The following is a 56,514-nucleotide window of genomic DNA, read 5'->3' on the forward strand; positions in this document are numbered from 1 at the left end:
CACCGGAGCCCACGGTAAGGTCGGCCGTGCCGCCACCCAGGCCCTGCTGGACGCCGGTCACGACGTCCTCGCGACGGACTTGACCCGCCCCGGATTTGAGCGACGCGCCGAAGGAACGGCCCGCTACCAGATGGCCGACCTGACGGATGCCGGAGAGGCGTTCGCCGTCGTGAGCGGCGTCGATGCCGTCGTGCACGTGGCTGCGATCCCGGAGCCAACCGGAAACCCCGCGCATGTCGTGTTCCGCACGAACCTGATGGCCACTTTCAACGTTCTCGAAGCGGCCGTCCGGTTCGGGGTGAAGCGCTTCGTCAACATCTCGAGCGAGACGGTCCCCGGTTTCTTCTTCCCGGAGCGGGACTTCCTGCCCGACTACGCCCCGGTCGACGAGGAACACCCGGCCCACCCGCAGGACCCCTACGCCCTGTCCAAGCACTTCGGCGAACAGCTGATGAACGCTGCGGTCGAGCGGTCGGACATCCGTTGCATCTCCCTGCGCCCGAGCTGGGTTCAGAACGAAGGCAACTACGAGCAGAACCTTGGGCCGCAGGTGCGCGACGCCGCGGTGCTCAGCCCGAATCTGTGGAGCTACATCGACGTCTATGATCTGGCAGACGCGATTGTGCTGGCCACCGAAGCCGACCTGCCCGGGCATGAGGTTTTCTACATTGCCTCACCGGACAACGTCGGTGGACGGGACTTCGGCGAGATCCTGCACAAGTACTACGGCGACACGATCGAGCTTCGACCAACTGATCGGCCTGACGCCTCGGGAATCTCCAGCGCGAAGGCGCAGCGCATGCTCGGCTGGACCCCGAAGCGGTCGTGGCGCGACTACCTCGACGCCGACGGCAACGCGCTTCCGCGCGGCTGAGCGCAGCCCACGATGCCGCTGACGGGCGGTGCAGACAATGCATCGCCCCGTCGGTACCACGCTGCCTTCGGCAAACCACATTCAGGCGAGTAGAACGACGTAAGAAACACGAGGAAACAGTGAGACGCAACAACGGCACCCTGCACCCACAACTTTCGCGAGTGATATCCGAGTGCGGGCACACCGACTCCATCGTCGTGGCCGATGCCGGCCTTCCCATTCCCTCATCAGTCGAGCGAATCGATCTGGCGTACCGAGCCGGAACACCGTCCTTCCTGGATGTTCTGGAAACGGTTCTGGCGGAGTTCGTTGTCGAGAAGGCCATAGTTTCGCTTGAAATGGTCGAGGATAGCCCCGAAATGTTGCAGGCAATCACGCAACGGTTGGTCGAGGTCGGTGTTTCAGTGGAGTTCGTGCCGCACACCGAGTTCAAGCAGAAGACCCACCAGGCTCGCGCGGTGGTTCGCTCCGGCGAGTTCACGCCGTACTCCAACGTTCTCTTATACTCGGGCGTTCCTTTCTAGGGAGGCCACCCGATTGGGAGCCTCGAAGGAAAAATTTCCGACGATGCAGGGAGCGAACCCGGAGAAGCCGACCCGACCAGGCGGCACCCGCAGACCACCGGACTACATAAACGAAATATGAGGCCACACCTTGACTATTGCCCCGCTAAGAATCGCAGCGATCCCAGGTGATGGCATCGGAGCGGAGGTGGTGGCCGCTGGGCGTCGCGTGATCGACGCGCTTGCCGCGGCATCGGATGGACGACTCGCCGTCGAGTGGACCGAATTTCCGTGGGGTTGTGGGTACTACGAAGCGACTGGGTCCATGATGCAAGAGGGTGGAGTGGCGGCTCTGCGAGACTTCGATGCCATCTACTTCGGCGCAGTAGGGTGGCCGACTGTGCCCGACCACGTGAGTTTATGGGGTCTGCGCATAGCCATCTGCCAGGGGCTTGACCAGTGGGCCAACGTCCGACCGGTCCGATTTCTCCCCGGCGTGAAAAGCCCGCTTCGGAAAGCCGACGAGGTTGAGCTTGATTGGATTGTCGTGCGCGAGAACAGCGAGGGCGAATATTCAGGCTTCGGCGGTCGAAATTTCGGAGGGCGTTTGCCTGGCGGAGAGATAGCCGTGCAATCCTCGGTCTTCACCGAAGTAGGTTGCGAACGAATCATCCGCTACGCCTTTGAGGTGGCTCGGACGCGTGTCCGCAAGAAGCTCACGAGTGTAACCAAGAGCAACGCGCAGCAGTACGGGATGGTGTTATGGGACGACGTTTTCAAGAGGGTTGCGCATGATTACCCCGATGTTGAGATCGACACCTGCCTTGTTGACGCGATGGCCGCACGCTTTGTGCTGCACCCCGAGCAGTTGTCTGTGGTGGTCGCCTCGAATCTCCACGCTGACATCTTGTCTGATCTCGGCAGCGCGCTGGCCGGAAGCCTCGGCCTGGCCGGTAGCGCCAACCTAAACCCGGAGCGGCGTACGCCGAGCATGTTCGAGGCCGTGCACGGCAGTGCGCCCGACATCGCCGGCCTTGGCATCGCGAATCCGATCGGGGCAATCGAGAGCGCGGCGCTCATGCTGCGCCATCTCGGTTTCCCAGCGGAGGCCGACTGTATCGAGCGTGCTATCGATCGCACGACCGCCGCCGGCGTGCTGCCCCGTGACCTGGGCGGGGAAGCGAACACCGCGGAAGTGACTGCGACGATTCTGCGTTTCCTCAACTGACTCAGGTGCGCCGGCCTAGTCATATGGTCGAGGCGACGCTCAGTCCAGACGGTGCGCGATGTCCCGAACGAGGCCAGCCTGTTACAGCTTCGTGTCGACGTGTCGCAGGTACTCATCGGTCACGGTGAAGGTGGCTGGGCCGGCGTGTGGTTCGCGGTGTTCGCTGCGGTCGCGGCATCCGGCGAGGCCGGCGCGGAGCTTGAGCGAGTCGAGGGTGGGCCAGAGTGCTCGTTGGTGCCAGTCCACGAGGGCGGAGGAGGCTTTGGCGGAGCGGGTGTCGTACGCAGCGCGGTGCGAGACCATGAGTGAGTATTTGCGGGTTCGGGGGCCGGTGAATATTGCCTTCGGGGGCCACTGGCGCCCGACCGCGCGAGCCTTTATGCCTTGACCTGGCCGGCGGTGTGTTCTCGCATGTTGTGGCCGCCGGTCTCGACCCAGATGGTGTTGTGCACGATGCGGTCCATGATCGCGTCGGCGTGAACCCCGGAACCGAGACGCTGGTGCCAATCCTTTTGGGCGTATTGGGTGCAGAACACCGTTGATGCTTGGTCGTAGCGGCGCTCGAGGAGTTCCAGAAGCATGCTCCTTGTGCTCTCGTCGGGCTCGTCGAGGAGCCATTCATCGATTACCAGGAGCTTGAATGCGGCGTACTTGTTCAAGAACTTCGTCGTGCCGGAGGGTTCATCGCGGGCCAGCTGCCAGGCCTCTTCGCGCTCCGGCATCCGAATGTAATGTGCTCGCACTCGGTGCAGGCACGCGGCCTACGCCAGCGCGCACCCCAGATGCGATTTCCCCGACCCGGTGAATCCTTGAAAAACGACGTTCTGCTGCCGGTCGATGAATGAGCACGTGCCCAGCCCCGCGATCATCGATCGGTCAAGGCCGCGTTCCTCGACGAGGTCCAGGCGGCGCAGGGCAGCGTTTGGATTTCGCAGGTTCGCCCGGCGGATCAGCCCCTCGACCTTGGTTTGGGTGAAGACGAAGTGGGCGTCATCGACGGCGAGTTTGATCTTCTCCTCGAATGCCAGACCGAGGGTGAGGGTGTCGTCCTGTGCGTCGAAGGCGTCCAACAGGGTGGCGACGCCCATTTCGCGGAGTTTGCGTTTGGTCTCGATATCCATCCGGCTCATCGTGCACCGCCTCCGGCGTAGTAGTCGGCGCCGCGGACATATCCGCCGGATTCGGGTTCGGTGGGTTCGAAGCGCGGAATCCTGCGGGTACCTTTCTTGTCTTGCCCGGTCTCCAAGATATGTTCGCGTGACCGAGGAACTCCTTAATATGAGGGAGAGGAACGCCGGCGCGCAGCATCTGCATCGCGCGGGCATGCCGAAGCTGGTGAGCATGGATCTTCTCCGGAAGCTCCGAACACTGCGCTCGTGCCGCGGCGGCATGTTTGTTCAGCAAGTAGGAGATGTTGTCCTGGCTCATCTGGTGGCGGCGACCTGCCCGGACCGTGAAGGACAACGGGGCTGTTGTCTCGGGGGCGCCGGGGTGGAACTCGCGTCGGTAGTGGTCGAGATGGCGTGCGGTCTTGTCCATCAGGGGAACGGTTCTGCTTTTGCGCCCTTTGCCGGTGAGCGTCACGCGGCTGGCGCCGATCGTGGTGTCGATATCGGCCGGGGTCAGGTCGAGGATTTCCTGGATCCGTGCTGCGGCATCGAAGGTGAGCAGGATGAGGGTGGTGTCCCTGCGACCGCGGCTGGTGTCTTGCCCGGGTGCGCGGATCAGCGCGTCGACGGCGGGCATGCTCAACCCGTCCGGAGCCCGCGCCGGTGTTCGGGCGGGCTTCACCTGTCTGACACCCAGCCAGATCGACACGAGCGACGCGCGATGTCAAGCTGAGTGGAGTCACTCGGGTGAGCTTGTGACGGCTGTGTCGGGGATGTTGATTCCGACGGTGCCGGCTGGTGCGGGTGTTCTTGGTCGCGCGCGGACTCGTTCCGGGTGCTTCTGGTGATAGTGCTGCAGGGCACGGTCGCGAATGCGGTGCGCATGCTTCCAGGAACCGTCGTGCACTTGCTGGGGTGTGAACAAAGCGATGCCGGAGTGCCTGTGGGTCGTGTTGTACCAGGGCACGTAGTCGGTCAGGTGATCGCGTGCGGTCTGGAGATTGTCGAAGATCCCTGGGTAGTTCGGCCGGTACTTCATCGTGCGGAACTCGGACTCGGAGAACGGGTTGTCGTTGGAGACATAGGGCCGGTTGTGGGTCTTGGTGACATTGTGCTCTTCGAGGAGCTCGGCCAGAGCGCTCGAGCGCATCGCGGGTCCGGAGTCGGCGTGCACGAACTGTGGGGTGCCGTGTTGACGGAACGCGGTCTGGAACATCTCCACGGCGAGGTGGTCGCTCTCGCGATCTTCGACCCGCCAGCCGGTGATCTTGCGGGACCAGATGTCGATGATCGTGTACGCCTTGAACGCTTTCCCCCGCCACGGAGAGCGCAGATCGGTGATGTCCCAACTCCAAACCTGGCCAGGCCCGGTCGCTATCAACACCGGCTTCTCCCGGGGTGTTCGGGACCCACGCCTCGTGGGCACCAGGGGGCGTGCGCTCTGATCCTCGATATCGGCGGCGATACGCCACCATGACCTGCGCCCGGCGAGCATTACACCCCGGTCCCATGCGGACGCGAACGTGTGATCGACAGAGTGTCCGCCCGCCCAGCCCGCCGTGATCTTCTCCGCGATCGCTCTCCGATCGGTTGTGGGGATACGAGACAGGTAAGCGCGATCTTTCTGCAGGACAGGCTCGGACACCCGTGCGCGGGGCGTATGCCGGTACTGCCATGTTGATCGTGCGACGCCGGCGATCGCCAACGCATTACGTTGCGAACCTGTCGTGCGCGTCAGCTCAGCTACGAGCTCGTTCTCCAACGTCAAGAATTCGACGGATCGGGGGTCGTCGGGTTGTCTGCGGGCTCTTCCTCGCTCATCGCGTGCAAGAGCCCGATAGCTTTTCCCAGCGCGGCATTGGTGTCCTCCAACTCGTGCACTCGCGCGCTCAGCCGCGCGACCTCAGCCGCGTGTGCCGCGTGCTCAGCCGCACGTGCTTTCTCCAGCGCAGTGCGCTTGCCCGGTGGAACAGTCATAGGACTACCCTCTCGCGGAATCAGCCCGCGATCGAGATCCCCCTCGTACACCGCGTCGCGCCAACGAGTGAGCGTGTGCCTCGAGACGCCGCGCTCCGCCAACCAGGCGCATTTCCGCCCGTACGGCAGCCCGTGGTACTCATGAACGAACTCGCGGATCTCCGCCGTGGTGAATCCTGGGCTTATCGACATTCCCCTGCCTCCTTCTGATCGTGAACTGACTCACAATCAGCCTGACGCAGAGGGTCGGGAATCGTTTGTGGCACCCAAAGTGGCACTTTTGGCGGTTAGCAGTATGTCTCGAAACAAAAAATGCCCCTGGTTTCCGCGGAAACTCAGGGGTTAAAGCTGGGGTACCTGGACTCGAACCAAGAACAACTGAACCAGAATCAGTCGTGTTGCCAATTACACCATACCCCAATGCCCGTTCCGAAGACCGGGCCGGGAGCTACTCTAGCCCATCCGGGCGGGCCCGGACAAACCCGCCGGTGAGTCGCGCGGGTCGCGCCGGCCTGCCCCTCAGTCGAAGCTGAACTCGTCGACGATCATGCACGTGCTGTCTCCCGAGCAGGTTGCCGTCACGGTGAGGTCGACCCCCAGGGCGTCGTCGGTGTGGATGCGGTACTCGTAGGCGGCGTCGGCCTTGAAGGCCTTCTCCGCGGCCGTCGGAAAGCCGGCGAGGTCGGCATCCGGGATGCCGTACCGGGCCGCGCGGCCCCGGAGGAGGTCGAGCGTGTTGCGGTAGCCGAGCACCCGGGTGGAATCCTCGACCCTCGCCGCGGCAAGGCGGCCGCCGGCGGTCGTGATCTCGATCGAGGTGCCGTTGAAGCGCATGCTGCCGCCCGGCCCGAGCACGGTGAGGTACTCGTAGACGCCCTCTGTGGGCGGCACGACCGTCAGTCGGCCGGAACGAGACAGCCCGAGCGGTTCGGCCGGGATCGGCACGGTGGTCGCGTCGATGGAGACCCTGCGCGTGTCGGCGATGTAGCTGAGGCCGTCGTCAGTGAAGAGCGAGGTGCCCTTGGCCGTCACCGCTCCGGCGGGGGCGGCCGTCGGGGCCGTGCCGACATCCGTGACCCGCGTGTTCACCGCAATCGTGAACGCGGCTCCGATCGCGGCCAGCAGCACCGCGGCGGGAATCCAGGATCGGATCGCCTTGCGGCGGCGCAGCTGCTCATGAGTTGGGGGCACCCGCATACTCTATGGGTGCGCGGGCGCCCCGGCCGTCGAACCGAACGGTCAGTCGACCAGCGTGGAGGCCAGGCGCGCGAGGCGCGCGACCGACTCCGTCTTGCCCAGGATCTCCATCGACTCGAACAGAGGCGGCGACACGCGCCGGCCGGAGACGGCCACCCGCAACGGTCCGAAGGCGACGCGGGGCTTGAGGCCCAGCCCGTCGATCAGCGTCTCGGTGAGCGTCGTGTGCACGCGGTCGGTGTTCCAGTCCGTCTCGGGGATGTCCAGGAGGGCGGCACTGGACGCGGCCAGGATCTCGCGGGCGTTCGCCGGGAGCGATTTGAGGGCATCCGCCTGGTATTCGAGCACGTCACCGGCGGTGAAGAGGAAGCCGAGCATGCCGGGCGCTTCGCCCAGCAGCGCGATGCGCTCCTGCACGAGGGGCGCTGCCGCCGTGAGGATGGCCTGCTCCTCGGCGCTGAGCGGCTCGCTGATGTCGCCGGCAGCGACGAGGTACGGAACGACCCGCTTCGCGAAGTCGGCGGGATCGAGCAGGCGGATGTGGTCACCGTTGATCGACTCGGCCTTCTTGAGGTCGAACCGGGCCGGGTTCGGCAGCACGTCGGCGACGTCGAACGCGGCGATCATCTCGTCGATCGAGAAGATGTCGCGGTCGCTGGCGAGCGACCAGCCGAGCAGCGAGAGGTAGTTGACGAGCCCCTCCGGGATGAAGCCGCGGGCGCGGTGGTGGAACAGGTTGGACTCGGGATCGCGCTTGGAGAGCTTCTTGTTGCCCTCGCCCATCACGTAGGGCAGGTGCCCGAAGCGCGGGATGAAGGTGGTCAGCCCGATGTCGATCAGCGCGTGGTACAACGCGATCTGCCTGGGCGTGGAGGAGAGCAGGTCCTCGCCGCGCAGCACGTGCGTGACGCCCATCAGCGCGTCGTCGACGGGGTTCACGAACGGGTAGAGCGGATGCCCGTTGGGCCGCACCAGCACGAAGTCGCTGAACGAACCGGCCGGGAAGGTGATCTCGCCGCGGACCAGGTCGTCGAAGGAGGTGTCGCCGCCCGGCACCTTGAGGCGGAGCGCCGGCTTGCGGCCCTCTGCGCGGTAGGCGGCCTTCTGCTCCTCGGTCAGGTTGCGCTCGAAGTTGTCGTAGCCCGTCTTCGGGTCGCGGCCGAGCGAGACGTTGCGCAGCTCGATCTCCTCGCCGCTGGCGAAGCTCTCGTAGAGGTGGCCGGAGACCTTGAGCTGCTCGATCACATCGCGGTAGATGTCGTAGCGCTGCGACTGGCGGTACGGCGCGTGCGGTCCGCCAACGTCGACGCCCTCGTCCGAGTCGAGTCGCAGCCAGCGCAACGCGTCGAGCAGCTGCAGGTAGCTTTCCTCGGTGTCGCGGGCCGGATCCGTGTCCTCGACCCGGAAGATGAACTTTCCGCCGGTGTGCCGGGCGTAGGCCCAGTTGAACAGGGCCGTGCGGATCAGCCCGACGTGCGGCGTTCCGGTGGGCGACGGGCAGAACCGAACACGGACATCGCTGCCGGTTGCGGTGGACACGGGGTATGAACTGGTCTCAGACATCACCCCCGATTCTACGCGTCGTTCGCCCCGGCGCCGGGGACCGCGGAATCGGGGGCCGACGGGTCGGGGGCCGCGAGCGCACCCAGCTGGCGCAGGGTCGCAGCGAGGGCCGGGACCCGGGTCGCCCCGGATGCGGTCACGGCGTGCACCGTGCGCTGGTCCCGGCCGGTCGTCGGCCGGATCACGATCCCGGCACGGACGCCGACGGATTCGACGGCGAGCATCGGCAGCATCGCGACGCCGATCCCCGCCTCTACCAGGCCCAGCACGGCCGCCACGTTGTCGGTCTCGTAGGCGATGCGGGGCGCGAAACCCTGGCGGCCGCAGAGCTCGAGGAGGTGGCCGCGGCACCGCGGGCATCCGCCGATCCAGTTCTCCTCGGCAAGGTCGCCGAGGTCGACGGCGTCGCGGCCGGCCAGCCGATGCGTCGTCGGCAGCACGAGCATCATCTCGTCGCGCCGCAGGGCGGTCACGGCCAGCCCCTCCGTGCCGGCGCGGTGCGGGTCGACCCGGTCGCCGGGGTAGCTGAAGGTGATCGCCAGGTCAGCCCGATGCTCGCGGACCGCGGCGACGGCCTCCGGCGGCTCCGCTTCCAGGTAGGTGATCCGGATTCCGGGGTGCCGCTCCGCCATGACGGCGAGCAGCCTGGGGACGAGAGCCGCGGACGCCGAGGGGAACGCGGCCAGTCGCACCCGGCCGGCGCGCAGGCCCTGCAGCTCGGCCAGTTCCCCGGCCGCGGCCTCCAGGGCGCTGGTGACGGCGACCGCGTGCCTGGCGAGCACGCTCCCGGCCTCGGTGAGTCGCACCGTGCGCCCGACGCGCTCGATCACGGCCATCCCGAGACGTTGTTCGAGTCGCTTGAGCTGCTGGCTGACGGCGGGCTGGCTGTAGCCGAGCGCGATCGCGGCGGCGGTGATCGAACCGTGCTCGGCCAGCGCGCGGACGACGCGCAGCGAGTGGGAGTCAAGATCGGACGGAGCGATGCGGGGCATCTGCGAAGAATAGCCGATGACGAATAACGGATGCTTATGCTTTGCATCGATCACTGGTCATTGTTGAATGGATGGCCCGGGCGCAGGCTTGACGTATGGACCCCGCACCATCCCCCACCGTCCCGCCCCCCGGCACCGCCATGCCCTCCGCCACCATTCCGCCCTCCGCGGGCATCGCAGCGTCCGGCCCGCGTGCCCGGCTCGGTGTCCGCGAGGCGCGCGGCCGGTTCAGCGGCGGGCGCGGCTACCTCGCCGCGTGCACGCTGGGCCTGCCGACCCGGGAGACCCTCGCTGCCATGCGGGCCGACGCCGAGGAGTGGTCGCTCGGCCGGGCCGACGCCGCAAGGTACGGCGCGGTGGTCGAGCGGGTTCGGTCGGGGTATGCGGGCCTGGTGAGCGTGCCCGTCGGCGCCGTCGCGATCGGCTCGCAGGCATCCGTCATGGCCGGACTTGTCGCGGCGAGCGTGCCGGACGGCGCCGAGGTGCTGTGCGTCGACGGCGACTTCAGCTCGATGGTGTTCCCGTTCCTCAGCCAGCGGCACCGCGGGGTGACCGTGCGCCATGTGCCCCTCGGCGAGCTGGCCGGGAGCATCACTGCGAACACGTGGCTCGTCGCCTGGTCGCTCGTGCAGTCGGCCACAGGAGCGATCGCCAACACGGAGGCCATCGTGGCGGCCGCGCACCGGTCAGGCACGTTCACCCTGTGCGATACGACGCAGGCGGCCGGCTGGATGCCCGTCGACGCGTCGCGGTTCGACGCGACGATCTGCCACAGCTATAAGTGGCTGTGCGCTCCGCGCGGGGCGGCCTTCCTCACCGTGAGCGCGCGGCTGGCCGAAGAGCTCAACCCCGCGCAGGCCGGCTGGTACGCCGGCGAGTCGCCCTGGGCATCCTGTTACGGCCCGGAGATGAACCTCGCGACCGACGCCCGCCGCTTCGACGTCTCCCCGGCGTGGCCGGCCTGGGTGGGCGCCGAACCCGCGATCGAGCTGTTCCGGAGCCTCGACCTGGCCGAGGTCCGCGCCCACGCCGTGGGGCTCGGCGACGCGCTCTGCGACGGCCTGGGGATCGACCGGCTCGGCCAGGCCATCGTGAGCTGGCCGGATGCCGACGGCCAGGGCCTCGGGCGCCTCACCGCCGCGGGGCTGGTCGCGTCCGGTCGCGCCGGCCGTGCCCGCGTGGCGTTCCACCTCTGGAACGACGAGGACGACGTCGCCGACGCGCTGACGGCCCTCGGCCGCTGACTGGCCGCTGGCTGGCCGCTGGCCATGCTCCTGACCGGCTCGCAAGCCGGTCAGGAGCTGAATCAGGCCTGAGCGGCAACGGCCTTGATGATCGCCGTGGCGAGAGCGGCGGAGGAGGCGGGGTTCTGACCCGTGTACAGGTTCCGGTCGATCTCCATGTGCTCGCCCCAGGGTGCCCCGGCGACGAAGTCGGCTCCGAGTTCGACCAGGCGGCTCTGCACGAGCCAGGGCGCCTTCGGGGCAAGCCCGCCCAGTGTCTCTTCCTCGTCGGTGAACCCGGTCATCCGGTAGCCGGTGAACGGCCAGGTTCCGTCGTCGCGACGCGCGGCGAGAAGTGCTGCCGGGGCGTGGCACAGCACACCGAGGATGCGACCCGAGTCGAGGGCCTCGGTCAGGATGCGGCCGGAGACTGCGTCGACCGCGAGGTCTTCCATCGGGCCGTGGCCGCCGGGGTAGAAGACGACGTCGTAGTCGGTGACGACGACATCGGAGATCGAGCGCGGCTCGTCGAGCTCGGAGCCGATCGACCCGAGATAGTCGACGATTTCGGCGGCCCGATCGACTCCTCCGGCGGCCTGGGGAGACAGGCTGCCGGCGTCGATGGTCGGGGCGACCCCGCCCGGGGTCGCGATCGTGATCTGCCAGCCGGCATCCGCGAACTGCCGGTGCGGCTCGGCGAGCTCCTCGGCCCAGTAACCGGTCGGGTGCAGCGTGCCGTCGTTGAGGGTCCAGTGGTCAGCGGCACTGACGACGAAAAGTACGGAATTCATGGGTTCTCCAAAGTGGTCTGGGGTGGATGAGTTGAGCGCGGTTTAGGCCGTGCGGACGACCATCTTGCCGGTGTTCTCGCCGCGCATCAGACCGAGGAATGCCCGGGCCGTGTTGTCGATCCCGTCGACGACGGTCTCGTCGAAGACGACCTCGCCGTTCGCGAGCCAGCCGGACATGTCGGCGGAGAAGGCCGGGAAGTGCTGCACGTAGTTGCCGACGGTGAACCCCTTCAGGCTCAGTCCGCGGGTGATGATGTTGGACATGTTGCGCGGTCCGGCGGGGGCATCGGTGCTGTTGTACAGCGAGATTGCGCCGCACAGCGCGGCCCGGCCGCCGTTGTTGAACGCCCCTAGCGCGGCTTCGAGGTGGTCGCCTCCGACATTGTCGAAGTACACGTCGATGCCCTCGGGTGCCGCGGCGGCGAGCTGGTTGGCGAGCGAGCCGTCCTTGTAGTTGAATGCGTCGTCGAAGCCGTACTTCTCGGTCAGGAGCGCGACCTTCTCGGCCGAGCCGGCGGAGCCGATCACGCGCCCGGCGCCCTTGAGCCTCGCGATCTGCCCGACCATGGTGCCGACGGCCCCGGCCGCACCGGACACGAACACCGTGTCGCCTTCCTTGAGGCCGGCGATCTCGAGCAGGCCGACGTACGCGGTGAGGGCGGTCATGCCGAGCACGCCGAGATAGGCGGAGAGTGGGACGCCTGGGATTTCGGGGACAACGCGGAACCCGGAGGCATCCTCCTGCACCAGGTCGCGCCAGCCGTGCTGGTGCACGACCACGTCGCCGACGGCGACGGCGTCAGAGGCGGATGCGATCACCCGGCCGACGGCCCCGCCGGTCATGGTCGCGCCGAGCGCGTAGGGCGCAGCGTAGGACTTGGCGTCGTTCATCCGTCCGCGCATGTAGGGGTCGACCGAGACGAACTCGTTGGCCACGCGCACCTGGCCCGGAGCGAGGTCGGGCAGGGTCACCTGCACCGTGCGGAAGTCGGCGGCGGTGGGCCAGCCGACCGGGCGGGCGACGAGCTGGGTCTGGGTGCTGATGGATGAGGCCATGGATGACTCCTCTGTTGCGTGTGGAACGAAGGTGTTTTTGGAACGACTGGTCCACTATATAGTGGACTGAGCGATACACAAACTGAACGAGACACGAACAGGAGGGCTCACCGTGGGACGGATCCAGGCATTCGACACCGTCGCCGTCGTTCAGGCCGCGCGCGACCTGTTCTGGGACAAAGGCTACGAGGCGACCTCGCTCGCCGACCTGGAGGCGGCGACCGGGCTGGCTCGATCGAGCCTCTATCACGCCTTCGGCAGCAAGCGCGGGCTCTTCGACGCGGCGGTTGCGGACTACCTCGATACGGTCATCCGGCCCAGGCTGCAGGTGTTGCTGACCGGCGCGACCGACACGAGCGCACTGCTCGCGTACCTCGACGGGCTGCGTCTCGCGGTGCAGAGGCGCGCGGACGCCTCAGACGGCTCGGACAGCCCGGACGGCTCCCGCGGCTCGAACAACTCGGGCGACTCCCGCGGCTCGGGCAACTCCCCCACGCGCGGCTGCCTTCTCATCAATTGCGCTGCAGGCCTGGCCGCCCATGACGACCCCGCCCGCGAGGTCGTCGACGGATACCGGGCCGAACTCGTGGCCGCGCTCAAGCATGCCCTCCTCTCGGCCGGGGCCGGGCAGCCCTTCCAGCCGACGCTCGTCGATGAGCGAGCGCGAACCCTCGCCTCCTTCACGATGAGCGCCATGCTTCTCGCCCGGGTCAACCCGGACGAATCGGCAGCACTTCTGGAAACGGCATCCGGCCTGGTGCGGTCCTGGATGCCCGAGGTCGGGTCGACGGCGTAGCCCCGAGTTGGCCGGAGGCGGCAGCCCGGTCTGCCGGGCCCGTCGGCCACTCCTCCACAGCCGCCGATCAGGCGGAGTTATCCACAGGAATTACGGGCTTGACCGGGTTATTCAGTCGTCGAGGAATGTCAGTGGGTACCCGGAGAATAGCTGCATGGACCCCCGCAATGCGCTCCAGCTGGCCTCCGTCGGCGACATCGTCGATGCGGTCGTCGCGGCGGATCGGCTGCTCGCGACGGTGAGCGCCCACCGGGCTGAACTCATCGACGAGGCGCGGCGGCGAAGCGAGCTGAGCGAAGCGACAACCGCCCGGCCGGCGGGCGCCCGGTGGGACGCCCGCACCATGGCGCGACGCGAGCTCCTGTCCGAGCTTGCCTGCGCACTCCGTCTCCCCCAGCGCAGCATGGAAACCCTGCTTGCCGAGAGCGAGGCCCTGGTGCACGAGTTGCCGGCCACCATGTCGGCGCTTCGCGCGGGCGAGATCAGCTACCGGCACGCGAAGGCCATGATCGATCACGCGGGGTCGCTCCCCGCCGAATCACGGAAGGAGTTCGAGGAGGCCCTGCTGCCGCAAGCGAGTCGGCTCACCGTCGCCAAGTTCGACGGCACGGCGCGAAAGGCCAGGGAGCGCACTCATCCCGAGACGATCAGCACGAGGCACGAGAAATGCGCCGGCGACAGGGCTGTGCAGCTCGTGCCCGCCCGCGACGGAATGGCCTGGTTGAACGCATACCTGCCCACCGCCACCGCGCACTCCATCTACAACCGGATCAGCGATCTCGCGATCAGTCTCCAACGGCCCGACGAGACGCGCACCCTCACCCAGCTCAGGGCCGACGTGCTGTCCGAGCTGCTGATCGACGGTGTCGGTGCGCCCGGCACTCCGTCCGCCGGCCTCGGCCAGGGCGTCCGCGCTACGGTGCTGATCACCGTTCCGGTCATGACCCTCCTCGGCCACAGCGAGGAACCCGGCCACCTCGAAGGCTACGGACCGATCGACCCGGAAACCGCCAGGCGCCTGGCCGCGAAGGCGCCCAGCTTCATACGCATCCTCACCCACCCCGAGACCGGATGTGTGCTGTCGGTCGGCCGATCCCGCTACAAGGTGCCCAAAGACCTCCGCCGCTGGCTCAGGGTGCGCGACGAAACCTGCCGGTTCCCCGGCTGCAACCGCAGTGCCTCCCGCTGCGACATCGACCATGGCCTCGACTGGCAGTTCGGCGGGCGCACCGACTCCGACAACCTGGCCAATCTCTGCCCACCCGATCACGATCTGAAAAGCGAGACCGGCTGGAGCGTCAAACACGCCAGGGACGGCACCCTGAACTGGACCTCCCCCGGCGGCCGAACGTACAGCACCGACCCCGCGACCCCGATGGGGCCCGCCCCGCCCCCGCCGTTCTAGGCCTCGCCGGCTCCTGCACTCCCTCGCCGAACCGTGAGTTTGGCACCTTCCCGAGCACAACGAAGGTGCCGAACTCACGGTTCGGCGAGAGGGCGAGAGGGCGAGAGGGCGAGAGGCGAGAGGAGGTAGGAGGTTGGATGTAGGAGGGCGGGGCTACCGCGCGCGGCGCACCGGGTTCGACAGCGTGCCGATGCCCGGGATCTCGACCAGGACGGTGTCGCCGTCGGCGATGGCCCGGGAACGACCGGACGCGCCGGTCAGGATGACGTCGCCGGGCAGCATCGTGAAGACGCCCGAGACGAAGGAGACGAGCTCCGCGATCGAGTGGCGCATCAGTGCGATGTCGTCGCTCTGCACGTCCTCGCCGTTGACCTGGCCACGGATGACCGCCGCCGCGGCGTCGAACTCGGTGTCAATGACCGGCCCGAGGGGGCAGAACGAGTCGAAGCCCTTCGCCCTGGCCGGCTGCCCGTCGCGCTCCTGCAACTCGTGCGCGGTGACGTCGATCCCCACCGTGTAGCCGAGGATCACGTCTGCGGCCTGCTCGACCGGCACATTCTTCGCGATCTTGCCGATGACGATCCCGAGCACGCCTTCGGCCCGCACGTCGTTCACTCCGGCCGGGAGCACGATCGGGTCGCCGGGTCCGACGACGGCGGTGTTCGGCTTGAGGAACAGCACCGGTTCGCCCGGCTCCCCGTCCGCCTTCTCGTGCGCAGTGAGGAACGCGGCATTGGCCACCCCGACGATCTTCGACCGCGGGATCACCGGGACGAGCAGGCGCACGTCGTGCAGCGCCACCCGCTCCCCCGTCGGGTCGTAGCCGGCGAACATCGGATCGCCCTTGAGCACGACGAGTTCGTCCTCATCGACGATGCCGAACGCGATGATCTCCCCGCGGCTGAACCGCGCGATCTTCATGCCCGGGATTCCGGGGCGTCGAGCCGGGTGAGCCAGCCGTGGCGGTCGGGGCGACGGCCGTACTGGATGTCGGTGAGCTCCTGGCGGATCGCCATGGTGATTTCCCCGGCGGGCGCGTCGGCGTCGCCGATCTCCAGGTCCTTGCCCTTGAGCTGAGCGATCGGGGTCACGACGGCGGCGGTGCCGCAGGCGAAGACCTCGGTTATGGCGCCGGATGCCACGCCGTCGCGCCACTCGTCGAGAGTCACCTCGCGCTCTTCCACGGTCATCCCGCGGTCACGGGCGAGCTGCATGATGCTGTCGCGGGTGACGCCCTCGAGGATCGACCCGGTCAGTCGCGGCGTGACGAGCGTGTCGGTGCCGTGCACGAAGAACACGTTCATGCCGCCGAGTTCGTCGATGCGGGTGCCCGTCTCGCCGTCGAGGAAGAGCACCTGCGCGCATCCGTTCTCGTTCGCCTCCATCTGCGGAAGCAGCGACGCGGCGTAGTTGCCGCCGCACTTGGCGGCTCCGGTGCCGCCGCGCCCGGCGCGGGAGTAGTCGGCCGCCAGCCAGATCTTCACGGGGGCCACGCCGCCGTGGAAGTAGGCACCGGCCGGGCTGGCGATCACGTAGTAGCCCACCTTGTGCGCGGCGCGCACTCCGAGGAAGGTCTCGTTGGCGATCATGAACGGGCGCAGGTACAGGCTCGTCTCGGGAGCGGATGGCACCCAGTCGCCGTCGACGGCAACAATCTGCTTGATCGATTCGATGAAGTCGCGGGCGGGCAGCTCAGGCAGGGCGAGACGGCGTGCGGAACGCTGCATCCGCTCGGCGTTCTTCTCCGGGCGGAAGGTCCAGATCGAGCCGTCGGCGTGCCGGTAGGCCTTGAGTCCCTCGAAGATCTCCTGCGCGTAGTGCAGCACGGATGACGCCGGGTCGAGCATCAGCGGGCCGTACGCGGTGACGCGGGCGTCGTGCCAGCCCTCGTCGAGGGTCCAGTCGATCGTCACCATGTGATCGGTGAAGTTCTTGCCGAAGCCGGGGTCGGCGAGGATGGCCTCGCGCTCGGCGGCCGAGCGCGCGTGGGTCGACGGAGTGACGGTGAAGGTCAGCGGCGCTCGTTCGGTGGCAGCGGTCGCGGCAATTGTCTGGCTCACTGGAGTCCCTTTTCTGTCGGACGGGTCACGATGGTCTCGGTCAGGCGGGTCACGATCGCATCGCCCACATCGGCGGTGCTGCGCGGGGCCGAGTCAACGCCCCGGTCGGCGCGGTCGGCGATATCGGCGGTGACCGCCGCCTTCACCCGGGCGCCGGCCTCGGTCAGGCCGAGGTGGTCGAGCAGGAGCGCGACCGAGAGGATGGCTGCGGTGGGGTCGGCGAGTTGCTTGCCGGCGATGTCCGGAGCGGAACCGTGCACCGGCTCGAACATGCTGGGGAAGCGGCCGTCGGGGTTGATGTTCCCGGAGGCGGCAAGCCCGATGCCGCCGCTGATCGCCGCTGCCAGGTCGGTGAGGATGTCGCCGAACAGGTTGTCGGTGACGATCACGTCGAACCGGCTGGGCTGGGTGACCATGAAGATGGTCGCGGCGTCGACGTGCAGGTAGTCGACCGTGACATCCGGGTACTCGGTGGCCACGGCCAGCACGATCCGCTGCCACAGGCTCCCGGCGAAGACGAGCACGTTGGTCTTGTGCACGAGCGTCAGCCTGCGGGCGGGCCGCCCCTGCGCCACGGCGAACGCGTGGCGCACGACCCTTTCGACGCCGAAGGCCGTGTTGACCGACACCTCATTGGCCACCTCGTGCGAGGTGCCCTGGCGGATGGACCCGCCGTTGCCGACATACGGGCCCTCCGTTCCCTCGCGCACGACGACGAAGTCGACGGCACCGGGTGCCGCGAGCGGGCCGGGCACGCCGGGGAAGATCACGCTGGGGCGCAGGTTCACATAGTGGTCGAGCGAGAAGCGCAGCCCCAGCAGCAGACCACGCTCGATGTTCGCGTCGGCGAGCCGCGGATCGCCCGGAACCCCGCCCACTGCGCCAAGAAGAATCGCGTCGTGCGAAGCGATTGCTGCCAGGTCCGCGTCGGTCAGCACGTCGCCGGTTTCGAGGAACCTGGCCGCCCCGAGCGAGAACTCGGTCTTCTCGAAGGTGACCTCCTCGCGGGCGGTCACGGCATCCAGAACCTTGACTGCTTCGGCGATGACCTCGGGGCCAATCCCGTCTCCGGGGATGACAGCAAGCTTGATTTGACGTGACATTCGGCTCCGTATGTCTGAAAGTAACCAGTAGATAAACCCTACTGCCGCGAATCGTGTGTCTAAGCTGGACCAACCCTGACAACCGAAAGAAAGCAGAACACCATGAGTATCGGACTGGGAATTTTCCTTTTCGTCGTTGGCGCCATCCTTGTCTTCGCCCTCAACGTCAGCGTTGATGTCATCAACCTCGACCTCGTCGGCTACATCCTGATGGGTGCCGGAGCGGTCATCACGATCCTGGGTCTCGTCCTGATGACCCGCAAGCGCAGCAGCGTCGTCACCACGCGCAGCGCCGTTGACCCCGCCAGCGGCGAGCAGGTCACCCGCCACGAGAACAAGGCCAACGACATCTAAGTCAACGACATGCACGTGCGCGGCATCTAACCGTTCGACCAACGGTTCACGCACGAGGGAGGCCCCGGGGATCGCTCCCCGGGGCCTCTTCCCTGTCACGGACACCGCTTACCGGGCCTTGCGCAGCGTCAACCGGGCCACGCCGGCCGCCAGCAGCACGAGAGCGACCCCGATCCAGGCGCTGGGCCCGATTCCGCTGCCGAAGGCCGCCCGCGCCGACTCCAGGAGCGCCGCCGCGGCATCCGTCGGAAGCCCGGCGGCCACCGACACCGCGCCGCCGAGCGTCTCCCCTGCCGCGGCCTGCTCGGGGCTGGTCAGCCCATCGGGAAGCACAACGGCGTTGCGGTAGGAAGCGGTGAGGATCGAGCCGAGGACTGCCGTGCCGAGCACCGCGCCCAGCTCGTAGGCGGTCTCCCCGACGGCCGCGGCCGCGCCCATCTTCTCGGCCGGGGCGTTCGTCACGATGAGTTCGTTGGAGACCGTCTCCGCGGCTCCGATCCCGATGCCGAGGGCCACGAAGACCAGGGCCATGCCGACCGCATCGAGCGAGTCTCCGACCAGGGCGACGGCCGCGTAACCGCCGGCCGACACCAGCAGCGCGAGCGGGACAAGCACCGAGGGTCGCACCCGCCGGGCGATCGGCACGACGAGCAGGCCGGCGATCATCATGGTGACCAGGCCCGGCACGAGAACCACGCCCGCGTTCAGCGGCGACAGGCCCAGCACGAGCTGCAGGTACTGCGAGACGAAGAACAGCCCGCCGACGAGCGCGACCACGCTGAGCAGGTTGACGCCCACCGCCCCGCTGAACGCACCGCGGCGGAACAGCCGCAGGTCGAGCATGGGCTGGACGAGCCTGCGCTGCCGGCGCACGAAGAGGATGCCGAAACCGACTCCGAGCAGGATCGGCGCGAGGGTGGCGGGGCCAGGTCCGTGCTCCGCGACCACCTTGATGCCGAAGACGATGGGCAGCATCGTCACGATCGAGAACAGGATGCTCGGCACATCGATTCGCCCGGGATTCGGATCCCGGGACTCGGGGACGAGGAACGGCGCGAGCGCGAGCAGCGGCAGGAGCAGCGGAACGGCCAGGAGGAAAACCGAGCCCCAGGCGAAGTGCTGCAACAGCACCCCGCCCACGACGGGGCCGAGGGCGCTTCCGGCGGCGAAACCACTCGCCCAGACCGCGATGGCCAGTCGCCGCTGGTCGCGGTCGACGAAGACGGAGCGCAGCAGCGACAGGGTCGGCGGCATGAGCATGGCGCCGAAGATTCCGAGCACGGCCCGCGCCGCGATGAGCCACTCGATGGTCGGTGCCGCCGCCGCAACCACGGAGACCGCGCCGAAGCCGGCCGAGCCGATCAGCAGCAGCCGGCGCCGCCCGATCCGGTCACCGAGGCTGCCCATCGCGACGAGCAGCCCGGCCAGCATGAGCGGGTAGACGTCGATCATCCAGAGCAGTTGCGCGCCGGTGGGGCCGAGGTCCTCCGAGATCGCGGGCAGGGCGAGGTTGAGCACGGTGTTGTCGATCGACACCAGGAGCACCGGCAGCATGAGCACGGCCAGCGCCCACCACTGCCGGCGTCGGCGTGCGGCGACGTGCAGGGGCGAAGATGCGGTAATCGTAGGGCGTGACATGAACGGGCGGCTTTCTGGACTCGTGTTGCATTTACTATACCGTCCAGACGGTATAGTCATCCAGTGGGCAGGCTTGGCGCTCGCCTGAGCGGCGTGAGATCCGGCGAGGCAGGCGCCTCGGTACGATGGCCGCATGGCCTTGTCCTCCCCCGCACCGTCCACCCCCGCCTCCTCCCTCGCCGCGGTCCCCACCCGGGACCGGATCCTCGACGCCTTGGTGGCCGTGCTGATCGACCAGGGTGAGCGCGCCGCGACGCTGGATGCCGTCGCCGCCGCCGCCGGGGTGTCCAAGGGCGGCCTGCTCTATCACTTCGCCTCGAAGGATGCCCTCGTGGACGGCTTGATCGCGCGCCTCCGCGCGCTCGTCGGGGTCGACATCGACAACATCCGCTCGGCCCCGGCCGGCGTGGTCGACTATCTCATTCGCACCTCGGTCAGCGAGGGCACGCCCCTGGACCGGGCGATCGTCGCGGTCGCCCGGCTGGCGCAGGGGTCACATCCGAGCGCGAACCAGGCGCTCGCGGACATCCGTCGCCAGTGGCTCGCCGTCGTCGAGGAAGCCGTGGGCGACCCCGGCACGGCGGAGGCGATCATGCTGATCAGCGACGGCCTGTACTACGAGTCGACGCTGGCACACCCGGGCGCGCCGGCGACATCCGGCCAGGACGCCGCCGCGCTCGACCGGCTTCTCGGAGTGATCGAACGGCTGACCGCCACTGGGACCTGACGGCAGCGCTCGTAGGGCGAGCGCCCGTCGCGCTAGTCGGTGAGGTCGATCTCCACCAGGATGTCGGCCTCAATCGCGTCGCGCACGCTGGCCAGGAGACTGGCCGGAACCGGCGAGTCCACGGTCAGGATACTGAGCGCCTTGCCTCCGGCAACGTGGCGGGCGATCTGCATGCCGGCGATGTTGATCTGGGCATCGCCGAACTCGCGGCCGTAGACGGCCACGATGCCCGGGCGGTCCGTGTAGAGCATGACGATGAGGTTCTTCGCGAACGGGACCTCGACCTCGTAGCCGTTGACCTCGACGATCTTCTCCGCCTGCTTGGTGCCGGTCAGCGTGCCGGAGACGGAGACCTGCGAGCCGTCGGCGAGGGCGCCGCGCAGCGTGATCACGTTGCGGTATTCGGGCGACTCGGCCTCGGTGATCAGGCGCACGCTGACGCCGCGCTGCTCGGCGAGGAGCGGCGCGTTCACGTAGGACACGGTCTCGCTCACGACATTGGTGAAGATGCCCTTGAGCGCGGCCAGGCGGAGCACACTGACGTCGTAGTCGACAAGCTCGCCGCGCACCTCGACGTCGACACTCGTGAGCGGGCTGTGCTGCGCGAGCCCGGAGAACACCTGGCCGAGCTTCTCCACCAGCGGGATGCCGGGGCGAACATACGGGTCGATGACGCCGCCGGCGACGTTGACCGCGTCGGGCACGAGCTCGCCGGACAACGCCAGGCGCACCGACCTCGCGACGGAGACCCCGGCCTTCTCCTGGGCCTCGTCGGTCGACGCGCCGAGGTGGGGCGTGGTGATGATGTTGTCCAGGCCGAGCAGCGGAGATCCGGTCGGCGGCTCGCTGACGAACACGTCGAGGCCCGCGCCGGCGATCGTGCCGGTGGTCAGCGCCGTGAACAGGTCGTCCTCGTCGATCAGCCCGCCGCGGGCGACGTTGACGACGAACGCGGTCGGCTTCATCAGCTTGAACTGCGCCTCGCCGATCATGCCGGTGGTCTCCGGCGTCTTCGGCATGTGGATCGTGATGAAGTCGGACTGCGCGAGCAGTTCGTCCAGGCTGACCGGCACGACCCCGAGCTGCTGCGCCCGGGCCGACGTGATGTAGGGGTCATAGGCGATGACGTTGGTGCCGAACGCCTGCATACGGGCCGCGATGAGCGCGCCGATGCGGCCCAGCCCGATGATGCCGATGGTCTTTTCATACAGCTCGACACCGGTGTACGTGGAACGCTTCCACTGCCCCTCGGCCAGGGCGCCGTGCGCGGCCGGGATGTGGCGGGCCAGGCTGATGATGTGGCCGACGGTGAGTTCGGCGGCCGAGATGATGTTCGAGGTGGGCGCGTTGACGACCATGACGCCGGCGGTGGTGGCCGCCTTGATGTCGACGTTGTCGAGGCCGACGCCGGCGCGGGCGATGACCTTCAGCAGCGGCGCGGCCGCAATCGCCTCGGCATCCACCTTCGTCGCCGACCGCACGAGGATGGCGTGCGCCGTCGCAAGCTCGGCGATCAGCGCGACACGGTCCGTGCCGTCGACCTGGCGCACGTCGAAATCGGGGCCGAGGGCGTCGACGGTAGCGGGCGAGAGTTCTTCGGCGATCAGGACGACAGGCTTCGACACGAAAAGGGATCCTTCGTTTGCGACAGGCAAGGGATGTGCGCCGCGACCGTGGGGCGCCAGATACCAAATCAGCCTACTGGCTGCACAATGGACCGATGAGCAGCGTTACGTTTCCCGGCATCCAGTTGGCCCTCCGCCTGGTGCTGGCCCTCCTCTTCGTGGTGGCGGGAACCGCGCATTTTCTGCCCGGCGTGCAGCGCACAATGGCGGCGATGGTGCCGCCTCGCCTGCGCTGGAGCGGATTCGCCAACCCGCGCAACCTCGTCATCTTCACCGGGCTCTGCGAACTGGCCGGAGGAATCGGACTGCTCTACCCGCCGACGATTATGACGTCCGGCGTCTGCCTGGTGGTGTTCCTCGCCCTCGTCTTCCCGGCGAACGCGTATGCCGCCCGCCACCCGGAGCGTTTCGGGCGGGTCTCCATCCCCCTCGTGCCGCGCCTCATCGGCCAGCTCGCCCTGATGGTCCTCATCGCTCTCGCGATCGCCTAAAACCCCCGCGAAACCGCAGTTGTGCGCGCTAAAACGCCCGAATAACGCGCACAACTGCGGTTTCGCGGGGAGAGGACGGGGAGTGATGGGGGTTAGAGGAGGAGGGCGCCGAGGCCGAAGGTGAAGATGTCGAGGGTGAGCGCGGCGACCAGGCAGAGCCCGACGAGGAAGAGCACGGCCCGGGCCACGGCCGTGCGGCCCCGGCCGAGCCGGAATGCCAGCGCATAGACGACCACGGGCAGCAGAACACCGCCGATGAGCACGGCCCACGCGCCGCCGTTCAGTTGCGTGTCGAGGCCCTGCGCGGCGAGGTTGAGGCCGACCAGATTGGTGACGGCCTCCCAGACGTCCCAGGCGAAGAAGAGCCCGAAGAAGATGGCGATGGTGAGGCTCACCCACTGCGGCGTGGGTCGCCCGGTGCGGGCGGCCTCGACCTTCGCCTCGGATGCGTCGCTCATGAGATACCTCCGGTGCCGAGAATGAATGGGAGCGGCGCGAGCAGCACCGCGCCGGCGAGGAGCCAGCTGATGCGCGCGTTGCCGTGCCCGGAGGTGAGCCAGTAGGTCGCACCGAACCAGGCGGCGGGCGCCGCCACGGCGAGCCCAAGCCCCAGCGAAAACATGAACCTGGCCACCGGCTCGATCAGCGAGTTCTCGATCCGGCCGACGCCGAGGAACCAGCCGATCGTGTACAGCAGGTAGATCCCGGCGAAAACGCCCAGGGCGATAAGCGCGGCCGAACTCGCCGGGGCCGCTGCCTCGCGTGCCGCCTGCGCCTCCACCGCGGTCGTCGGCCCGGCGACGGACCACCCGTCCGGGATGTCGGCTGGCGGCTCGGCCTCGGGCGCCGGCTCGGGCGCCGGCTCGGCTACCGGCGCGGTTTCGGGCTCGGCCTTTGCCCCCGTCCCGGCATCCGGCCCGGCCTCGGGCGCGTGTTGCCCCCGGGCCGGTCCGGACGCGAGGGTCGGATCGTCGTCGCCGGCCCAGCCGAGGGCATCGTCATCCCGATGAGAAGTCATACCCCTAGGTTAGCGAGCGCGGGGGAGACTACCGGCTGATCACGACCTTGAGCGCCTTCGTTTCCGCCGCGCGGGAGAACGTGTCGTAGGCCTCGAGGAACTGGTCGAAGCTGAAATGGTGCGTCGCGAGCTTCTCGGCCGGGATCTTCTTCTGCGCCACCAGCTTCAGCAGCATGGGCGTCGTGTTGGCGTTGACCAGGCCCATGCTGATGTTGATGTTCTGGATCCACAGGTTCTCGAGGTGCAGCTCGACCGACTTGCCGTGCACGCCGACGTTGGCCACGTTTCCGCCAGGGCGCACGATGTCGGTGGCCATGGTGAAGGTCTGCGGGATGCCGACGGCCTCGATGGCGACATCGACCCCGGCACCGTCGGTCAGGGCGAAGACCTGTTCCTTCCAGTCGGCCGCATTGGAGAGCACCGTGTCCGTCGCCCCGAACCCCTTCGCCTGCTCGAGGCGGTTCGGATCCAGGTCGAGCGCGATGATGGTCGCGGCGCCGTAGAGTCCGGCCGTGGCGATCGCGGCCAGGCCGACCGGACCGGCCCCGATCACGGCCACCACATCGCCGGGCTTGACCCGGCCGTACTGCACGCCGATCTCGAACCCGGTCGGCAGGATGTCCGAGAGCATGACCGCCTGGTCATCGGTCACACCCGCCGGCATCTTGTGCAGGGAGTTCTCCGCATACGGCACGCGCACGAATTCGGCCTGGGTGCCGTCGATCAGGTGCCCGAAGACCCAGCCGATGCCCGACTGGCCTTCGTCGCCGAGGCAGTGCGAATACAGCTCCGACTTGCAGTTGGCACAGTGCCCGCAGGACTTGATGCAGGAAATAATGACCCGGTCGCCCACCGCGAGGCTGCTCACCGATGAGCCCACGGCCGTGATCGTTCCGACGCCTTCATGGCCGAGGATCCGGCCGACCTGCACTGCCGGCACATCGCCCTTGAGGATGTGCAGGTCCGTGCCGCAGATCGTGGTCGTATCGACCCGCACGATGGCGTCGGTGGCGTGCACGATCTCCGGGTCCGGAACGTCCTGCCAGGTCTTCTTGCCCGGACCGCCATAAACCAGTGCCTTCACAGTGACTCCCTCAGTGGATTTCTTTAAGTGGACTTCGTTCAGTGGATTTCGCTCCGGGCATCCGCCCGCCTGTGCCCACCGTACTCCCGGCGGCCGCCGCGGGGCTACGATCCCTGCATGGCGGATCAGACCAGGAATCCCTTCGCCCTCCCCGGTGCCGAGGCGCCGCGGGCAGGTCTGCGTGACGTGAACGGATGCCGGCTCCACACGGAGGTGCGCGGCAGCGGCCCGACGATCCTGATCATCGGCGCGGCGAGTGATGACGCGGAGATGTTCCGCCCCATCGCCGAACGGCTGACCGGGTTCACCGTTGTCACCTATGACCCGCGCGGCACCCTGCGGAGCAGCCGCGATGGCTGGCCCTGCGACTCCACGCGGCATGCGGAGGACGCCGCGGAGCTGCTCCGCACCCTCGGACTCGGCGCCGAAACACGCGCGGACGTCTTCGGCTCCAGCGCCGGCGGCATCGTTGCCCTGCAGCTGGCCCTGCGACACCCCGAGCTGGTGCGACGCGTCACCGTGTTCGAGCCGGGCTACTTCCAGCTGACGGCATCCGGCCGGGCCCTGGCCTCCCGCGTAGGCGCGCAGGTGGACCGGCACCTCGCCGCGCATCCCGGCGACTGGGCCGGGGCGATGGCGCTGGTGTCCGGCGTCGCGCGGGTCGAACGGCCCGACGACAAGCAGCCCGGCGTCACGCAGCCCGGCGCCCGGCCGTCCGGGCTGCTCGCCGCCCCGGCGGGCCTGGAATGGTACGCGGCACGCGGCGAAGCGCTGGCCGAGAACCTGATCAGGGGCGACCTCCCGGTCACCGGCGAGTCCGTCGACTTGCGGGCCCTGGCGACATCGGCCGCCGACATCCGCTTCGCGCTCGGAAGCGCGTCGCATCCCGTGTTCGGCGAGATCGCCCGCGAGCTGACCCGAGTGCGGCGGCGCCCGGGGTCGGCCGATCCCGAGGAACCCGACGTCATCGACGGCGTCGGCCACGTAGTCTGTTTCGCTCCGGAGCCGGTCGCCGAGTACATCCGGCGGCGGTGCGCCTAGATCAGCGGGATGTTGTGGTTGAGCCGGAAGATGTTCTCCGGGTCGAACTCGCGTTTCAGGGCCGCGAGGCGCTGCAGTTTCTCCGGACCGTAGACCGAGAGCGCCTGGGCCACGGGATCCCGCCCGCGCTCCTCGCCGAGGAAGTTCACGTACTGCCCGCCCGTCGAGTACGGCTCCATGTCGGCGGCCATCCCACGCACGAAGGCGGTGTGCGGCGCGTCGTCCGCGGCATCCGGCCAGTAGCCGTAGACATTGAGCCAGAACCGCGCGGAGCGGTTCGGGAAGGGCGTGGCGTCTTCGGGGACGCGGCCGAACGCGCCGCCCAGGTGGTGGATGTCGAAGCCCGTCCCCCGCCAGGTTTGTTCGGTTCCCCGACGCACGAGCGTCCCAATCACGTCGTCATCCAACCGGTCGAACGAGGTGTTCTTCCAGTACCCCCGGACGCCCTTCGGGAACATCTCGTCCGCGGCCGACTGCCACTCGGCCCAGCGGGCGGGCGGGGCGACTTCCGTGTCGGGCGGGGCGGCCGTCCGCAGCCGGTCGACGATCCGCTCGCCCTCCTCTGCATCCGGTGATGCCCAGACGAACCCCAGCAACATGTGCGGGTCACCGCCGAGTTCCCAGGTCTCCGGCGGAACAAAGAACGAGACGATCGAAGTCATCTCATCGGGCAGGTCGCGCGTCCAGGTGTCGTAGACCCGGAGAGCGTCGGCCCAGCCGTCCCGGCGGTAGACGAGGTTGCCGGAGAACACCTTCGAGGGCAGCGGATGCGCGCGAAAGGTGAATGAGGACACCACGCCGAAATTGCCTCCGCCTCCCCGGAGTCCCCAGAACAACTCCGGGTTCTCCCCGGCGCTCGCTCGCAGGACCTCGCCCGACGCCGTGACCAGCTCGGCCGAGAGGAGGTTATCGATCGTCAGGCCGTGGGCCCGGGTCAGCCAGCCGACTCCCCCGCCCAGCGTCAGGCCGGCCACGCCGGTTCCCGAGACCACCCCGACCGGCACGGCGAGGTTGTGCGGCCCGGTCGCCCGGTCGATGTCACCGAGCGTCGCCCCGGCCTGGGCCCGCACGGTGCCTCGTTCCTCGTCGACCTGCACGGCCTTCAGCCCGCCCAGGTCGAGCACGATGCCGCCCTCGACGGTTCCGTTGCCGGCGACGTTGTGCCCGCCTCCCCGCACCGCGAGGGGCAGCGCATGCTCCCTCGCGTACCGCACGGTCGGAGCAATGTCGGCCGGGGAGGCCGCCCGAACCACCGCCGCGGGCCGTCGATCGATCATCCCGTTCCAGACGCGCCTGGCCTCGTCGTACCCGGGGTCTTCGGCCAGCAGCACGCTTCCGGCGACCTGTCCCCGCAGGCCGTCGACAGCAGCCGAGGCCATGGTCTTCGGATCACCCATGTGTCTCACCTACAGATTTGCCGATACTGATGTGCCGATATCGATTTGCCGATACTTGCGTGTGTGTGCGGCTGGCCGCGCCGGCTGGTGAGCGCGGCCCGGATCATCCGCTTCGTCCATTATCGGCAGGGTGAAACACACTCGCAAGGACCACGTCCCGGACGGTCAGGCCCCGAAAGCGTCGATTCGCGCCGTCCCGTCGTAGCCGCCTTTCGGCGCGGGCAGCCCGAACAGCGCCCCCACCGTGGGCGCCACATCTATCGTGCGGGCGGGCTGGGAAGACGACCCTGCGAGAACCCGAGGGCTGCCACCGGCGATGAAGAAGGGGATCGGTTCGGTGGCCGGATGCCCGTGGTTGCCCGGAATCGGGTTGGACGCGACCCAGGGATCGGAGAAGCGCCAGCCCGTCCGGCAGAACGCGACCAGGTCGCCCGCCTCCGGGCCGAGGCGCAGGTCGGCGGGGTTCGAAATCGACAGCACTCCCGGGTGCGCGGCCACGAGACCGCGAATCTCGGCCACCCCGGCATCCCGAGCACCAGCGGGCCCCGTCCAATACAGCAGGTCGGCCCCGCCGTTTTGGGCGATGGCGACCCGATCGCGCAGGTCGGGACGTCCGGCGAGGATCTGATCCACGGAGATGACGTTCGACGGGATGGACCAATCCATGGAATGGTCCGCGAGCACGATGAGCACGCTGCTCTCCCAGGTGCCCGCCGCGACGAGATGATCCACGAATCGCCCGACCTGGTTGTCCGTGTCGCGGAGGGCCGTGGTCCGGGCGGCCTGCAGGGTCGTGCCGGAGACATCCGAATGCCCCACTCGGTCGACATCGCCGAGGTTCGTGAACACGAAATCGGGGTCCACCCGGTCGACCATGGCGATCAGCGCGTCCATCGTGAAGTTGTCGGGCGCGTGCCCCGTCACCGGGAGAAGCGGGGAGGGCTCCCAGCGGTAGGTGGCGCGCTCGCCGAAGATACCGAAGAGGTAGCGCTTGCTGAGCACCGATCCCGTCGAGAAGCCCTCATCCCTGAGCCGGTCGAGCAACGTCGGAAAGCGAAGGTCGGCGGGCCGGTCCAGATCGCGCACGACGGACTCTGCGCGGTCGTAGATCGAGTTGGCCGGAACCCCGGAGCGAATCGGTCGGACCCCGGTCATCATCATCACGTGGTTGGGGATGGTCTCCATGACGGGCAGGGAACGGGCGGCGGGGAAGTCGGTCCCGGCGGTGCGCAGCGCCGCCAGGCGGGGGGTGAGGGCCGAGGTGATCTCATCGGGGCGGCAACCGTCGACGACCAGCACGTACACCCGCGTTCGCGACGCCGGCGCCGTCACGCGGGTCGGCAGCGCGGATGCCTGGCCGGCGGTCCCCGCGGCGATGGAGAGAATGACGGAGGCCCCGCCTGCCGCGGCCAGTCTGAGGAACCGGCGGCGGTCGGAGTCCGGGAATCCGGACGGCGCGGCGTTCACAGGACGCGGCTCACGGCCTGGGTGCCGGCGGCAACCTGCCACGACGCGGACAGGGTGCTGGTCGCCGCCCTGCTCGTGCGGTCAGAGAGCACGTACCAGTCCATCCGCAGGGCGCCCGGCGTCACCTCCAGGACCGAGAATCCGTGCGAGTCGAAGTCCAGGTACTTGACGTGCGGGTTCGCGGCCTTGAAGGCCTCCTCGACGGCGACGGATGCCGTGCGCGGCTGGGTCCCGAGGATGTCGTCCAGGTTGTCGCTGGTCACTGAGGTGCAGACGAGTTCCGCGGCCACGGACGCGCCGTTCGACGGGTACGTCAGCGGGTCCGCCGGCACGTCGCAGGCCCAGCTGGAGTGGATGTCCCCGGTGAGGAAGACGGCATCCGTGATGGCGTTGTCGCGCAGGTGGCTGATCACCCGGCTGCGGTCCGCCGTGTAGCCATCCCACTGGTCCACGTTGTACGGGACGCCGTCGATCGTGGTCGACCCGAGCAGCTGCGAAACGGCGCCGACTTCCCGCGCGCTCAGCGTTGACGGGAAGCGGACGGGGGCGATCATGACGGGGTTGCCGATGAGTTTCCATTGCGTCTCGGCCCCGGAGAAACCGTCCAGCAGCCAGTCCATCTGCGCCGCACCGGTCAGGGTGCGTGCCGGGTCGCCAATCGCGGGATCGACCATGTTCGACGCCTGCTGGCTGCGGTAACTGCGCAGGTCCAGCATGGAAATGCTGGCCAGAGCGCCGTAACTGAAGCGGCGGTAGAGGTGGCCGCCCGGTTCGTATCGCACCGGCATCCACTCGGCGTAGGCCTGCTGGGATGCCGCCTGGCGCGACGCCCAGGACCCCTCCACGCCTTCCGTGTGGTTCTCGGCTCCCCCGGACCAGGCGTCGTTGGCGGACTCGTGATCGTCCCAGGTGACGACGAACGGAACCGCCGCATGCAACGCCTGCAGCTCGAGGTCGGTCTTGTACTGCGCGTGACGGCGCCGGTAGTGGGACAGCGTGGTCATTTCGACCGCCGGGTCGTGCGGCCGGACCACGACGTCCCGGGCCTGGTACTCGCCGGGGCCGTACTCGTAGAGGTAGTCACCCAGGTGCAGCACCACGTCCAGGTCGCCCCGGTCCGCGAGGTGGCGGTACGCGCTGAAGTAGCCGGCCTGCCAGTTGGCGCACGACACGACCCCCATCCGCAGTCGTTGAACGGCCGTTCCGGCCGCGGGCGCCGTGCGTGTGCGACCGGTTGCCGACGTCACTCCGGCCACGATGAATCGGTACCAGTAGGTCGTGCCCGGTCGCAGCCCGTGGGCCGCCACCTTGACGGTGTGGTCCCGTGCGGCGCCCGTGATGACGGAACCGCGCGCCGCGACCCGGTGGAAACCGGAGTCCTCTGCCACCTCCCACTTCACGGCCACGTCCGCGCCGACCCCCGATCCCGGCACGGCGTCCGCGGAGGGGGTCACCCGCGTCCAGAGCAGGATTCCGTCGGGCAGCGGGTCGCCGGAGGCTACGCCGTGCAGGAAACCGGGCACCACGGCGCCGGCCGCCTGGGCCGGCAGCGCGCCGGCTGTCGCGCCGGCTGTCGTCGCGGCGGCACCGGCAAAAGCCATGACGCCTGCGGAGCGGAGAAGATCTCGTCGATTGAAAGGACTCATACCCCCAGTCTGGGGGGGGCATATTCACGCGGCCGCGCATTCGAGGGGTCGTTCACCCGCTGTTCCCCCAGGATTCGTCCACCGTCCATGCCCCCGCGCCGGGATTCTTTGGGTGTACCGTGCGACGAGAGACCCCTGTTCGTGAACGGATGAGCGGAGCAAACGGATGCAACGAGTTCTCTGGCTGGGCGACGCGTCGCTGGCCGATTTGGGTGCCCTGGGCGGCAAGAACGCATCGCTCGGGGAGATGATCTCGCATCTGTCCTCCCTCGGGGTCACCGTGCCGATGGGTTTCGCCACCACATCGGACGCCTTCCGCGAGTTCCTGCTCGAGAACGGCGTCGACAAGCACGTCGACCGGGCGCTGCAGGGCCTCGACACGAACAACCTCGCGGCGCTGCAGACCGCCGGCGCCTCCATCCGCGCCGCGATCATCGCCGGCACACTCCCGCCTCCCCTCGAGGCCGAGGTGCGGGAGGCCTACGGCCAGCTGGAGAGCTGCAACCCGGCGGGCCTGAGCGTGGCCATGCGCTCCAGCGCCACCGCGGAGGACCTGCCCGAGGCATCCTTTGCCGGCCAGCAGGAGACTCTGCTCAATGTGCAGGGAATCGACGAGGTGCTGCGCCGCCTGCCCGAGGTCTTCGCGTCGCTGTTCACCGACCGGGCGATCGCCTACCGGGCACACCACAACGTGCCGACCCTCGGCATCGCGCTGTCGGTGGGGGTGCAGGTGATGGTTCGCTCCGACATCGGCGCATCCGGGGTGCTGTTCACGATCGACACCGAGTCCGGCTTCAAGGACCTCGTGTTGATCAACTCCGTCTACGGGCTCGGCGAAGCGATCGTGCAGGGTGCGGTCAACCCGGATGAATTCCGGGTATACAAGAGCTCCCTGGCCGCGGACAAGTACGCGATCCTCAGCCACGAGCTCGGCACCAAGGAGCAACGGATGGTCTACGCCGACGGGGCACAGGCGACCACGCGCTTCGAGCCGGTGCCGGTCGTCGACCAGCGCCGGTTCAGCATCACCGACGACGACGTGCACGAGCTCGCCCGGATGGCCGTGACGATTGAAAACCACTACGGCCGGGCGATGGACATCGAGTGGGGCAAGAGCGGCATCGACGGCCGTCTCTACATCCTCCAGGCCCGGCCGGAGACCGTGGAGTCCCGGGCCGGCACGGCTGGGGTCCTCCGCCAGTACCGCCTCACCGGGACGGCCCCGGAGCTGCTCTCCGGCCGGGCCGTGGGCCGCAAGATCGGCAGCGGGATCGCCCGGATCCTCGCGTCCACGGCGGAGATGGGGCGGCTGCAGCCGGGTGATGTTCTCGTCACGGACATGACGGACCCGGACTGGGAACCGGTCATCAAGAAGGCCAGCGCCATTGTCACGAACCGCGGCGGCCGCACCTGCCACGCGGCGATCATCGCCCGCGAGCTCGGGATTCCGGCCATCGTGGGCACCGCCTCCGGCACGACGGCCCTGTATGACGGGCAGCCGGTCACCGTCACCTGCGCCGAGGGAGAGACCGGCCGCGTCCTCGACGGGCTGGTCGACTTCACCGTTGATGAGGTCAGCATCAACGAGCTCCCGCCCATCGGGCCCCGCCTGATGCTCAACGTCGGCTCCCCCGACCAGGCCTTCTCCCTCGCGTCGCTGCCCCACCACGGCGTCGGCCTGGCCCGGCTCGAGTTCATCATCAGCACCCGCATCGGCATCCACCCCGCCGCGCTGATCGCGGTCGAGTCGGGCGACACCGCCGGGCTGACGGATGAGGTCGTCGCGGAAATCCACCAGAGAACGGATGCCTACGGCGGCGCGACCGCCTTCTACGTGAAGCGCCTCGCCGAGGGCATCGCGACCATCGCCGCCGCCTTCGCCCCCGAGCCCGTCATCGTCAGGTTCTCCGATTTCAAGTCCAACGAATACGCCAATCTGCTCGGCGGCCCGGCGTTCGAACCCGACGAGGAGAACCCGATGATCGGCTACCGGGGTGCATCCCGGTACGTGTCCGACGCCTTCCGGGAATGCTTCGACCTCGAGTGCCAGGCCGCCCTGTTCGTGCGGGACACGATGGGCTTGACCAACCTCAAACTCATGATTCCCTTCGTCCGGACGATCGCCGAAGCGGAGGGTGTGATCCGCATTCTCGCCGAGAACGGGCTGGAGCGCGGGCGCAACGGTTTGGAGGTCGTGATGATGTGCGAGGTCCCCTCGAACGCCGTCCTGGCCGACGAGTTCCTCGAGCACTTTGACGGGTTCTCGATCGGCTCGAACGACCTAACCCAGCTGACGCTCGGACTCGACCGGGACTCCGCGCTGGTGGCCGAGGCATTCGACGAGCGCGACCCGGCGGTGCTGAAGCTCATCTCCCTGGCTATCGCCGCGGGTAAGCGCGCCGGCAAGTATGTGGGCATCTGCGGCCAGGGGCCAAGCGACTACCCGGACTTCGCCCGCTGGCTCGCGGCCGAGGGGATCGACTCCATGTCGCTGTCGCCCGACACGCTCGTCTCGACCTGGCTGGCGTTGGCCGAACCCTGATCCGCGCCGGCCGGGCCCGGATCCGTCATCGTGCGGCGAATGGCCGCACAGACGACGAAGGCCCAGCCGAGGATCCCGGCCAGGCAGACCCGTTCTGCGAGCCCGAGCAGGGTCGGTTCGAACCGGTCGGACAGGCCGACGCCGAGCAGCCCGGCCGCCGCGACGGCGACGAGGGCCAGGGCGGCCGGGTAGATGCGACGGAGCTCGGGTGTGGCCCGGAGCCAGCCGGTCAGGAGCGCGAAGGCTGCGAGTGCGGCGAAGAAGCCGAGCGACGCCACGATGAGGTGCAGGGTGCCGGCAAGGGTGGAGGCCCGCAGGCCGAACTCCCCCGCTGGATTGATGTCCGTGGGAAGGAACGCCAGCGCCGCCGAGCACGCGCCGGCGACGATCAGCAGCACCAGCCCGGCTCCCCGGAGCCTCGTCGGGGGGCCGACGAGGCCGATGGCCGCGGCCGCGCAGAGCGTCAACCCGGCCCGGCCGAGGAAGTTGAGGTTCATGATCCAGCCGAAGGGACCGACCGCGAGGTTGCTCTCGGCGTCACTGACCACGCTGTAGTGCGGCGGCAGGCATTGGAGCACGACGTCCACGAGCACGTACACGACGACGCCGACCATCGCCGCAGTGGCGAAACGCCGCGCCGCATCCGGCGGCAGGGCCGGTCGAAACCGACCGGCCCTGCCGCGAACAATCACCTGGCGATACTCAGCGCGCGGCTTCGCCGTCGACGTAGTCGTCGTCGGCGGAGGCGTTCCAGGCGAACAGCTTGCGCAGCTCGCGGCCGGTGGCCTCGATCGGGTGCTCTTCGCCCTTCTTGCGCAGCGCCAGGAACTCCGGCGCGCCGGCGTCCTGGTCGGCGATGAAACGGGCGGCGAAGGCGCCGTTCTGGATGTCGGCCAGAACGGCCTTCATGTTCTCCTTGACGTGCGGGTCGATCACGCGCGGGCCGGAGACGTAGTCACCGTACTCGGCCGTGTCAGAGACGCTCCACCGCTGCTTGGCGATGCCGCCCTCCCACATCAGGTCGACGATGAGCTTGAGCTCATGCAGCACCTCGAAGTAGGCGACCTGCGGCTGGTAGCCGGCCTCGGTCAGAACCTCGAAGCCGTACTGGATCAGCTGCGACGCGCCGCCGCAGAGCACGGCCTGCTCGCCGAACAGGTCGGTTTCGGTCTCTTCGGTGAACGTGGTCTTGATGCCCGCGGCACGCAGCCCGCCGATGGCCTTGGCGTAGCTGAGGGTGAGCGGCCAGGCGCTGCCTGAGGCATCCTTCTCGACGGCGACGATGACGGGAACGCCGCGGCCGGCCTCGTACTCGCGGCGCACGGTGTGGCCGGGACCCTTCGGAGCGACCATGACGACATCCACACCCTCGGGGGCGGTGATGTAGCCGAAGCGGATGTTGAAGCCGTGGCCGAAGACGAGGGTCTTGCCCTGGGCGAGGTTCGGTTCCACGTCGTCGGCGAAGAGGTGGCGCTGCACCTGGTCGGGCGCGAGGATCACGATTACGTCGGCCCAGGCGGATGCCTCGGCGGCGCTCAGCACGGTGAAGCCCGCTTCCTCGGCCTTGGCCCTGGACTTCGAGCCTTCCTTGAGGCCGACGACAACCTCGACACCCGAGTCGCGCAGGTTCTGCGCGTGGGCGTGCCCCTGCGAGCCGTAGCCGATGACGGCCACCTTCTTGCCCTGGATGATCGACAGGTCGGCGTCTTTGTCGTAATAAATCTCAGCCAATGGGTTTCTCCTTGTTGGTTGTGGAAAAGGGTTAGTTCTTGAAAACGCGGTCGGTGATCGATTTGGAGCCGCGCCCGATGGCGAGCAGGCCCGACTGGGCGATCTCCTTGATTCCGTAAGGTTCGAGCACGCGCAGGAAGGCCTGGGTCTTGCCGGAGTCCCCGGTGACCTCGATCACGAGCGCATCCGTCGAGACGTCGACGACGCGGGCGCGGAAGAGCGTGACGGCCTCGAGCACCTGGGACCGGGTGGCGTTGTCGGCGCGAACCTTGATCAGGAGGTGTTCGCGCTGCACCGATTGCGACGGTTCGAGTTCGACGATCTTGATGACGTTGATCAGCTTGTTCAGCTGCTTCGTCACCTGCTCGAGCGGCACGTCTTCGACGTCGACGAGGATCGTGATCCGGGACAGGCCCTCGATTTCGCTGTGGCCGACGGCCAGGCTCTCGATGTTGAAGCCGCGCCGGGCGAACAGGCCGGCGACGCGGGTCAGCAGGCCCGGCTTGTTTTCAACGAGGAGGCTGAGAACGTGGGTGCTCATGGTTACTCCTCTTCCCAGGTCGGTGCGTGGTCTTTGGCGTACTGGACGTAACTGTTGCTGACGCCCTGCGGCACCATCGGCCAGACCATCGCGTCGCGGCTGACGATGAAGTCGATCACGACGGGCCGGTCATTGGTCGCCAGCGCGAGCTTGATCGCGTCGTCGACCTGGTCGGCGCTCGTGACCCGGATGGCGAGGGCACCGTAGGCTTCGGCCAGCTTCACGAAGTCGGGCACCATCGCGGTGCCATGGCCCGTGTTCAGGTCGGTGAAGGAGTGCCGTCCGTCGTAGAACAGCGACTGCCACTGGCGCACCATGCCGAGGGACGAGTTGTTGATGATCGCCACCTTGATCGGGATGTTGTTGATCGTGCAGGTGGCGAGCTCCTGGTTGGTCATCTGGAAGCATCCGTCGCCGTCGATGGCCCAGACCACGCGGTCGGGCTCGGCGACCTTGGCGCCCATCGCGGCGGGAACCGAGTAGCCCATGGTGCCGGCGCCGCCGGAGTTCAGCCAGGAGTTGGGGCGCTCGTACTTGATGTACTGGGCCGCCCACATCTGGTGCTGGCCGACGCCGGCCGCGTAGGTGCCTTCCGGCCCGGTCAGCTCGCCGATCCGCTTGATCACGTACTGGGGGGCGAGGAGGCCGTCGGAGGGCTCGGAGAAGCCCAGCGGGTACTCCTCACGCAGGCCGTTCAGGTACGACCACCAGACGCTGATGTCCGGCGTGGTCTCGGCCGCGGCCGCCGCATACGCCACCGTGAGGTCGGCGATGACGTCCTTGGCATCGCCGACTATCGGCACGTCGGCCGTGCGGATCTTCGAGATCTCCGCTGGGTCGACATCCACGTGCACGATCTTCGCGTTCGGGGCGAACTCGGACACCTTGCCGGTGACGCGGTCGTCGAACCGGGCGCCGAGCGACACGATCAGGTCGCTTTCCTGCAGCGCGAGGACGGCCGGCACCGTGCCGTGCATGCCGGGCATCCCGACGTGCTGCTCGTGCGAGTCGGGGAAGGCGCCGCGCGCCATCAGCGTGGTGACCACGGGGGCCCCGGTCAGTTCGGCCAGTTTCAGCAGCTCGGCCGATGCGTGGGCGCGGATGACGCCGCCGCCGACGTAGAGCACGGGCTTCTTCGCTTCGACGAAGAGTTGCGCCGCGGCCTGCACCTGCTTGCCGTGCGCCTTGGTGATCGGCCGGTAGCCGGGCAGGTCGAGCTTGGGCGGCCAGATGAACGGTGCCAGGTTCTGCTGCGCGTCCTTGGTGATGTCCACGAGCACCGGGCCGGGCCGGCCGGTGGAGGCGATGTGATACGCCGCCGCGATGGCCGCCGGGATGTCTTCCGCACGGCGGACCAGGAAGGAGTGCTTCGTGATCGGCATCGTGATGCCGACGATGTCGGCCTCCTGGAACGCGTCGGTGCCCATCGAGGTCGAGAACACCTGGCCGGTGATGCAGAGGATGGGCACGGAGTCCATGTAGGCATCCGCGATCGCCGTGACCAGGTTGGTCGCCCCCGGTCCGGAGGTGGCGATGGCCACGCCGACGCGGCCGGTCGCCGCGGCGTAGCCCTCGGCCGCGTGGCCGGCGCCCTGCTCGTGTCGCACGAGGATGTGGCGGATGACGTCCTGGGTCATCAGCTCGTCGTAGAGCGGGATGACGGCGCCGCCGGGGATGCCGAAGACATCGGTGACCCCGAGGAGCGCGAGGGTGCGGATGATCGCCCCGGAACCCGTGAGGACTTCCGGCGCTGAACCGTGCGCACCTGACGTGTCGGGGGACGCGGAGGCGCGCGGTGTGGGCGATGGCACGGGCGAAGGTTCCGTGGTCATGGAAGGTTGAATCCCTACTTCAGATACGTGCGGTGAGCAGAAGGCCTAGCCGGTAACCGCGCCGAGAGCCGCGGATTGCACGAGCTTCGTGTACTTAGCCAGGACGCCACGGGTGTAGCGCGGAGGAAGCGGAGCCCAGCCGATGCGGCGGGTGGCCAGCTCATCAGGGTCGACCAGTAGGTCAAGCGTGCGAGCTGCGATATCGACCCGTATGAGATCACCATCGCGCACGAAGGCGATGGGACCTGCGTCCACCGCTTCGGGTGCTATGTGGCCGATACACAGTCCGGTTGTGCCGCCTGAGAATCGACCGTCAGTCAATAGTAGTACATCGGCACCGAGCCCGGCGCCCTTGATGGCGGCGGTGATCGAGAGCATCTCGCGCATGCCGGGACCGCCCTTCGGGCCCTCATAGCGGATGATCACGACGTCGCCCTTTTCGATGCGACCCTCGGTCAGGGCGTCCATCGCGCCGCGCTCTCGCTCGAACACACGCGCCGGACCTTCGAAGATGTCGGAGTCGAAACCGGCGGTCTTCACGACCGCGCCCTCGGGGGCCATCGTGCCCGTGAGCACGGTGATGCCGCCGCTGGCGTGGATCGGGTTGTCGAGGGTGCGCAGAACCTCGCCGTCGAGGGCGGGCGGGTCGATCTCGGCCAGGTTCTCGGCGACGGTCTTGCCGGTGACGGTGAGGGCGTCGCCGTGGATCAATCCGGCCTCGAGGAGCGCGCGCATGACCGCCGGCACCCCGCCGTGACGGTCGACGTCGTTCATGACGTACTTGCCGAAGGGCTTGAGGTCGCCAATGTGCGGAACCTTGTCGCCAATGCGGTTGAAGTCGTCGAGGGTGAGCTCGACCTCGGCCTCGCTGGCAATGGCCAGCAGGTGCAGCACGACGTTGGTGGATCCCCCGAAGGCCATGGCGACGGCGATCGCGTTCTCGAAGGCCTTCTTGGTCAGGATGTCCCTGGCCGTGATCCCGAGGCGCAGCAGGTTGACGACGGCCTCGCCGGAGCGGTGCGCGTAGTAGTCACGGCGGCGGTCGGCCGACGCCGGCGACGCGGAGCCGGGGAGGCTCATCCCGAGGGCCTCGGCGACGCTCGCCATTGTGTTGGCCGTGTACATGCCGCCACAGGCCCCCTCGCCGGGGGCGAAGGCACATTCGATCCGCTTCGCGTCCTCGACGCTCATCCGTCCGGCCTTCACCGCGCCGACGGCCTCGAAGGAGTCGATGATGGTGATGTCTTTTTCGGTTCCGTCCGAGAGCTTGACCCAGCCGGGGGCGATCGACCCGGCGTAGAGGAAGACGGAGGCCAGGTCCAGGCGCGCGGCGGCCATCAGCATCCCGGGCAGCGACTTGTCGCAGCCGGCCAGCAGCACCGAACCGTCGAGGCGCTCGGCCTGCATGACGACCTCGACGGAGTCGGCGATGACCTCGCGGGAGACGAGCGAGAAGTGCATGCCCTCATGGCCCATCGAGATGCCGTCGGAGACGGAAATCGTGCCGAACTGGAGCGGGTAGCCCCCACCGGAGTGCACGCCTTCCTTCGACGCCTGGGCCAGGCGGTCGAGGGACAGGTTGCACGGCGTGATCTCGTTCCACGAGCTGGCAATTCCGATCTGGGGCTTGTCCCAGTCGGCGTCCCCCATCCCCACGGCGCGCAGCATGCCGCGCGACGTGGTGGCTTCGATCCCGTCGGTGACGGCACGGCTGCGTGGTTTCAGATCGTTCTCAGGCATGCTCCGAGTCTAGAACGTCGGAACAAGGGTCACTGTTCGTGTGACGCCTCGTGTGATCAGGTGGCCGAATCGGAGGCGGCCGACCGGAAATCGGCGAGAAGCCGAAGCACCTCGGTGACCTCGCCCGGGCCGCGAACGCGGTAGCCGGCCAGCGACACCCCTGGCCCGATCTTGAGGCCGATGTCGCCCTCGCGAAGCACCGCGAACGCGTCCTCATCGGTCACGTCGTCGCCCGCGTAGAGCACCCGGTCGGCGCCCGTGTGATCCCGAAGGCGGGCCAGGGCTTCTCCCTTTGTACTCGCGCGGACGGAGAACTCGAGCACGTTCTTGCCCTCCCGGATGGTAAGTCCCGGTAGAAGCTGCTCTGTTTGCTCGCGCGCCTGGCGCTGGGCGGCCAGGCCGTCCTGCGGCGTCGCGAGCCGGGTGTGCAGCGCCAGGCCGGCCGGTTTGCGCTCGATCCAGGTGCCGGAGGTCGACCCGGCGATCCGGTCGAGCACGCCGGCGAGCGCGTCGAGCTGCTCGAGTTCGGCGGCGACCAGGTCCAGCTCGATCTCCGGGGTGTCCAGTTGCACCTCGATGCCGTGCGACCCCGTCAGCAGCACGTCACTTTGGGGCTGCGCGACGTGCTGCAGGCTCACCAGGGCGCGGCCGGAAACGAACGCGACGCGAACGCCGGGAAGGTCGAGCAGGCGCTGCACGGCCTCCCGGGTGCCTTCCACCGCGCGCGCCTCTTCCGGCCGGTCGACGTGCGGCGCCAGAGTGCCGTCGAAGTCGAGGGCCACCAGAAGCGTCTCCGCTCCGCTGATCTCACGCAGGGCTTCGGCGAGCTTGTCGGGTACTCCGGCGCGCACAACGGCTCCTTCGGTCAGGGTTCGGAGGAAGGATGCCGACCAGGCGGCGACATCGTTGTCAAAGACTTTGCGCCGCAGCGCGCGCATCCGGCGTGTGCGCTCGGTGCGGGGCATGGCGATGGCGCGGAGGATGGCGGCCTTCACACCGTCGATGTCATGGGGGTTGATCAGGATCGCCTGTTTGAGTTCGTCGGCGGCTCCGGCGAATTCGCTCAGCACGAGCACCCCGTCGCCGTCGAAGCGCACGGCCACGTACTCCTTGGCGACGAGGTTCATCCCGTCACGCAGTGCGGTCACGAGCATGACGTCGGCGGCCAGGTAGAGGGCGACCATCTCTTCCCGCGGGTACGCGTGGTGGTGGTAGCTGATGGCCGTGTGGCTGATGGTGGAGTAATCGCCGTTCAGGCGCCCGACGGCGAGCTCGATCTCGTCGCGCAGGGCAATGTATGTGCCGACCCGTTCCCGGGAGGGGCTCGCGACCTGCACCAGCGTGACATCCTCAACGCTCAGGCTGCCGTCTTCGAGCAGTTCCCCGAAGGCCTTGATGCGGTGCCCGATGCCCTTGGTGTAATCGAGCCGGTCGACGCCGAGCATGATCGTCCCGGGGTTGCCGAGGTCCGCACGGATCTGCCGGGCTCGCTCCTGGATATCCGGGCGCCTGGCCAGCGCCTCGTAGCTGGCCGCGTCGATCGAAATCGGGAAGTGCTTCGCGATCACGTGGCGCGAACCTGCGGCGTCGGGGACGTCGATGGCCACCCCGCGCGTCGTGTATCCGAACAGTCGTCGCACGGCGGCCGAGAAGTTGCCGGCGTCCGCGACCCTTTGGAAGCCGATCAGATCGGCGCCGAGAAGGCCGTCGAGGATCTGTTTGCGCCACGGCAGCTGGGCGTAGATTCCGTACGGCGGGAACGGGATGTGATTGAAGAACCCGATCAGCAGGTCGGGGCGCGCCTCGCGCAGCATCCGCGGCACGAGCTGGAGCTGATAGTCGTGCACCCAGACCGTGGCGCCCGGCGCAGCGGCCGAGGCCGCCCGTTCGGCGAATCGCCGATTCACCGCTACGTAGGAGTCCCACCATTCCCGGTGGTAGCTCGGCGGGGCGATCACGTCGTGGTACAGCGGCCAGAGCGTGTCGTTGGAGAAGCCCTCGTAGAACTGCTCCAGCTCGAGGGCGCTCAGCCGAACCGGGATGATCGAGATCCCGTTTTTCTCGAACGGGTCGAAACTCCGATCGGCGACCCCGGGCCAGCCGACCCAGGCGCCATCCGACGCCTGCATCAGGGGCTCCAGCGCGGTCACCAGCCCTCCCGGCGAGGTGCGCCAGGCGTCGGACCCGTCGGGATTCACCTCGTGGTCCACCGGCAGGCGGTTCGACACGACGACCAGGGGGTAAGCGCCCTGGGGCTCGGCGGACTGTCGGGGTTCGGCGGGAGTTGAAATGGGAGTGTCCGTTCCGCTGCGCGCGTGGTTGTCGAAGTGTGCTGCAAAATCTGGAGTTTACCAGCCGAGCCCATTCCGGGGCCGGGAAGAGCGATGCCGACCGGGAGGCCGCCGGGCCGGCCATCCACGCCGCGCCGCGCCCGAGTAGCCTAGGACCCAGACGAAACGGAGGCCCCATGCGCAAGTACATTTTCAACGGTCCCATGATCGGCGTCATCCTCGGCGGGTGGAGCACCCTCCAGGCCACCAGGAACCGCCCGCGCGATTGGCGACTCGCGCTGGTGTGGCTGGGCTGGGCGCTCAGCGCCGTCGCCGCCATCGACGCCGTCGTCGAAGACGCCAGGGCTCGCAAGATCAAGGCCTGAGCGGGCCGATCTCCCGGCGTGTCCGGCAGGGGGAACCGGGGCTCGTCAGCGAGAATTGAACCACTACAGTCGTACCGCTCGAAAGGGGTCCCGATGTTTGGTCGCCGACGTCGCGTCGCACCCGTCATTCAGGTGCCCGCGCCTGAACTCAGTGACGAGCAGATCTTCGACCTGCTGCATAGCAAGCTCACCGAACTCATCGGCGAACAAGGCCAGTGGACCCTCGTTTCCCGCAGCGTCGACGACACCGACGTCATCTTCCACGGACTCAAGGCGACGCAGATCGCTACGACGCTGACCGGCATCCTGAGCAGCCAGAAGGCCGAGCTTCGCGGCGAACGCACCGCCGAGCCGACCGCCCTGTCGTGGACACCCGCCCCGATCTCCGTGTGGGCCGAACCCGCACGCGCGGCTGCGGTTCCCGTGCTGCTCCCGACCCGCTCGGTCCGAAGCAGCGAGCCGGCCCGCCTCGTCGCGTAACGACGACTAGCCCAGGGCGCTCCAGCCCGACGGACCGGTTGTGCCCGCCGCGTAGTCTTCGAGCGCCGGCTTTCCCGCGCGCCAGGCCGCGAGCACGGGCGCCACGATTCGCCAGCATTGCTCCGCGACGTCGCCGCGCACGGAGAGCGCCGGATCGGAATCGAGCACACCTTCGAGCACCTCCCCATAGGCCAGCAGCTGGCCCGGGCCGAAGACCGCGCCGAGGCTGACCCGTTCGAGCACGTGCGGGTCTCCCGGGCCGTTGAGATTGAGTTCCAGTGACAGCTCGTCGGGCCCGAGGAAGATGCGCAGGACCGTCGGCTCTTCGTGTCCGGTCAGTCCCACCGGCAGGTGCGGAACGGGCTTGAAGGTGACGACGATCTCGCGGCGCCGCGCGGAGAGGGCCTTGCCCGACCGGAGCGTGAAGGGCACTCCGGCCCACCGCCAGTTGTTGATCTCGAAGGTGACCTCGGCGAGCGTCTCGGTGTCGTTGGCGGGGTCGACGCCCGGCTCATCGACGTAGGCCGGCACGGGTCGCGCGGCGACGACGCCCGCGCCGTAGCGGGCTCGGCGGCTCGACCGACGCGGGCTTCCGCCGCGCACCCGCGTGGCGCGCAGCACGATCCCCTTTGCGTCTCGCAGGTCTGCGGCCTCCAGCGTCGACGGCGGCTCCATGGCCAGCACGGCGAGCACCTGCAGGAGGTGGCTCTGGATCATGTCCACCAAAGCCCCGGCCCGGTCGTAGTATCCCGCTCGTCCCTCGAGTCCGAGCTGCTCGTCATAGACGATGTCGACACGCTCGATGTGGTCGTTGTTCCACAGCGGTTCGAAGATGCGGTTCGCGAACCGGAAGCCGAGCAGGTTGAACACCGTCGACCGGCCCAGAAAATGGTCGATGCGGTGGATACACTCTTCCGGAACGAGCCTGGCAAGGCTCGCGTTGAGCCGCACCGCACTGTCCTCGTCGAAACCGAACGGCTTCTCCAGGGCGAGCTGGGTGCCGCCGGGAAGTTCCAGCTCAGCAAGCGCATCGCAGACCAGCCCGGTCACGGCCGGCGGCAGCGCGAAGTAGACGGCCGGCGCCCCCTCGCACAGGGCGAGCAGCCCCTGCATCTCCTCGGGCCGGGTCACATCGGCCCGTCGGTACACCGTCGTGGCCACGAGGTGGTCGACGCAGGCGCCGGACGCCTCGGCGGCGGCGAAGGACTTCACGACGATCGCCCGCCACTCGGCAGGCGTGAGGTCGTCGCTGCCCGCACCGACCAGGCGCAACCGACGTACGTGCTGCTCGGTCAGGAGCTGCCCCAGCGCCGGCAAGAGGAGCCGGGAAGTGAGGTCTCCGCTTGCGCCGAGGATGAGGAGAGTCGCGATGGGCTGCGTCATACGCCCACCGTAGCTGTCCGGATGGCGCCGGGCATCAGGCACAGGAAAAGGGAGCCCCGCCGAAGCGGAGCCCCCTTCCCTGTGGAGCGTTGGAGTGCGGGATCAGGCCTTCCGGCTGCGGGTGAAAAGCCCGTAGATGAGCAGCACGACGATGGAACCGAGAATCGCGATGATCCAGGTCCGCCAGTCGAAGAACTCGCCCATTTCGACACCGAAGAGCAGGCTGGCAAGCCAGCCGCCGAGGAGCGCCCCAACCACGCCGAGGACCAGGGTGATGACCCAGCCGCCGCCCTGTGTGCCGGGCAGGAGTGCCTTCGCTATGGCGCCTGCGATTAGGCCGAGGAGGAGAAAGCCGAGAAAACTCATAATCGATACCCTTCTGTCGGCACCCACATTCTGGATGCGGCGGTGCGGCCGGCTGTGAATTTGCTGTCCGTGGAGGGCAGCTTATAGACTTTCCGCGATTTTGTTGTAGGTTCCCTTTTCCCCGGCGTGTCGCACGAATTCTAAATTGGGGAATATGACAAATCGGACACTCGCCGCACGCGACCTCGCACACATCGCCATCTTCGCCGCCCTGATCGCAGCCCTCGGTCTTCCCGGTGCGCTGTCTATCGGTGCCGTCGCGGTTCCGATCACCTTCCAGACCCTCGGCGTCATGCTCGCCGGTGCCATCCTCGGTGCGCGCAAGGGCTTCTTCGCGGTGGCATTGTTCCTCGCCCTGGCCGCGGCGGGCCTTCCCCTGCTGTCCGGCGGTCGCGGCGGGCTGCTCTGGTTCACCATCTCCCCCTCGACCGGCTACCTGTACGGCTGGCTGCTCGCCGCGGTCGTGATCGGCTACCTCACTGCGCGCCTGCTGCCGAGGTATCCGTTCTGGCCCGCCGTCGGAGCGACCGCGCTCGGCGGCATCGTCGCCGTCTATCTCATCGGAGTTCCGGTGACCGCGATCAACCTGGGCCTGCCCCTCTGGGTCGCGTTGTTCGACAGCGCGAAGTTCCTGCCCGGCGACCTGCTGAAGGTCGTCGTGACCGTGCTCGTTGCCCGCCAGGTGCACCGGGCCTACCCCGGACTCATCGCCCCGCTCGGCCGGCGGTCCGCGTCCAGCGCGGCGCCGGTCGCGGTCAGCGCTGAGCCCGCCAACGCAAAGCCGGCCAACGCAGAGAACGCGGGCCAGGGGTCTCGATGAGCGCAATCACCTTCGACCGGGTCTCACACTCGTTCGGCGAGAGGCAGGTGCTGCGGGGCATCGACCTGAGCCTCACCGAGCACCGCATCGGGATCGTCGGCGCCAACGGCTCCGGCAAGTCCACGCTGGTGCGCATGATCAACGGCCTCGTCGCACCGAGCAGCGGCACCGTGACCGTGGACGGGCTCGACGTGGCGAAGAAGGCTCGCGACGTGCGCCGCCTGGTCGGTTTCATCTTCACCAATCCCGACAACCAGATCGTCATGCCGACCGTGCAGGAGGACATCGCCTTCACGCTTCGGCGCCGCGGCCTGAGCGCCGCGGAGATCGCCGAGCGCACCACGGCCGCGTTGCACCGCTTCGGGCTCGCGGAACACGCAGACCATCCTGCTCACCTGCTCTCCGGTGGACAGAAGCAGCTCCTCGCCCTGGCCGCCGTGCTCGTCGCGGAACCGCAGGTGCTCGTCGCGGATGAGCCGACGACCCTGCTCGACGCCCGCAATGCCCGCCGCATCGGCGAGCTGCTGCACTCGATGAGCCAGCAGGTCATCGTGGTCACCCATCAGTTCGCGCTGATCGAGGGCTTCGACCGGGTGATCGTCATCGAGCACGGCGAAGTGGTCGCCGACGGAGTGCCCGAGGACTCCCTCGACTCGTACCGCGCGCTGCTGGCATGATCGGCCTCGCGTGATCGGCCTGTACTCCCCCGGCCGGTCGGTCATCCACCGGGCGCCCACCCTGCTGAAGCTGCTCCTGCTCTCGGTCGGCGTGGTGGTCGTCGGCGTGCTGGCGGAGCCCTGGCAGCTCGCCATCGCTGCGCTCGTCGTTCTCTCGCTCTTCGTCATCGCGCGCATTCCGCCGCGCGCCGCGGTGGCGCAGATCGCGCCGATCCTCTGGATGCTCGTGCTCGTCGTTCCGATTCAGGGGCTGCTGTCCGGATGGCTCGTCGCGGCCCTGATGGCCGGGCGACTCATCGTGGCAGTCGCCCTCGCCGCGCTGTTCACCCTCACCACGACCGTGACGGCCGTGCTCGAGGCCTTCCACCGCCTGCTGCGGCCGTTCGGGCGCTGGGTCGACGCCGACCGAATCGGCCTGCTGGTGGCCCTCACCATCCGCTGCATCCCGCTGGTGACCGAGATCGTGACCGAGGTGCTCGAGGCACGCCGCGCTCGAGGCACGCGCGGCTCCGTCATGGCGCTGGCCGTTCCCGTCGTCGTCCGGTCGCTGTACGCGGCGGATGCCCTGGGCGAGGCCCTCGTCGCCCGGGGCCTCGACGACTGAGCGGGTGTGCTGGGGCCACGTTCTGGCTGACTTGCGGAGAAAGTACCTTCGTCGCGCCAGTGAAGGTACTTTGTCCGCACCTCAGCGCGGAATTCCCGGAGTACATTGCCTGCATGGCTGCATGGGCACAGGTCGAATCAGAGATGCGTCTGAAGGAAGGAAGCTGGTCATGAGTACACTCGTTCTGTTTGACTCGAACTTCGGCAACACCCGGAAGATCGCCGAGACGGTTGCCGCGGAACTCGGAAACGACGCCACTGCGACCCCCCTGGCAGGCCTGGGACAGGGCGGTCTGGAGGGCGTGGACCTGCTCGTCGTCGGAAGCCCGATCAACGCGTGGAAACCCACCCCTCGGACGCAGGAGTTCCTCGACGGCCTCGGCGAGGGGTCCCTGCGCGGGGTCCGGGCCGCGGCCTTCGACACGCGCGTGAGGCTCTTCATCCACGGTGACGCCGCGGCGAAGATCTCCCACGCCCTCGAAAAGGCGGGAGCCCGGATCGTAGCGAGACCCCGCGGCTTCATTGTCGAGGGCCGGGAGGGGCCGCTCGCTGCCGGCGAGGTGGAGGGGGCAACCGCCTGGGCGCGGTCGATAGCGGTCGCCGCCCAGGGCTCCGGCCCGAGCGGCACGGACGTCACGGACTAGGCCGGCGGCGGCGTCTGCGCCGTCTTCTCGGCCGGTCCACGGCGGGCACGGGTGCGGTAATGCTGAACGGCGCCGCCCGCCGGGCAATGTGGTGGTCGGACCTCCGCTGCCTGGGCGCCGGGGCCTTCTGCGCCGGCAGGCCGAAGAACCACAGCTTGGCGACCTCCACCAGGACCAGGTAGACGACGAGCATCGCCAGAAGCGCAAGGAAGAACGGTACCGGAAGCGGGTCGAAGCCGAGCAGCCCCGCCAGCGGGGAGTACGGCAGGGAGATTCCGACGAACACCACGCTCAGGGCGGCCGTCGTGAGGCCGGCCGACGGGCGGCTGCGCAGGAACGGCACCCGGCGCGTTCGGATGACGAAGATGATCAGGGTCTGCGTGGCGAGCGACTCGATGAACCAGCCGGCCCGGAACTCGCCCGGCACGGCGTCGAAGACAAACAGCATCAGGGCGAAGGTCGCGAAGTCGAAGAGAGAGCTGATCGGGCCGAAGACCAGCATGAAGCGCCGGATGAGCCCGATGTTCCAGTGCGCCGGCGCCCGAAGCTGCTCCTCATCGACGTTGTCGCCGGGGATGGCCAGCTGCCCGGTGTCGTAGAGAAGGTTGTTCAGCAGGATCTGGCCGGGCAGCATCGGCAGGAAGCTCAGCACGACGGATGCCACCGCGGCGCTGAACATATTGCCGAAGTTGCTCGACGTCCCCATCAGCACGTACTTGATCGTGTTCGCGAAGATGCGCCTGCCCTCCATCACACCGTCCGCGAGCACTCCCAGATCCTTGTCGAGGAGCACCACGTCGGCGGCGTCCTTGGCTACGTCGGTGGCGCTGTCGACGGAAATGCCGATGTCCGCGTCGTGCAGCGCCAGCGCGTCGTTCACGCCGTCGCCGAGGAATCCGACGGCCCGGCCGCCTTCCCGGAGGAGCCGCACGATCCGCGCCTTCTGCTCCGGGGTCACCCGGGCGAAGATGCTCGCTTCCTCGGCCGCGGCGCCGAGCTCCGCATCCGACAACTCGTCGATCTGCGTGCCGGTGAGGGTGCCGCCCGAGAGCACATCGAGATCCGCGCATACCTTTTCCGCCACCCGGGCGTTGTCCCCGGTGGCGATCTTCACCGTGATTCCGAGCGCCTCCAGTCGGTCCAGCGACCGGCGGGCGTTGGCCTTCGGCGGGTCGAGGAAGACCAGGAAGCCGACCAAAACGAGGTGCTGCTCGTCCGCCGGCTGGATGGCGGCGAGCCCGGCGGCGGGCCGGGAGGCGACAGCGATCACCCGGGCGCCGGCATCGAACTGTTCGTCCAGTTGAGCCTCGGTCCCCGCCGGCGTTCCCACGCAGCGCCGGAGGACATCCTCGGGGGCGCCCTTGGTCACCAGGCGCACGCTGCCGGAGACTTCCCTGACCAGCACGCTGGTCATCCGCCGCTCATGGTCGAAGGGGATCACGTCGAGGCGCTCGTACCGGGCTGCCTGGAAGGTCTGTGCGCGCGGGGACTCCCAGAGCGCAGAGTCGAGGGGGTTCTGGCCCTCATCCGCAGGCCCGCCCGTCGCGTAGTCGGCTTCGGTGGCCAGCAGGCCCAGCACGTACACGTCCTCGGCCGAGGCGTCCGGCCCGATCGGCAGGGCGTCGGTGAACCTGATCCGCCCCTCGGTGAGCGTCCCTGTCTTGTCGGTGACCAGCACATCCATGTCGCCCAGGTCTTCGATGCAGACCAGTCGTTTGACGAGCACCTTTCGGCGAGCCAGCCGCCTCGTTCCCGTCGCGAGGCTGGTGCTGACCACGGCAGGAAGCAACTGCGGAGTGATGCCGACCGCGATGGCCAGGGAGAACAGCAGGGACTCAAGCACCGGGCGCTGCAGCAACAGGTTGGCGACGAAGATCAGCGAGGTCAGGCCGATCGCAACCTGCAGCAGAAGGATGGAGAAGCGTCGGAGCCCGAGCTGGAATTCGGTCTGCGGTTGCTGCTCCCCCAGCCCGAGGGCGATTCGGCCGAATTCTGCCCGTCCTCCGGTGGCGACCACGACGCCGACGCAGCTGCCGGCCTGGACGACCGTTCCCATACGGATGCAGGAGGCCAGCTCTCCCGGCTCCGCCGGCGTCGCGGCCGGGTTCTTGCTCACCGGGAGCGACTCGCCGGTGAGGATGCTTTCGTCGCAGAGCAGGTCTTCGCTGCTCAGCAACCGGATGTCCGCCGGCACGATCGCGCCGAGTCCCAGGTGCACGACGTCGCCGGGCACCAGGTCCACGACGTCGACCGGGCGGGCCGTGCCGTCGCGGACGACGACGGCGCGGTGCGTCACTCGGGAGTGCAGGGCCTGGGCGGCACGTTCCGCCCGGTACTCGTTGCTGAAACCGAGGCCGACGCTGACCACGAGGATCACGCCGATGACTATCGAGTTCGTGACATCGCCGAGGAAGAGCGATACGCCCGCGGTGATGACGAGGAGGATCAGGATGGGGCTGCGCAACTGCCGGGCGAGTACCGACCAGGCGCTGGCCCTGTGCGTCCGGACCGCGTTGGGTCCCAGCTCCCGCAGGCGCTGTGCCGCTTCCGCGCTCGTCAACCCGGCTTCGCGGGTGCCCAGCGCCCGCAGCGCCTCGACCGGACTCAGGCGCGCGGCATCGGCCAACGACTCCCGCACAGCCACGTCTCCTACGCCCACGTCCGGCATGGCCTCAGAATGTCCCACCCGCGCGCGGGCCGCCACTGGGCGCCGAAAGGCCCGCGTCAGCGCGACGCGGGCCTTCCGGATGAAACGAGGAGCCGTGCGGCCCTACTTGGCGGTCATGGAGTCGACGTACTCCTGGTTTTCACCGATCCACTTCTTGACGATCGGCGCGTAGTCCTGGCCGTCGTAATCGACGAACATGGCCTTCTCGAGCGAGTACAGCTTCTCGAGGTCCATGTCGAAGCCCTTGATCCACTTGGTGGCCTGCGGGAAGTCCTTGGCAACATCCTTCCTGCCGTAGGCGTGGATGCTTTCGACGTTCTTGAGGGTGCCCTCTGGGTCCTCGAGGGTCTTGATCGGCAGCGAGCTGTAGGCCCAGTGCGGCTCCCAGAGGGTGACGGCGATGTTCTCGCCGGCCTTGGTGGCCGCGGTCAGCTCGGTGAGCATGGCTGCGGTCGAGGAGGTGAGGTATTCCATCTTTTCGAGGCCGTAGGCCGGGATGACCCGGTCGGTGGTCGCCGCGGTCAGGCCGGCGCCGGGCTCGATTCCCACGATGCGGTTGCCGAACTTATCGGCGTTCTTGGCGAGCTCGTCGAGGGAGTCGATCGGAGCATCCTCGTTCACCGCGATGGTGAGCCGGGACTCTTCGTTCCAGGCGCCGAGGTCGACGATGTCATCGCCGTACTCCTTCACGTAGGAGGCGTGGGTTTCGGGCATCCACACGTCCAGGTTGAGGTCGTAGTCGCCGGTGGACAGGCCCGAGTACACCGGGGCCACGTCGGCGTATTCCAGCTCGACGTTGTAGCCCTTCTCGTCGAGAACGGCCTTCCATAGCTCGGAGGCGGCGACGCCTTCATCCCAGCCGTTGAACACGGCGATGGTGAGGTCCTTCTTGTCCTTGTTGCCGCCGCCGACGGACTCCTCAGCGGACGCGCAACCGGTGAGGGCGAGGAGCCCGACTGCTCCGGCGGCGATCAATGATCGTGAACGATTCTTCATGTTTTCCTTTCATGCCACCGCGATGGGTGGCCGGGTGTGAGGTGTGTGGGTCAGGCTGCCAATGCCTGCTGGCGGCCGCGTTTGCGCGCCCCGAGGAAGCGACCCAGGGGGGTGTCGCTCGTGCCGAGGGCCGCGGTCAGGCGGTCCAGGAAGATCGCGAGGATGACCACGGCAAGTCCGGCCTCAAAGCCGAGGGCGACGTCGATCCGGTTGAGGCTGGCGACCACCTGGGCACCGAGACCGCCGGCGCCGACCATTCCGGCGATGACGACCATCGACAGGGACAGCATGATGACCTGGTTGATTCCGGCCATGATCGTCGGCATCGCGAGCGGGAGCTGGATCTGGCGCAGGATGCGCCAGGGCGACGCGCCGAAGGCCTGCCCGGCCTCGACAACTTCCTTGTCAACCCCGCGAATGCCCAGTTCGGTGAGACGGACACCGGGTGCCATCGCGAAGATGATCGTCGCGACGATTCCGGGAACGACGCCGACGCGGAAGAGGATGAGCGCCGGGATCAGGTACACGAAGGCCGGCATCGTCTGCATGAAGTCCAGGACCGGTCGGATGATGCTTGACGCGGCCTTGGACTTCGCGGCCAGGATGCCCAGGGGAACGCTGATGGCGATGGCGAGCAGGCTGGCTACCAGCACGAGCGCCAGGGTGTCCATGGCGTTTTCCCACTGGTCGACGCCCACGATCAGGGCCAGCCCGACGACAGAGCCGACCGCGAATTTCCAGCCACGGGTGGCGTAGGCCAGCGCGGCGGCGATCACGATGATCACCCAGAAGGGCGGAGCGACCAGCAGGAAGGCCACGACCTCGAACGCGCCATCGAAGACCGCACGGATGATGTCGAAGAGGAAACCGAACGTGTCGGTGATGTACTCGATGAAGCCGTCGACCCAGGTGCCCAGGGGAATGCGGAAGTCGTTCACAGCTGTGCCCCTTCCAGCGCGGTTTCGCGCAGGGTTTCGGTGATCAGGCTGACGGAGATCGTTGCAGCCGGCTCGACGACGGGCAGTTCGCCCGTGTTGGTGGTGACGTTGCCGATCGCGGCTAGAAGCGTGACCCGCGGGATGACCCCGACCAGGCGATTCTTCTCATCGACGACGGCGATGGGCAGGTCGCTTTCGACCGAGGCCTCGACGAGATCGACCAGCGCCGTATCGGGAGTGACCGCCGTGGCGGTGTCGCGGATGATCGTTCGCAGGTCGGTTTCACCGGCCTTGACCAGCCGGAGCACGTCCCGGTCACGCACGACACCGGCGAAGGTGCGGTCGCGGTTGACGACGAACGTGGCCGAGGTCTGCAGGTCGCGCATGGTGCGAAGCGCCGCGCGCGGCCCGGCATTGATCGTGACGACGCTGCGCACGGGCTCCATGACACTCGAGGCGGTGAGAACCCGGGCCCGGTCGACATCCTGCACGAACTGGGCAACGTAGTCGTTCGCCGGGTCGGTCAGGATCTCTTCTGGCGTGCCGATCTGCACGATTCGGCCGTCGCGCATGACGGCGATGCGGTCGCCAAGGAACATGGCCTCGTTGAGGTCGTGGGTGATGAAGATGATGGTCTTGCCCAGTTCGGCCTGCAGCTCGATGAGCTGTTCCTGCATTTCGCGACGGATCAGCGGGTCCAGCGCCGAGAAGGCCTCGTCCATCAGAAGCACGTCGGTGTCGGCGGCCAGCGCACGGCCGAGGCCGACGCGCTGCCGCATTCCACCGGAGAGCTCCGACGGAAGGCTGTCGGCCCAGCCGTCGAGTCCGACCAGGCGGATGATCGTGCGGGCGCGCTCCAGGCGCTCCTCGCGACCAATTCCCTGCACTTCGAGGCCGTAGGCGACGTTGTCGATCACGGTGCGGTGCGGCAGCAGGGCGAAGTGCTGGAAGACCATGGAGATGCTGCTGCGGCGAATCTCACGCAGCGCCTTGGCCGGGATGCCCGTGATGGGCTTGCCGGCGACCGTGACGGTTCCGGAGGTGGCGTCGAGAAGGCCGTTGAGCATGCGGATGAGCGTGGACTTGCCCGATCCGGACAGGCCCATGACGACGAAGATCTCGCCGCGCTTGACCTCGAACGACGCGTCGATGACGGCGGCCGTACCGAGGGGGGAAACCTCCGACCTGCTGGCTCCTGCGCTAAGTTTCTTGACCATCTCGCTCGGGCGGCGCCCGAACGCTTTGTACAGTCGATCTGCCTTGACGGCAATAATTTCGGTCACGTGTTCTCCGTGCACGCCGAACGCCCACCGGTTTAACGGTCAACGCATCGAATGCAAGCTGTTGCCGGACGGGTAGGCAGTGACCGGCCACGGCGCGCTTCGATGAGCGGGGCTGGAGCGATCATGGGACCACTCGTCAGGGCCTCACCATACGATCACGGCCGTCCCGCGCGATTGTTTGCATCGGGGCTGTCGGCTGCGTGAGCGCGTCCTGGTGAAGGGTCGTAAGACCGTCGCCAACCCTAGCACACCCCCTTTTTGGGGGATGGCCGCGCTTTTTTGTCGCGAGGGGGATGGACGCGCGAGTGCCGCCCGGGAGTACTGCTGCCCGGACGGCACTGCCTTGCGCGTTCCCCCCAAGTTGTTTCGCCGGGTCAGGCGCCGACGGAGACCGGCTGCCTGGTGGCGTCGCCCTGGCCCTCGCCCTGGCCCTCGGCCTGGCCCTCGCTCTGGCCCCCGGCCTGGCCTTCGTGGTGTTCGAAGCTGTGGTGCGCCAGCATCGTGGACTCGTCGAAGGGCTCGAGGCGGTCGAGAACCCGGTCGACCTGCACCCGGTCGATTTCCCTCGTCCAGGTGCCGATAAGCACGGTGGCGACCGCGTTGCCGGTGAAGTTGGTCAGCGCGCGGGCCTCGGACATGAACCGGTCGATCCCCACGATGAAGCCGACGCCGTCGAGCAGTTGCGGAGCGTGAGCCTGCAGGCCGCCGGCGAGGGTCGCCAGCCCGGCTCCGGAGACGCCTGCCGCACCCTTCGAGGCGATGATCATGAAGACCAGAAGCCCGATCTGCTCCCCAAGCTGCAGGGGCTGGCCCAGCGCCGTAGCGATGAAGAGGGACGCCATCGTCAGGTAGATGGCCGTGCCGTCGAGGTTGAAGGAGTACCCGGTGGGGACCGTGACACCGACAACCGGCCGGGAGACGCCGAGGTGCTCCATCTTCGCGATCAGGCGAGGCAGGGCGGCCTCGGAAGACGAGGTGGAGAAGATGAGCAGGTATTCGCGTCCCAGGTACCGCATCAGCTTGAAGATGTTGACCCCGGTGACGATCTTCAGCAGCCCGCCGAGGATGACCACGATGAAGACGACGCAGGTGGCGTAGAAGGCCGCCATCAGGGTGAAGAGGCTGATCACGGCCTGGATGCCGGTCTCACCGACGACCGCGGCAATCGCGCCGAAGGCGCCGATGGGCGCAAGCCACATGACCATGATCAGGATGCGGAAGACGAGGGCCTGGACGTGGGCGATGCCGCGGAGGATCGGCAGCCCGGCCGGCCCCATCTTCTGCAGGGCGAAGCCGGCGATGAGCGCCACCATCAGGGTCTGGAGGATGTTGCCGGAGGTCAGCGAGGAGAAGAGTGTGGTCGGGATGATTCCGAGAATGAAGGTCTCGGTGTCGGAGGATTCCGTCACCTCGTAGCTGGCGCCGGCGATGTCCAGGCCCGCCCCCGGCTGGATGAGGTTGCCGACCAGCAGGCCGATGCCGAGAGCGAAGGTGGACATGACGAGGAAGTACCCGAGCGCCAGGCCGCCGATGCGTCCGACCGTTGCGGCCTTCGCGATGGATCCGATGCCGAGCACGATCGTGCAGAAGATGATCGGCGAGATCATCATCTTGATCAGGCCGATGAACGCAGCCCCGAGCGGCTTCAGCGAGACGGCGAACCCGTCCGGACCACCGAACATCAGTCCGACGACGACGCCCAGCACGACGGCGACGATGACCGCCGTGTACAGGTAGTGCGACTTGTCGAAACGCTTCTTGCGCTTCACGACGGGGGCAACTGGCGACGACGCCATGGGAGACTCCTTTGTCTAGGCTTGAGGGGGCCCTCACTGGGCCCACAGAAATCCGTGGTGCGTTCAAGAGTCGTTCACGGCGCCCGCACCGTCACGCTTGCGGTCATATTGTTCACGGAAAGGCGATTGCCATGAGTCACGGATGGAGCATCGCGCGCCGGCTCTTCCTGGCCCATGCCCTCTTCATCCTCGTGCTGGCGGCATTCGTCGGAACTGCATCCTTCGTCGACGCCCGTGATCGCGGATATTCGGAAACCGCGGATCGCATGCTGGCCGTGGCCACGGCCATCGCGGACAATCCCCTCGTGCTCGAGGCCAGCCGCGGAGCGGATCCGAGCGGTTCCCTCCAGCCGTATGCCCTGCGGGTGGCGGCGGACGCCGACCTCGACTTCATCACGATCATGGACACGGACCGCACCCGCTGGACCCACCCGACGACCTCGGAGATAGGCAAGGAGTACATCGGCGCGGTCGGACCGGCGCTCGCCGGAGAACCGCTCACCGAGGTCAGCACCGGCACGCTCGGGCCATCCGTGCGCGCCGTAGTTCCGGTCACCGACGAGCAGGGAGCCGTGCGGGCGCTCGTGGCCGTCGGAGTGACGACGAGCAACGTGACAATCGCGCTCAACGCCCGCTTGCCGGCGGTGCTCGGCCTGGCCCTGGCGCTCCTGGCCGCAGGGTCCATCGCGACCTGGCTGCTCGGGCGCTACCTGCGCCGGGTCACCCTCGGCTGGGGACCGGAACAACTGGCCCAGCTCTTCGTCTACCTCGACTCCGTGCTGCATTCCGTGCGCGAGGGGCTGGTGCTGGTCGACCCCCGGGGCGAGCTGGTGCTCTACAACGACCAGGCGGCCCGGCTGCTCGGCATCCCCCCGAGGTCGCCCGCGGGGGCGGCTGCCGGCGGAGCCCCGCTCCTGGCGGACCTGGACCTGCCGGCGAGCCTGGGCGAGCTGCTGCAGAGCGGCCGACCGGCGCGAGACGAGATCCATCCGACCGGGAGCCGGGTGCTGGTCGTCAGCCAGCAACCCGCGCTCGCGTCAGCGGCCGGCCGCGGCAAGCCCGCCGCGATGGGGTCGGTGGCCACCATCCGTGACCACACCGATCTCCAATCGCTGGGCAACGAGCTGCAGGGCATGCGCACCCTCTCGGATGCGCTTCGCGCCCAGACCCACGAACACTCCAACCGCCTGCACGTGCTTGTCTCCCTGATGGAACTGGGCCGGATCCCGGAGGCGCTCGAGTTCGCGACCCGGGACCTCGAGCTCAGCCAGCAGCTGACCGACGAACTGGTCACCTCCGTCGACGAACCGGTGATCGGCGCCCTCTTGATGGGCAAGGCCGCGCAGGCGCACGAGCTCGGGATCGCGCTCACGGTCGAGGCGTCGGGCAGCCTGTCGGATTCCGGGCTCCTGGTGCAGGACCTCGTCACGGTGCTCGGCAACCTGATGGACAACGCCCTCGACGCGGCCGTCTCGGGCGAGGCGCCGCGCACCGTGGACCTCCGCGTTAGTTCGACGGCGGATGCCCTGGTCATCGAGGTGGCCGACAGCGGTCCGGGCGTCGCCGCCGAGGCGGAGGAAGACGTGTTCCGGCCGGGATTCAGCACCAAGGATCCCGGCGCCTACGGCCGCGGCCTGGGCCTGGCCCTCGTACGGCAGACCGTGGCGCGCCTCGGCGGCAGCCTCGTCATCGGCCGGCACCAGGGGGCGGTTTTCACCGTCACGATCCCCACTCACCGCTCCCCCGAACCCACCCCCGCCGCAGACCAGGCGCAGGCACCTCGTGCCTGACCCGGTCGCGCCTGGGCCGGTTGCGTCTGGCCGCCTGATCCGCGTGCTCGTCGTGGAGGACGAGCCCCTCGTCGCCGAGGCCCACGCGGCCTACCTCGGTCGGCTCGAGGGCTTCGTGCACGCCGGGACCGCCGGCACCGGCCAGTTGGCACTCCGACAGCTTGCCGAAGCCGCCGAATCGGGGGCGCCGATCGACCTCGTGCTGATGGACATGAACCTGCCCGACCTGCACGGCCTCGACGTCTGCCGCCGCATCCGGGCGGCCGGACTGGCCACCGACATCATCGCGATCACCGCCGGCCGGGAGCTCCGCACCGTGCGCGGCGCAATCGCCGCCGGCGCCGTGCAGTACCTGATCAAGCCGTTCACCTACGCGCGTTTCGCCGAGAAACTCATCCAGTACCGCGACTTCCACCAGCAGCTGGGAGCCCAGCCGGCGGTGACGACGCAGTCGGAAGTGGACCTCGCCTTCGCCACGCTCCGCGCGCCCAGCGAGCTTCCCCCGCCCAAGGGCCTCTCCGCGGCGACGCTCGCCGCCGTCATCGAGTTCCTCAAGGCCGAACCCGGGCCTGCCTCCGCGAGCGAGGTCATGGAGCGGCTCGGCATGTCCCGGGTGACCGCGCGGCGATACCTGGAGTACCTGGCCGACGCCGGCGCCGTGCT

The 56,514-nt window shown here is 68.2% G+C and carries 52 protein-coding genes, 1 tRNA gene and 1 pseudogene (1 of these 54 only partly in view); 19 read left to right on the forward strand and 35 right to left on the reverse strand.

Annotated features, from left to right (window positions below; translation table 11 throughout):
* From BLQ39_RS11730 to BLQ39_RS11740, 3 genes are all read left to right on the forward strand, one after another.
* Positions 1-874: NAD-dependent epimerase/dehydratase family protein (locus BLQ39_RS11730; protein WP_143006467.1), on the forward strand; the 874-nt coding region annotated here is incomplete at its 5' end.
* A gap of 119 nt (positions 875-993) precedes the next feature.
* The gene (gene rbsD, locus BLQ39_RS11735; RefSeq protein ID WP_092324198.1) at positions 994-1,398 is read left to right on the forward strand and encodes a D-ribose pyranase; all 405 of its coding nucleotides are present in this window, start codon (positions 994-996) and stop codon (positions 1,396-1,398) included.
* Between the two features lie 130 nt (positions 1,399-1,528).
* A complete protein-coding gene (locus BLQ39_RS11740) occupies positions 1,529-2,605 on the forward strand; it encodes a tartrate dehydrogenase (RefSeq protein ID WP_092324199.1) in 1,077 nt (358 codons plus the stop codon).
* 81 nt (positions 2,606-2,686) lie between these two features.
* Here BLQ39_RS11740 and BLQ39_RS11745 read toward each other — a convergent pair whose 3' ends face one another.
* The 9 genes and pseudogenes from BLQ39_RS11745 to BLQ39_RS11785 form a co-directional block, all read right to left on the reverse strand.
* Positions 2,687-2,908, reverse strand: coding sequence for a hypothetical protein (locus BLQ39_RS11745; RefSeq protein ID WP_092324200.1), 222 nt, complete (start codon positions 2,906-2,908; stop codon positions 2,687-2,689).
* Between the two features lie 74 nt (positions 2,909-2,982).
* Positions 2,983-3,693, reverse strand: a pseudogene (locus tag BLQ39_RS11750) (ATP-binding protein).
* Positions 3,596-4,351 (reverse strand): tyrosine-type recombinase/integrase, encoded by a 756-nt coding sequence (locus BLQ39_RS16275; RefSeq protein WP_092324202.1) that lies wholly within the window; start codon positions 4,349-4,351, stop codon positions 3,596-3,598. Before BLQ39_RS16275 ends, BLQ39_RS11750 begins: the two are co-directional and overlap by 98 nt.
* Positions 4,352-4,453: 102 nt before the next feature.
* Entirely contained in the window at positions 4,454-5,098 is a 645-nt protein-coding gene (locus BLQ39_RS15870; protein WP_167738545.1) for a DDE-type integrase/transposase/recombinase, read from the reverse strand.
* Between the two features lie 380 nt (positions 5,099-5,478).
* Positions 5,479-5,883, reverse strand: coding sequence for a hypothetical protein (locus tag BLQ39_RS11765; RefSeq protein WP_092324205.1), 405 nt, complete (start codon positions 5,881-5,883; stop codon positions 5,479-5,481).
* Positions 5,884-6,039: 156 nt separating this feature from the next.
* A tRNA-Gln gene (locus BLQ39_RS11770) sits at positions 6,040-6,111 on the reverse strand.
* A gap of 99 nt (positions 6,112-6,210) precedes the next feature.
* Entirely contained in the window at positions 6,211-6,882 is a 672-nt protein-coding gene (locus BLQ39_RS11775; RefSeq protein WP_134575144.1) for a hypothetical protein, read from the reverse strand.
* A gap of 48 nt (positions 6,883-6,930) precedes the next feature.
* Complete coding sequence (gene gltX, locus BLQ39_RS11780; RefSeq protein ID WP_092324208.1) at positions 6,931-8,451, reverse strand: glutamate--tRNA ligase; 1,521 nt, start codon at positions 8,449-8,451, stop codon at positions 6,931-6,933.
* A gap of 11 nt (positions 8,452-8,462) precedes the next feature.
* Positions 8,463-9,443 carry a LysR family transcriptional regulator gene (locus BLQ39_RS11785; RefSeq protein ID WP_092324210.1) on the reverse strand — a complete coding sequence of 327 codons (981 nt, stop codon included), beginning with the start codon at positions 9,441-9,443 and terminating at the stop codon, positions 8,463-8,465.
* 95 nt (positions 9,444-9,538) lie between these two features.
* Here BLQ39_RS11785 and BLQ39_RS11790 point away from each other — a divergent pair, with 95 nt between their 5' ends.
* Positions 9,539-10,687, forward strand: coding sequence for an aminotransferase class V-fold PLP-dependent enzyme (locus BLQ39_RS11790; protein ID WP_241986936.1), 1,149 nt, complete (start codon positions 9,539-9,541; stop codon positions 10,685-10,687).
* Between the two features lie 62 nt (positions 10,688-10,749).
* On the opposite strand, the gene BLQ39_RS11795 is transcribed toward BLQ39_RS11790, so the two are convergent.
* On the reverse strand, positions 10,750-11,457 hold the full coding sequence (locus BLQ39_RS11795; RefSeq protein WP_092324211.1) for a type 1 glutamine amidotransferase domain-containing protein: 708 nt from the start codon (positions 11,455-11,457) through the stop codon (positions 10,750-10,752).
* Between the two features lie 42 nt (positions 11,458-11,499).
* Positions 11,500-12,513 (reverse strand): NADP-dependent oxidoreductase, encoded by a 1,014-nt coding sequence (locus BLQ39_RS11800; protein ID WP_092324213.1) that lies wholly within the window; start codon positions 12,511-12,513, stop codon positions 11,500-11,502.
* A gap of 112 nt (positions 12,514-12,625) precedes the next feature.
* Here BLQ39_RS11800 and BLQ39_RS11805 point away from each other — a divergent pair, with 112 nt between their 5' ends.
* Together BLQ39_RS11805 and BLQ39_RS11810 are read left to right on the forward strand one after the other, a co-directional pair.
* On the forward strand, positions 12,626-13,309 hold the full coding sequence (locus BLQ39_RS11805; RefSeq protein WP_092324214.1) for a TetR/AcrR family transcriptional regulator: 684 nt from the start codon (positions 12,626-12,628) through the stop codon (positions 13,307-13,309).
* A gap of 154 nt (positions 13,310-13,463) precedes the next feature.
* Positions 13,464-14,714 carry an HNH endonuclease signature motif containing protein gene (locus BLQ39_RS11810; protein WP_092324216.1) on the forward strand — a complete coding sequence of 417 codons (1,251 nt, stop codon included), beginning with the start codon at positions 13,464-13,466 and terminating at the stop codon, positions 14,712-14,714.
* A 153-nt stretch (positions 14,715-14,867) separates the two neighbouring features.
* On the opposite strand, the gene BLQ39_RS11815 is transcribed toward BLQ39_RS11810, so the two are convergent.
* The 3 genes from BLQ39_RS11815 to BLQ39_RS11825 are packed head-to-tail and all read right to left on the reverse strand — an operon-like array spanning position 14,868 to position 17,877.
* Positions 14,868-15,635: a fumarylacetoacetate hydrolase family protein gene (locus BLQ39_RS11815; protein ID WP_092324217.1), complete on the reverse strand. Its 768-nt coding sequence runs from the start codon at positions 15,633-15,635 to the stop codon at positions 14,868-14,870.
* On the reverse strand, positions 15,632-16,774 hold the full coding sequence (locus BLQ39_RS11820) for a branched-chain amino acid aminotransferase (RefSeq protein ID WP_198417094.1): 1,143 nt from the start codon (positions 16,772-16,774) through the stop codon (positions 15,632-15,634). Before BLQ39_RS11820 ends, BLQ39_RS11815 begins: the two co-directional genes overlap by 4 nt.
* Positions 16,771-17,877, reverse strand: a complete 1,107-nt coding sequence (locus tag BLQ39_RS11825) for a 3-isopropylmalate dehydrogenase (protein ID WP_092324219.1) — start codon at positions 17,875-17,877, stop codon at positions 16,771-16,773. Before BLQ39_RS11825 ends, BLQ39_RS11820 begins: the two co-directional genes overlap by 4 nt.
* 102 nt (positions 17,878-17,979) lie before the next feature.
* On the opposite strand from BLQ39_RS11825, the gene BLQ39_RS11830 reads away from it, so the two are divergent.
* Complete coding sequence (locus BLQ39_RS11830; protein WP_092324220.1) at positions 17,980-18,231, forward strand: DUF6458 family protein; 252 nt, start codon at positions 17,980-17,982, stop codon at positions 18,229-18,231.
* A 108-nt stretch (positions 18,232-18,339) separates the two neighbouring features.
* Here BLQ39_RS11830 and BLQ39_RS11835 read toward each other — a convergent pair whose 3' ends face one another.
* On the reverse strand, positions 18,340-19,869 hold the full coding sequence (locus tag BLQ39_RS11835; protein ID WP_092324222.1) for an MFS transporter: 1,530 nt from the start codon (positions 19,867-19,869) through the stop codon (positions 18,340-18,342).
* Positions 19,870-20,002: 133 nt separating this feature from the next.
* Here BLQ39_RS11835 and BLQ39_RS11840 point away from each other — a divergent pair, with 133 nt between their 5' ends.
* A complete protein-coding gene (locus tag BLQ39_RS11840; RefSeq protein WP_092324223.1) occupies positions 20,003-20,596 on the forward strand; it encodes a TetR/AcrR family transcriptional regulator in 594 nt (197 codons plus the stop codon).
* A 32-nt stretch (positions 20,597-20,628) separates the two neighbouring features.
* On the opposite strand, the gene serA is transcribed toward BLQ39_RS11840, so the two are convergent.
* Positions 20,629-22,221: a phosphoglycerate dehydrogenase gene (serA, locus tag BLQ39_RS11845; protein ID WP_092324225.1), complete on the reverse strand. Its 1,593-nt coding sequence runs from the start codon at positions 22,219-22,221 to the stop codon at positions 20,629-20,631.
* A 95-nt stretch (positions 22,222-22,316) separates the two neighbouring features.
* On the opposite strand from serA, the gene BLQ39_RS11850 reads away from it, so the two are divergent.
* Positions 22,317-22,712, forward strand: a complete 396-nt coding sequence (locus tag BLQ39_RS11850) for a DoxX-related protein (protein WP_092324226.1) — start codon at positions 22,317-22,319, stop codon at positions 22,710-22,712.
* A 92-nt stretch (positions 22,713-22,804) separates the two neighbouring features.
* On the opposite strand, the gene BLQ39_RS11855 is transcribed toward BLQ39_RS11850, so the two are convergent.
* Genes BLQ39_RS11855 through BLQ39_RS11865 form a run of 3 tightly spaced genes read right to left on the reverse strand, consistent with a single transcriptional unit; the run spans position 22,805 to position 24,814 of the window.
* On the reverse strand, positions 22,805-23,170 hold the full coding sequence (locus tag BLQ39_RS11855; protein ID WP_092324228.1) for a hypothetical protein: 366 nt from the start codon (positions 23,168-23,170) through the stop codon (positions 22,805-22,807).
* On the reverse strand, positions 23,167-23,730 hold the full coding sequence (locus tag BLQ39_RS11860) for a hypothetical protein (protein ID WP_092324229.1): 564 nt from the start codon (positions 23,728-23,730) through the stop codon (positions 23,167-23,169). The genes BLQ39_RS11855 and BLQ39_RS11860 overlap by 4 nt, the downstream gene beginning before the upstream one ends.
* A 28-nt stretch (positions 23,731-23,758) precedes the next feature.
* Positions 23,759-24,814, reverse strand: coding sequence for a zinc-dependent alcohol dehydrogenase family protein (locus BLQ39_RS11865; RefSeq protein WP_092324231.1), 1,056 nt, complete (start codon positions 24,812-24,814; stop codon positions 23,759-23,761).
* 117 nt (positions 24,815-24,931) lie between these two features.
* Between BLQ39_RS11865 and BLQ39_RS11870 the strand changes: the two genes are divergently transcribed.
* Entirely contained in the window at positions 24,932-25,855 is a 924-nt protein-coding gene (locus BLQ39_RS11870) for an alpha/beta fold hydrolase (RefSeq protein WP_092324233.1), read from the forward strand.
* Here the strand turns inward: BLQ39_RS11870 and BLQ39_RS11875 are convergent.
* The 3 genes from BLQ39_RS11875 to BLQ39_RS11885 all read right to left on the reverse strand — a co-directional run bounded on the left by BLQ39_RS11875 (position 25,852) and on the right by BLQ39_RS11885 (position 30,320).
* A complete protein-coding gene (locus tag BLQ39_RS11875) occupies positions 25,852-27,252 on the reverse strand; it encodes an FAD-binding oxidoreductase (protein ID WP_092324234.1) in 1,401 nt (466 codons plus the stop codon). The genes BLQ39_RS11870 and BLQ39_RS11875 overlap by 4 nt on opposite strands.
* A 165-nt stretch (positions 27,253-27,417) precedes the next feature.
* Positions 27,418-28,719, reverse strand: a complete 1,302-nt coding sequence (locus tag BLQ39_RS11880) for an alkaline phosphatase family protein (RefSeq protein WP_092324236.1) — start codon at positions 28,717-28,719, stop codon at positions 27,418-27,420.
* A complete protein-coding gene (locus BLQ39_RS11885) occupies positions 28,716-30,320 on the reverse strand; it encodes an alkaline phosphatase D family protein (RefSeq protein ID WP_241986937.1) in 1,605 nt (534 codons plus the stop codon). The genes BLQ39_RS11880 and BLQ39_RS11885 overlap by 4 nt, the downstream gene beginning before the upstream one ends.
* 211 nt (positions 30,321-30,531) lie before the next feature.
* On the opposite strand from BLQ39_RS11885, the gene ppsA reads away from it, so the two are divergent.
* Positions 30,532-32,907: a phosphoenolpyruvate synthase gene (gene ppsA, locus BLQ39_RS11890; protein ID WP_092324239.1), complete on the forward strand. Its 2,376-nt coding sequence runs from the start codon at positions 30,532-30,534 to the stop codon at positions 32,905-32,907.
* Here the strand turns inward: ppsA and BLQ39_RS11895 are convergent.
* The 6 genes from BLQ39_RS11895 to BLQ39_RS11920 are packed head-to-tail and all read right to left on the reverse strand — an operon-like array spanning position 32,805 to position 41,042.
* The gene (locus BLQ39_RS11895; RefSeq protein WP_135109307.1) at positions 32,805-33,599 is read right to left on the reverse strand and encodes a DUF998 domain-containing protein; all 795 of its coding nucleotides are present in this window, start codon (positions 33,597-33,599) and stop codon (positions 32,805-32,807) included. The two genes, ppsA and BLQ39_RS11895, sit on opposite strands and share 103 nt — an antisense overlap.
* A 10-nt stretch (positions 33,600-33,609) precedes the next feature.
* The gene (gene ilvC / locus BLQ39_RS11900; RefSeq protein WP_092324242.1) at positions 33,610-34,638 is read right to left on the reverse strand and encodes a ketol-acid reductoisomerase; all 1,029 of its coding nucleotides are present in this window, start codon (positions 34,636-34,638) and stop codon (positions 33,610-33,612) included.
* Positions 34,639-34,669: 31 nt separating this feature from the next.
* Positions 34,670-35,179, reverse strand: coding sequence for an acetolactate synthase small subunit (gene ilvN, locus BLQ39_RS11905; RefSeq protein ID WP_092324244.1), 510 nt, complete (start codon positions 35,177-35,179; stop codon positions 34,670-34,672).
* Between the two features lie 2 nt (positions 35,180-35,181).
* A complete protein-coding gene (locus BLQ39_RS11910; RefSeq protein WP_092324246.1) occupies positions 35,182-37,011 on the reverse strand; it encodes an acetolactate synthase large subunit in 1,830 nt (609 codons plus the stop codon).
* A 45-nt stretch (positions 37,012-37,056) separates the two neighbouring features.
* Complete coding sequence (gene ilvD / locus BLQ39_RS11915; RefSeq protein WP_092324247.1) at positions 37,057-38,751, reverse strand: dihydroxy-acid dehydratase; 1,695 nt, start codon at positions 38,749-38,751, stop codon at positions 37,057-37,059.
* A gap of 56 nt (positions 38,752-38,807) precedes the next feature.
* Positions 38,808-41,042, reverse strand: coding sequence for a bifunctional alpha,alpha-trehalose-phosphate synthase (UDP-forming)/trehalose-phosphatase (locus BLQ39_RS11920; RefSeq protein WP_092324249.1), 2,235 nt, complete (start codon positions 41,040-41,042; stop codon positions 38,808-38,810).
* 176 nt (positions 41,043-41,218) lie between these two features.
* Between BLQ39_RS11920 and BLQ39_RS11925 the strand changes: the two genes are divergently transcribed.
* Positions 41,219-41,407 carry a hypothetical protein gene (locus tag BLQ39_RS11925; RefSeq protein ID WP_092324250.1) on the forward strand — a complete coding sequence of 63 codons (189 nt, stop codon included), beginning with the start codon at positions 41,219-41,221 and terminating at the stop codon, positions 41,405-41,407.
* A 93-nt stretch (positions 41,408-41,500) separates the two neighbouring features.
* A complete protein-coding gene (locus BLQ39_RS11930) occupies positions 41,501-41,887 on the forward strand; it encodes a hypothetical protein (RefSeq protein WP_092324252.1) in 387 nt (128 codons plus the stop codon).
* Positions 41,888-41,893: 6 nt separating this feature from the next.
* On the opposite strand, the gene BLQ39_RS11935 is transcribed toward BLQ39_RS11930, so the two are convergent.
* Complete coding sequence (locus tag BLQ39_RS11935) at positions 41,894-43,270, reverse strand: glucose-6-phosphate dehydrogenase (protein WP_092324253.1); 1,377 nt, start codon at positions 43,268-43,270, stop codon at positions 41,894-41,896.
* Positions 43,271-43,372: 102 nt separating this feature from the next.
* Positions 43,373-43,636, reverse strand: a complete 264-nt coding sequence (locus BLQ39_RS11940) for a GlsB/YeaQ/YmgE family stress response membrane protein (protein WP_092324255.1) — start codon at positions 43,634-43,636, stop codon at positions 43,373-43,375.
* Positions 43,637-43,790: 154 nt separating this feature from the next.
* Between BLQ39_RS11940 and BLQ39_RS11945 the strand changes: the two genes are divergently transcribed.
* The 4 genes from BLQ39_RS11945 (at position 43,791) to BLQ39_RS11960 (ending at position 46,380) form a co-directional block, all read left to right on the forward strand.
* Positions 43,791-44,456 carry a biotin transporter BioY gene (locus tag BLQ39_RS11945; protein WP_092324256.1) on the forward strand — a complete coding sequence of 222 codons (666 nt, stop codon included), beginning with the start codon at positions 43,791-43,793 and terminating at the stop codon, positions 44,454-44,456.
* On the forward strand, positions 44,453-45,133 hold the full coding sequence (locus tag BLQ39_RS11950; protein ID WP_092324258.1) for an energy-coupling factor ABC transporter ATP-binding protein: 681 nt from the start codon (positions 44,453-44,455) through the stop codon (positions 45,131-45,133). The genes BLQ39_RS11945 and BLQ39_RS11950 overlap by 4 nt, the downstream gene beginning before the upstream one ends.
* Before the next feature lie 10 nt (positions 45,134-45,143).
* The gene (locus BLQ39_RS11955) at positions 45,144-45,737 is read left to right on the forward strand and encodes a CbiQ family ECF transporter T component (protein ID WP_092324259.1); all 594 of its coding nucleotides are present in this window, start codon (positions 45,144-45,146) and stop codon (positions 45,735-45,737) included.
* A gap of 169 nt (positions 45,738-45,906) precedes the next feature.
* Positions 45,907-46,380, forward strand: a complete 474-nt coding sequence (locus tag BLQ39_RS11960; RefSeq protein ID WP_092324261.1) for a flavodoxin family protein — start codon at positions 45,907-45,909, stop codon at positions 46,378-46,380.
* On the opposite strand, the gene mgtA is transcribed toward BLQ39_RS11960, so the two are convergent.
* The 5 genes from mgtA to BLQ39_RS11985 all read right to left on the reverse strand — a co-directional run bounded on the left by mgtA (position 46,370) and on the right by BLQ39_RS11985 (position 54,061).
* Positions 46,370-49,048, reverse strand: coding sequence for a magnesium-translocating P-type ATPase (gene mgtA, locus BLQ39_RS11965; protein WP_092324262.1), 2,679 nt, complete (start codon positions 49,046-49,048; stop codon positions 46,370-46,372). The two genes, BLQ39_RS11960 and mgtA, sit on opposite strands and share 11 nt — an antisense overlap.
* 102 nt (positions 49,049-49,150) lie before the next feature.
* Positions 49,151-50,044, reverse strand: coding sequence for a glycine betaine ABC transporter substrate-binding protein (locus BLQ39_RS11970; RefSeq protein ID WP_092324264.1), 894 nt, complete (start codon positions 50,042-50,044; stop codon positions 49,151-49,153).
* Positions 50,045-50,094: 50 nt separating this feature from the next.
* The gene (locus BLQ39_RS11975; RefSeq protein ID WP_092324265.1) at positions 50,095-50,982 is read right to left on the reverse strand and encodes an ABC transporter permease; all 888 of its coding nucleotides are present in this window, start codon (positions 50,980-50,982) and stop codon (positions 50,095-50,097) included.
* Positions 50,979-52,265 (reverse strand): quaternary amine ABC transporter ATP-binding protein, encoded by a 1,287-nt coding sequence (locus BLQ39_RS11980; RefSeq protein ID WP_241982901.1) that lies wholly within the window; start codon positions 52,263-52,265, stop codon positions 50,979-50,981. Before BLQ39_RS11980 ends, BLQ39_RS11975 begins: the two co-directional genes overlap by 4 nt.
* A gap of 374 nt (positions 52,266-52,639) precedes the next feature.
* The gene (locus BLQ39_RS11985; protein WP_092324267.1) at positions 52,640-54,061 is read right to left on the reverse strand and encodes a cation:dicarboxylate symporter family transporter; all 1,422 of its coding nucleotides are present in this window, start codon (positions 54,059-54,061) and stop codon (positions 52,640-52,642) included.
* Between the two features lie 131 nt (positions 54,062-54,192).
* On the opposite strand from BLQ39_RS11985, the gene BLQ39_RS11990 reads away from it, so the two are divergent.
* Together BLQ39_RS11990 and BLQ39_RS11995 are read left to right on the forward strand one after the other, a co-directional pair.
* Positions 54,193-55,851: a sensor histidine kinase gene (locus BLQ39_RS11990; protein ID WP_092324268.1), complete on the forward strand. Its 1,659-nt coding sequence runs from the start codon at positions 54,193-54,195 to the stop codon at positions 55,849-55,851.
* Positions 55,844-56,514, forward strand: the 5' portion of a protein-coding gene (locus BLQ39_RS11995) for a response regulator (RefSeq protein WP_241982902.1). Its footprint extends 67 nt past the window's final position; 671 of the gene's 738 nt are visible here — the first part of the coding sequence; it begins with the start codon at positions 55,844-55,846; the stop codon falls past the right edge of the window. Before BLQ39_RS11990 ends, BLQ39_RS11995 begins: the two co-directional genes overlap by 8 nt.

Source organism: Cryobacterium psychrotolerans, assembly GCF_900101115.1.
Lineage (GTDB): Bacteria > Actinomycetota > Actinomycetes > Actinomycetales > Microbacteriaceae > Cryobacterium > Cryobacterium psychrotolerans.

Bases quoted from the DNA above. Each gene is read 5' to 3' on its own strand.
- BLQ39_RS11745 (WP_092324200.1), bottom strand. From the start codon at position 2,908: ATGGTCTCGCACCGCGCTGCGTACGACACCCGCTCCGCCAAAGCCTCC.
- BLQ39_RS11970 (WP_092324264.1), bottom strand. From the start codon at position 50,044: ATGAAGAATCGTTCACGATCATTGATCGCCGCCGGAGCAGTCGGGCTC.
- BLQ39_RS11840 (WP_092324223.1), top strand. From the start codon at position 20,003: ATGGCCTTGTCCTCCCCCGCACCGTCCACCCCCGCCTCCTCCCTCGCC.
- gltX (WP_092324208.1), bottom strand. From the start codon at position 8,451: ATGTCTGAGACCAGTTCATACCCCGTGTCCACCGCAACCGGCAGCGAT.
- BLQ39_RS11870 (WP_092324233.1), top strand. From the start codon at position 24,932: ATGGCGGATCAGACCAGGAATCCCTTCGCCCTCCCCGGTGCCGAGGCG.
- BLQ39_RS11830 (WP_092324220.1), top strand. From the start codon at position 17,980: ATGAGTATCGGACTGGGAATTTTCCTTTTCGTCGTTGGCGCCATCCTT.
- BLQ39_RS11855 (WP_092324228.1), bottom strand. From the start codon at position 23,170: ATGAGCGACGCATCCGAGGCGAAGGTCGAGGCCGCCCGCACCGGGCGA.
- BLQ39_RS11960 (WP_092324261.1), top strand. From the start codon at position 45,907: ATGAGTACACTCGTTCTGTTTGACTCGAACTTCGGCAACACCCGGAAG.
- BLQ39_RS11885 (WP_241986937.1), bottom strand. From the start codon at position 30,320: ATGGCTTTTGCCGGTGCCGCCGCGACGACAGCCGGCGCGACAGCCGGC.
- BLQ39_RS11765 (WP_092324205.1), bottom strand. From the start codon at position 5,883: ATGTCGATAAGCCCAGGATTCACCACGGCGGAGATCCGCGAGTTCGTT.
- BLQ39_RS11945 (WP_092324256.1), top strand. From the start codon at position 43,791: ATGACAAATCGGACACTCGCCGCACGCGACCTCGCACACATCGCCATC.
- BLQ39_RS11910 (WP_092324246.1), bottom strand. From the start codon at position 37,011: ATGACCACGGAACCTTCGCCCGTGCCATCGCCCACACCGCGCGCCTCC.
- BLQ39_RS11785 (WP_092324210.1), bottom strand. From the start codon at position 9,443: ATGCCCCGCATCGCTCCGTCCGATCTTGACTCCCACTCGCTGCGCGTC.
- BLQ39_RS11940 (WP_092324255.1), bottom strand. From the start codon at position 43,636: ATGAGTTTTCTCGGCTTTCTCCTCCTCGGCCTAATCGCAGGCGCCATA.
- BLQ39_RS11800 (WP_092324213.1), bottom strand. From the start codon at position 12,513: ATGGCCTCATCCATCAGCACCCAGACCCAGCTCGTCGCCCGCCCGGTC.
- BLQ39_RS11985 (WP_092324267.1), bottom strand. From the start codon at position 54,061: ATGGCGTCGTCGCCAGTTGCCCCCGTCGTGAAGCGCAAGAAGCGTTTC.
- BLQ39_RS16275 (WP_092324202.1), bottom strand. From the start codon at position 4,351: ATGCCCGCCGTCGACGCGCTGATCCGCGCACCCGGGCAAGACACCAGC.
- BLQ39_RS11925 (WP_092324250.1), top strand. From the start codon at position 41,219: ATGCGCAAGTACATTTTCAACGGTCCCATGATCGGCGTCATCCTCGGC.
- ilvD (WP_092324247.1), bottom strand. From the start codon at position 38,751: ATGCCTGAGAACGATCTGAAACCACGCAGCCGTGCCGTCACCGACGGG.
- ilvN (WP_092324244.1), bottom strand. From the start codon at position 35,179: ATGAGCACCCACGTTCTCAGCCTCCTCGTTGAAAACAAGCCGGGCCTG.
- mgtA (WP_092324262.1), bottom strand. From the start codon at position 49,048: ATGCCGGACGTGGGCGTAGGAGACGTGGCTGTGCGGGAGTCGTTGGCC.
- BLQ39_RS11810 (WP_092324216.1), top strand. From the start codon at position 13,464: ATGGACCCCCGCAATGCGCTCCAGCTGGCCTCCGTCGGCGACATCGTC.
- BLQ39_RS11930 (WP_092324252.1), top strand. From the start codon at position 41,501: ATGTTTGGTCGCCGACGTCGCGTCGCACCCGTCATTCAGGTGCCCGCG.
- BLQ39_RS11860 (WP_092324229.1), bottom strand. From the start codon at position 23,730: ATGACTTCTCATCGGGATGACGATGCCCTCGGCTGGGCCGGCGACGAC.
- BLQ39_RS11795 (WP_092324211.1), bottom strand. From the start codon at position 11,457: ATGAATTCCGTACTTTTCGTCGTCAGTGCCGCTGACCACTGGACCCTC.
- BLQ39_RS11950 (WP_092324258.1), top strand. From the start codon at position 44,453: ATGAGCGCAATCACCTTCGACCGGGTCTCACACTCGTTCGGCGAGAGG.
- BLQ39_RS11850 (WP_092324226.1), top strand. From the start codon at position 22,317: ATGAGCAGCGTTACGTTTCCCGGCATCCAGTTGGCCCTCCGCCTGGTG.
- BLQ39_RS11875 (WP_092324234.1), bottom strand. From the start codon at position 27,252: ATGGGTGATCCGAAGACCATGGCCTCGGCTGCTGTCGACGGCCTGCGG.
- BLQ39_RS11790 (WP_241986936.1), top strand. From the start codon at position 9,539: ATGGACCCCGCACCATCCCCCACCGTCCCGCCCCCCGGCACCGCCATG.
- BLQ39_RS11990 (WP_092324268.1), top strand. From the start codon at position 54,193: ATGAGTCACGGATGGAGCATCGCGCGCCGGCTCTTCCTGGCCCATGCC.
- BLQ39_RS11815 (WP_092324217.1), bottom strand. From the start codon at position 15,635: ATGAAGATCGCGCGGTTCAGCCGCGGGGAGATCATCGCGTTCGGCATC.
- BLQ39_RS11825 (WP_092324219.1), bottom strand. From the start codon at position 17,877: ATGTCACGTCAAATCAAGCTTGCTGTCATCCCCGGAGACGGGATTGGC.
- BLQ39_RS11935 (WP_092324253.1), bottom strand. From the start codon at position 43,270: ATGACGCAGCCCATCGCGACTCTCCTCATCCTCGGCGCAAGCGGAGAC.
- BLQ39_RS11835 (WP_092324222.1), bottom strand. From the start codon at position 19,869: ATGTCACGCCCTACGATTACCGCATCTTCGCCCCTGCACGTCGCCGCA.
- ppsA (WP_092324239.1), top strand. From the start codon at position 30,532: ATGCAACGAGTTCTCTGGCTGGGCGACGCGTCGCTGGCCGATTTGGGT.